This window comes from Streptomyces coelicoflavus (assembly GCF_045041415.1).
GTDB lineage: Bacteria > Actinomycetota > Actinomycetes > Streptomycetales > Streptomycetaceae > Streptomyces > Streptomyces coelicoflavus.
The window spans coordinates 56953-112158 of record NZ_CP108218.1 but is presented as its reverse complement, the minus strand read 5'-3'; the positions used below and the strand labels follow the sequence as shown (position 1 = coordinate 112158).

The 55206-nt window shown below is 73.2% G+C and carries 56 protein-coding genes and 1 pseudogene (2 of these 57 cut by a window edge); 23 read left to right on the top strand and 34 right to left on the bottom strand.

What is annotated here, in order from left to right; translation table 11 throughout:
- Positions 1–378, top strand: partial view of a PP2C family protein-serine/threonine phosphatase gene (locus tag OHA99_RS00550; RefSeq protein WP_153176184.1) — the 3' portion only. It extends 453 nt beyond the left edge of the window; only the last 378 of its 831 coding nucleotides appear in the window; its start codon lies off the left edge, out of view; its stop codon occupies positions 376–378.
- 50 nt (positions 379–428) lie between these two features.
- Complete coding sequence (locus OHA99_RS00545) at positions 429–1478, top strand: MASE1 domain-containing protein (RefSeq protein ID WP_153176183.1); 1050 nt, start codon at positions 429–431, stop codon at positions 1476–1478.
- On the opposite strand, the gene rhaS is transcribed toward OHA99_RS00545, so the two are convergent.
- Positions 1466–2545 (bottom strand): rhamnose ABC transporter substrate-binding protein, encoded by a 1080-nt coding sequence (gene rhaS / locus OHA99_RS00540; protein ID WP_153176182.1) that lies wholly within the window; start codon positions 2543–2545, stop codon positions 1466–1468. The two genes, OHA99_RS00545 and rhaS, sit on opposite strands and share 13 nt — an antisense overlap.
- Positions 2546–2910: 365 nt before the next feature.
- Between rhaS and OHA99_RS00535 the strand changes: the two genes are divergently transcribed.
- Positions 2911–4293: an N-acetylmuramoyl-L-alanine amidase gene (locus OHA99_RS00535; protein WP_405693444.1), complete on the top strand. Its 1383-nt coding sequence runs from the start codon at positions 2911–2913 to the stop codon at positions 4291–4293.
- The gene (locus tag OHA99_RS00530; RefSeq protein WP_405693442.1) at positions 4287–5585 is read left to right on the top strand and encodes a hypothetical protein; all 1299 of its coding nucleotides are present in this window, start codon (positions 4287–4289) and stop codon (positions 5583–5585) included. Before OHA99_RS00535 ends, OHA99_RS00530 begins: the two co-directional genes overlap by 7 nt.
- Here OHA99_RS00530 and OHA99_RS00525 read toward each other — a convergent pair.
- On the bottom strand, positions 5522–6577 hold the full coding sequence (locus OHA99_RS00525) for a helix-turn-helix domain-containing protein (RefSeq protein WP_153176179.1): 1056 nt from the start codon (positions 6575–6577) through the stop codon (positions 5522–5524). The genes OHA99_RS00530 and OHA99_RS00525 overlap by 64 nt on opposite strands.
- A gap of 153 nt (positions 6578–6730) precedes the next feature.
- Between OHA99_RS00525 and OHA99_RS00520 the strand changes: the two genes are divergently transcribed.
- Positions 6731–7156, top strand: coding sequence for a DUF2809 domain-containing protein (locus OHA99_RS00520; protein WP_405693440.1), 426 nt, complete (start codon positions 6731–6733; stop codon positions 7154–7156).
- On the opposite strand, the gene OHA99_RS00515 is transcribed toward OHA99_RS00520, so the two are convergent.
- The 3 genes from OHA99_RS00515 to OHA99_RS00505 are packed head-to-tail and all read right to left on the bottom strand — an operon-like array spanning position 7143 to position 9567.
- Positions 7143–8000, bottom strand: a complete 858-nt coding sequence (locus OHA99_RS00515) for a biotin-dependent carboxyltransferase family protein (RefSeq protein WP_153176178.1) — start codon at positions 7998–8000, stop codon at positions 7143–7145. The genes OHA99_RS00520 and OHA99_RS00515 overlap by 14 nt on opposite strands.
- Positions 7997–8818: an allophanate hydrolase subunit 1 gene (locus tag OHA99_RS00510; RefSeq protein ID WP_405693438.1), complete on the bottom strand. Its 822-nt coding sequence runs from the start codon at positions 8816–8818 to the stop codon at positions 7997–7999. The genes OHA99_RS00515 and OHA99_RS00510 overlap by 4 nt, the downstream gene beginning before the upstream one ends.
- A complete protein-coding gene (locus tag OHA99_RS00505) occupies positions 8815–9567 on the bottom strand; it encodes a LamB/YcsF family protein (protein WP_405693436.1) in 753 nt (250 codons plus the stop codon). The genes OHA99_RS00510 and OHA99_RS00505 overlap by 4 nt, the downstream gene beginning before the upstream one ends.
- Positions 9568–9783: 216 nt before the next feature.
- Between OHA99_RS00505 and OHA99_RS00500 the strand changes: the two genes are divergently transcribed.
- The 5 genes from OHA99_RS00500 (at position 9784) to OHA99_RS00480 (ending at position 14657) form a co-directional block, all read left to right on the top strand.
- The gene (locus OHA99_RS00500; RefSeq protein WP_381376453.1) at positions 9784–10503 is read left to right on the top strand and encodes a DUF969 domain-containing protein; all 720 of its coding nucleotides are present in this window, start codon (positions 9784–9786) and stop codon (positions 10501–10503) included.
- Positions 10500–11474, top strand: a complete 975-nt coding sequence (locus OHA99_RS00495) for a DUF979 domain-containing protein (RefSeq protein ID WP_007389690.1) — start codon at positions 10500–10502, stop codon at positions 11472–11474. The genes OHA99_RS00500 and OHA99_RS00495 overlap by 4 nt, the downstream gene beginning before the upstream one ends.
- A 34-nt stretch (positions 11475–11508) precedes the next feature.
- On the top strand, positions 11509–12159 hold the full coding sequence (gene pcp, locus OHA99_RS00490; RefSeq protein WP_165683557.1) for a pyroglutamyl-peptidase I: 651 nt from the start codon (positions 11509–11511) through the stop codon (positions 12157–12159).
- Positions 12159–13172 (top strand): DUF2891 domain-containing protein, encoded by a 1014-nt coding sequence (locus OHA99_RS00485; protein WP_405693433.1) that lies wholly within the window; start codon positions 12159–12161, stop codon positions 13170–13172. The genes pcp and OHA99_RS00485 overlap by 1 nt, the downstream gene beginning before the upstream one ends.
- Positions 13173–13328: 156 nt before the next feature.
- Positions 13329–14657 carry an SGNH/GDSL hydrolase family protein gene (locus OHA99_RS00480; RefSeq protein WP_405693432.1) on the top strand — a complete coding sequence of 443 codons (1329 nt, stop codon included), beginning with the start codon at positions 13329–13331 and terminating at the stop codon, positions 14655–14657.
- 14 nt (positions 14658–14671) lie between these two features.
- On the opposite strand, the gene OHA99_RS00475 is transcribed toward OHA99_RS00480, so the two are convergent.
- Complete coding sequence (locus OHA99_RS00475; protein WP_405693431.1) at positions 14672–15298, bottom strand: TetR/AcrR family transcriptional regulator; 627 nt, start codon at positions 15296–15298, stop codon at positions 14672–14674.
- Between the two features lie 84 nt (positions 15299–15382).
- On the opposite strand from OHA99_RS00475, the gene OHA99_RS00470 reads away from it, so the two are divergent.
- Positions 15383–16330, top strand: coding sequence for an aldo/keto reductase (locus OHA99_RS00470; protein WP_405693429.1), 948 nt, complete (start codon positions 15383–15385; stop codon positions 16328–16330).
- 31 nt (positions 16331–16361) lie between these two features.
- Here the strand turns inward: OHA99_RS00470 and OHA99_RS00465 are convergent, their stop codons facing one another.
- From OHA99_RS00465 to OHA99_RS00455, 3 genes are all read right to left on the bottom strand, one after another.
- Positions 16362–16895, bottom strand: a complete 534-nt coding sequence (locus OHA99_RS00465) for a TetR/AcrR family transcriptional regulator (protein WP_153181602.1) — start codon at positions 16893–16895, stop codon at positions 16362–16364.
- A gap of 22 nt (positions 16896–16917) precedes the next feature.
- A complete protein-coding gene (locus OHA99_RS00460) occupies positions 16918–17754 on the bottom strand; it encodes an alpha/beta fold hydrolase (protein ID WP_405693427.1) in 837 nt (278 codons plus the stop codon).
- Positions 17755–17836: 82 nt separating this feature from the next.
- A complete protein-coding gene (locus OHA99_RS00455; RefSeq protein ID WP_007389700.1) occupies positions 17837–18067 on the bottom strand; it encodes a hypothetical protein in 231 nt (76 codons plus the stop codon).
- 229 nt (positions 18068–18296) lie between these two features.
- On the opposite strand from OHA99_RS00455, the gene OHA99_RS00450 reads away from it, so the two are divergent.
- The 3 genes from OHA99_RS00450 to OHA99_RS00440 all read left to right on the top strand — a co-directional run bounded on the left by OHA99_RS00450 (position 18297) and on the right by OHA99_RS00440 (position 21095).
- Positions 18297–19256, top strand: a complete 960-nt coding sequence (locus tag OHA99_RS00450) for a PmoA family protein (RefSeq protein WP_405693425.1) — start codon at positions 18297–18299, stop codon at positions 19254–19256.
- A complete protein-coding gene (locus OHA99_RS00445) occupies positions 19250–19978 on the top strand; it encodes a cupin (protein WP_405693424.1) in 729 nt (242 codons plus the stop codon). Before OHA99_RS00450 ends, OHA99_RS00445 begins: the two co-directional genes overlap by 7 nt.
- A gap of 64 nt (positions 19979–20042) precedes the next feature.
- Positions 20043–21095, top strand: a complete 1053-nt coding sequence (locus OHA99_RS00440; protein ID WP_405693422.1) for a homoserine dehydrogenase — start codon at positions 20043–20045, stop codon at positions 21093–21095.
- 33 nt (positions 21096–21128) lie between these two features.
- On the opposite strand, the gene OHA99_RS00435 is transcribed toward OHA99_RS00440, so the two are convergent.
- A complete protein-coding gene (locus tag OHA99_RS00435; protein WP_153176168.1) occupies positions 21129–22118 on the bottom strand; it encodes an NAD(P)-dependent alcohol dehydrogenase in 990 nt (329 codons plus the stop codon).
- Between the two features lie 108 nt (positions 22119–22226).
- Positions 22227–22856: a dihydrofolate reductase family protein gene (locus OHA99_RS00430; RefSeq protein WP_405693420.1), complete on the bottom strand. Its 630-nt coding sequence runs from the start codon at positions 22854–22856 to the stop codon at positions 22227–22229.
- A gap of 167 nt (positions 22857–23023) precedes the next feature.
- Between OHA99_RS00430 and OHA99_RS00425 the strand changes: the two genes are divergently transcribed.
- From OHA99_RS00425 to OHA99_RS00415, 3 genes are all read left to right on the top strand, one after another.
- Complete coding sequence (locus OHA99_RS00425) at positions 23024–25246, top strand: bifunctional glycosyltransferase family 2 protein/CDP-glycerol:glycerophosphate glycerophosphotransferase (protein ID WP_153176166.1); 2223 nt, start codon at positions 23024–23026, stop codon at positions 25244–25246.
- Between the two features lie 103 nt (positions 25247–25349).
- Positions 25350–26096, top strand: coding sequence for a DUF1838 domain-containing protein (locus OHA99_RS00420; RefSeq protein WP_153176165.1), 747 nt, complete (start codon positions 25350–25352; stop codon positions 26094–26096).
- A gap of 108 nt (positions 26097–26204) precedes the next feature.
- Complete coding sequence (locus tag OHA99_RS00415; RefSeq protein ID WP_405693417.1) at positions 26205–26795, top strand: DUF998 domain-containing protein; 591 nt, start codon at positions 26205–26207, stop codon at positions 26793–26795.
- Positions 26796–26819: 24 nt separating this feature from the next.
- On the opposite strand, the gene OHA99_RS00410 is transcribed toward OHA99_RS00415, so the two are convergent.
- On the bottom strand, positions 26820–27182 hold the full coding sequence (locus OHA99_RS00410) for a hypothetical protein (RefSeq protein ID WP_153176163.1): 363 nt from the start codon (positions 27180–27182) through the stop codon (positions 26820–26822).
- Between the two features lie 101 nt (positions 27183–27283).
- Between OHA99_RS00410 and sigJ the strand changes: the two genes are divergently transcribed.
- Both sigJ and OHA99_RS00400 read left to right on the top strand, forming a co-directional pair.
- Positions 27284–28180: an RNA polymerase sigma factor SigJ gene (gene sigJ, locus OHA99_RS00405; protein ID WP_153176162.1), complete on the top strand. Its 897-nt coding sequence runs from the start codon at positions 27284–27286 to the stop codon at positions 28178–28180.
- A gap of 53 nt (positions 28181–28233) precedes the next feature.
- Complete coding sequence (locus OHA99_RS00400; RefSeq protein WP_153176161.1) at positions 28234–28848, top strand: GPP34 family phosphoprotein; 615 nt, start codon at positions 28234–28236, stop codon at positions 28846–28848.
- A 12-nt stretch (positions 28849–28860) separates the two neighbouring features.
- On the opposite strand, the gene OHA99_RS00395 is transcribed toward OHA99_RS00400, so the two are convergent.
- Together OHA99_RS00395 and OHA99_RS00390 are read right to left on the bottom strand one after the other, a co-directional pair.
- Complete coding sequence (locus OHA99_RS00395; RefSeq protein ID WP_153176160.1) at positions 28861–29244, bottom strand: toxin Doc; 384 nt, start codon at positions 29242–29244, stop codon at positions 28861–28863.
- The gene (locus OHA99_RS00390) at positions 29244–29483 is read right to left on the bottom strand and encodes a hypothetical protein (RefSeq protein ID WP_007389722.1); all 240 of its coding nucleotides are present in this window, start codon (positions 29481–29483) and stop codon (positions 29244–29246) included. The genes OHA99_RS00395 and OHA99_RS00390 overlap by 1 nt, the downstream gene beginning before the upstream one ends.
- A gap of 150 nt (positions 29484–29633) precedes the next feature.
- Here OHA99_RS00390 and OHA99_RS00385 point away from each other — a divergent pair, with 150 nt between their 5' ends.
- Both OHA99_RS00385 and OHA99_RS00380 read left to right on the top strand, forming a co-directional pair.
- The gene (locus OHA99_RS00385) at positions 29634–30722 is read left to right on the top strand and encodes an NAD(+)/NADH kinase (RefSeq protein WP_153176159.1); all 1089 of its coding nucleotides are present in this window, start codon (positions 29634–29636) and stop codon (positions 30720–30722) included.
- Between the two features lie 114 nt (positions 30723–30836).
- On the top strand, positions 30837–31301 hold the full coding sequence (locus OHA99_RS00380) for a spore-associated protein A (RefSeq protein WP_153176158.1): 465 nt from the start codon (positions 30837–30839) through the stop codon (positions 31299–31301).
- Positions 31302–31371: 70 nt separating this feature from the next.
- Here OHA99_RS00380 and OHA99_RS00375 read toward each other — a convergent pair whose 3' ends face one another.
- The 3 genes from OHA99_RS00375 to OHA99_RS00365 are packed head-to-tail and all read right to left on the bottom strand — an operon-like array spanning position 31372 to position 33855.
- The gene (locus tag OHA99_RS00375) at positions 31372–32118 is read right to left on the bottom strand and encodes a class I SAM-dependent DNA methyltransferase (protein WP_405693415.1); all 747 of its coding nucleotides are present in this window, start codon (positions 32116–32118) and stop codon (positions 31372–31374) included.
- Positions 32119–32175: 57 nt separating this feature from the next.
- On the bottom strand, positions 32176–33180 hold the full coding sequence (locus tag OHA99_RS00370) for a MerR family transcriptional regulator (protein WP_153176156.1): 1005 nt from the start codon (positions 33178–33180) through the stop codon (positions 32176–32178).
- Between the two features lie 3 nt (positions 33181–33183).
- Complete coding sequence (locus OHA99_RS00365; protein ID WP_405693414.1) at positions 33184–33855, bottom strand: HEAT repeat domain-containing protein; 672 nt, start codon at positions 33853–33855, stop codon at positions 33184–33186.
- A 97-nt stretch (positions 33856–33952) separates the two neighbouring features.
- On the opposite strand from OHA99_RS00365, the gene OHA99_RS00360 reads away from it, so the two are divergent.
- Entirely contained in the window at positions 33953–34771 is an 819-nt protein-coding gene (locus tag OHA99_RS00360) for an SAM-dependent methyltransferase (RefSeq protein WP_153176154.1), read from the top strand.
- A gap of 18 nt (positions 34772–34789) precedes the next feature.
- Here OHA99_RS00360 and OHA99_RS00355 read toward each other — a convergent pair whose 3' ends face one another.
- Positions 34790–35224 (bottom strand): VOC family protein, encoded by a 435-nt coding sequence (locus OHA99_RS00355; protein WP_108988612.1) that lies wholly within the window; start codon positions 35222–35224, stop codon positions 34790–34792.
- Positions 35225–35458: 234 nt separating this feature from the next.
- Here OHA99_RS00355 and OHA99_RS00350 point away from each other — a divergent pair, with 234 nt between their 5' ends.
- Entirely contained in the window at positions 35459–36175 is a 717-nt protein-coding gene (locus OHA99_RS00350; protein WP_153176153.1) for a phosphatase PAP2 family protein, read from the top strand.
- Positions 36176–36239: 64 nt separating this feature from the next.
- Here OHA99_RS00350 and OHA99_RS00345 read toward each other — a convergent pair whose 3' ends face one another.
- From OHA99_RS00345 to asnB, 16 genes and pseudogenes are all read right to left on the bottom strand, one after another.
- Positions 36240–37565, bottom strand: a complete 1326-nt coding sequence (locus OHA99_RS00345; RefSeq protein ID WP_153176152.1) for a glutamate-1-semialdehyde 2,1-aminomutase — start codon at positions 37563–37565, stop codon at positions 36240–36242.
- A gap of 8 nt (positions 37566–37573) precedes the next feature.
- Entirely contained in the window at positions 37574–38125 is a 552-nt protein-coding gene (rfbC, locus tag OHA99_RS00340) for a dTDP-4-dehydrorhamnose 3,5-epimerase (RefSeq protein WP_405693412.1), read from the bottom strand.
- Positions 38122–39351 (bottom strand): polysaccharide pyruvyl transferase family protein, encoded by a 1230-nt coding sequence (locus OHA99_RS00335; protein ID WP_366471695.1) that lies wholly within the window; start codon positions 39349–39351, stop codon positions 38122–38124. Before OHA99_RS00335 ends, rfbC begins: the two co-directional genes overlap by 4 nt.
- Positions 39348–40298: a glycosyltransferase family 2 protein gene (locus tag OHA99_RS00330; RefSeq protein ID WP_366471696.1), complete on the bottom strand. Its 951-nt coding sequence runs from the start codon at positions 40296–40298 to the stop codon at positions 39348–39350. Before OHA99_RS00330 ends, OHA99_RS00335 begins: the two co-directional genes overlap by 4 nt.
- Positions 40295–41584: a hypothetical protein gene (locus OHA99_RS00325; protein ID WP_153176148.1), complete on the bottom strand. Its 1290-nt coding sequence runs from the start codon at positions 41582–41584 to the stop codon at positions 40295–40297. Before OHA99_RS00325 ends, OHA99_RS00330 begins: the two co-directional genes overlap by 4 nt.
- Positions 41585–41589: 5 nt before the next feature.
- Positions 41590–42873: a DUF4910 domain-containing protein gene (locus OHA99_RS00320; protein WP_381547233.1), complete on the bottom strand. Its 1284-nt coding sequence runs from the start codon at positions 42871–42873 to the stop codon at positions 41590–41592.
- Complete coding sequence (locus OHA99_RS00315) at positions 42861–43886, bottom strand: NAD-dependent epimerase/dehydratase family protein (RefSeq protein WP_405693409.1); 1026 nt, start codon at positions 43884–43886, stop codon at positions 42861–42863. Before OHA99_RS00315 ends, OHA99_RS00320 begins: the two co-directional genes overlap by 13 nt.
- A 3-nt stretch (positions 43887–43889) precedes the next feature.
- Entirely contained in the window at positions 43890–44537 is a 648-nt protein-coding gene (locus OHA99_RS00310) for a PIG-L deacetylase family protein (RefSeq protein WP_153176145.1), read from the bottom strand.
- Entirely contained in the window at positions 44534–45343 is an 810-nt protein-coding gene (locus tag OHA99_RS00305; protein WP_381498030.1) for a glucose-1-phosphate cytidylyltransferase, read from the bottom strand. Before OHA99_RS00305 ends, OHA99_RS00310 begins: the two co-directional genes overlap by 4 nt.
- Positions 45340–46590 (bottom strand): class I SAM-dependent methyltransferase, encoded by a 1251-nt coding sequence (locus OHA99_RS00300; protein WP_164380616.1) that lies wholly within the window; start codon positions 46588–46590, stop codon positions 45340–45342. Before OHA99_RS00300 ends, OHA99_RS00305 begins: the two co-directional genes overlap by 4 nt.
- Positions 46587–47829: pseudogene (locus OHA99_RS00295) on the bottom strand (glycosyltransferase). The gene OHA99_RS00300 and the pseudogene OHA99_RS00295 overlap by 4 nt, the downstream one beginning before the upstream one ends.
- A gap of 2 nt (positions 47830–47831) precedes the next feature.
- Positions 47832–49064 (bottom strand): O-antigen ligase domain-containing protein, encoded by a 1233-nt coding sequence (locus OHA99_RS00290; RefSeq protein ID WP_153176142.1) that lies wholly within the window; start codon positions 49062–49064, stop codon positions 47832–47834.
- Position 49065: 1 nt separating this feature from the next.
- Positions 49066–50622 carry a right-handed parallel beta-helix repeat-containing protein gene (locus OHA99_RS00285; RefSeq protein WP_405693406.1) on the bottom strand — a complete coding sequence of 519 codons (1557 nt, stop codon included), beginning with the start codon at positions 50620–50622 and terminating at the stop codon, positions 49066–49068.
- Between the two features lie 30 nt (positions 50623–50652).
- Positions 50653–52623 (bottom strand): alginate lyase family protein, encoded by a 1971-nt coding sequence (locus OHA99_RS00280; protein WP_405693404.1) that lies wholly within the window; start codon positions 52621–52623, stop codon positions 50653–50655.
- Complete coding sequence (locus tag OHA99_RS00275) at positions 52620–54815, bottom strand: bi-domain-containing oxidoreductase (protein ID WP_405693402.1); 2196 nt, start codon at positions 54813–54815, stop codon at positions 52620–52622. Before OHA99_RS00275 ends, OHA99_RS00280 begins: the two co-directional genes overlap by 4 nt.
- Positions 54816–54929: 114 nt before the next feature.
- On the bottom strand, positions 54930–55206 hold the 3' portion of the coding sequence (gene asnB, locus OHA99_RS00270; RefSeq protein WP_153176139.1) for an asparagine synthase (glutamine-hydrolyzing). Its footprint extends 1658 nt past the window's final position; 277 of the gene's 1935 nt are visible here — the last part of the coding sequence; its start codon lies off the right edge, out of view — the gene reads right to left on this strand; it ends in the stop codon at positions 54930–54932.

The window sequence follows — 55206 nt, the reverse complement described above, 5'->3', positions numbered from 1 at the left end:
ACCGGCCTGCTGGAGAGCGCCCGGGCCGGCCACATCCCGTGCGTCCGGGCCACCGCGGACGGCAGGGGGGAGGTCTGCCGGGACGAGGGCGGACCGCCGCTGGGCGTCCTGGAGGGCGCCGACTATCCGGTGACCCGGTACCGGCTGGGCACGGGCGGGGTGTTCGTCCTGGTCACGGACGGCGTGGTGGAGGGCCCGTCGCTGAGCGTCGACGACGGTCTGGAACGGGTGGTGCGGCTGGCGAGCCTCGCCGCCGCCGTCGGCATGGAGGCACACGCGCTGGCCGCCGCCGTGCTCAAGAACGCCGCGCTGATCGGGCACGAGGACGACGCGGCCGTGCTCGTCGTCGGCCACGACGGGCGCTCCGTTACGCCGTAGGGCGGGACGGCCCGCCTCCCACCTCGCCGACCCGGCGGCACCGGTGTCTGATGGCTGCTGTGGTGGGTATCCGTGCATGGCCGCGACCGGTCCTCCTCGCCTGTGCGACGCTGCTGGTCGCCGGCTGCTACTACGCGGCCGGGCGGCTCGGACTGTCCCAGCAGCTGACCGCCGACGGGTCCGTCGTCACGCCCATCTGGCCGCCCACCGGCCTCGCGGTCGCCTGCCTGCTCCTGTTCGGGCCGTGGTGCGTGCCGGGCATCGCCCTGGGCGCGCTGCTGGTCATCCTCTCCCTGGGCGCTCCGGGGCCCGAGGCCGCCGGCATCGTGGCCGGCAACACCGCCGCCCCCGTCTGTGCCTGGCTGATGCTGCGCGCGGTGGGCTTCCGCGTGAGCCTGAGCCGGCTGCGGGACGGGCTGGCGCTCGTCTTCCTGGGGGCGCTGACCGCCATGCTGATCAGCTCCTGGGCGGGCGTCGGCATGCTCCTGCTGTCGGACAAGCTCCCCGTTGGTGATCTCGGCATCGTCTGGCTGGCCTGGTGGGTCGGAGACGCCATGGGGGTCGTCCTCGTCACCCCGCTCCTGCTCCTGCTGTACCGCGCTCGCCTGCCGCCCCCGTCCATGCGCTGGACCGAGGCCGTCGGGCTCACCGTCGTCGTGTGCGTCCTGATACCGCTGATCATGTACAGCTCGGTCAGCGTGCTGTTCCTGACGTATCCGATCCTCATCTGGTCGGCGCTGCGCTTCCAGCTGGCGGGCGGCATCCCGTGCGCGCTCTTCGCCTCCGTCCTGGCCACCGTCGTGGCCCGGCAGGGGGCCGGCTCGTTCGGAAAGCTGACCGAGATCGAGACGATGATGAAGCTCCAGGCGTTCAACGGCACCCTCGGACTGACCGCCCTCCTCCTCTCCGCGGTGATCAGCGAACAGCTCAACACCAGACGGTCGGTGGAACGGGCCTGCCACGAACTGGTCGAGGCGCTTCAGCACCTGAACGCCGGCGGCCCGGGCGGCGGCTCCGGCAGCCCCGGGCCGCCCGGAGGGGACGGCGGTGACTCCGGCGGCGGGGGCACCGCCGCCGGAGGCGGACGTCAGAAGTCGTAGTCGTCGATGTTCCCGGCGTCGAAGACCGTCGGATCGCCGAGGGTGATGACGCCGTTCCCGCCCAGCTTGAACCAGCCCATGTCCCCGGCCAGGAACATCTGCCCCTCCCGGCCGGTGATCTGCCCGGAGGCGAGGGCCACCGCGGCGTGACCGGCCAGCTCGCCGAGCTTGGCCGGGTCCCACAGCAGGAACGCCTCCACCGTGCCGTCCTCGATGTACGGACGCATGTCATTGGGTGCGCCGAGCCCGGTGAGCTTCACCTCGCCCTTGTGCGACGACTGGGAGAGGTACTTCGCGGCCGCCTTGATCCCGTTGGTGGTGGGAGAGATGATCCCCTTCAGGTTCCCGTGTTCCCGGAGCAGCTCCTCGGTCTTCCGGTACGACTTCTCCGCCTCGTCGTCTCCGTAGGCGACGTCGACCAGCCGCATGTCCTTGTACCGGGGGTCGTCCAGCTCCTTCCTGATGCTGCTGATCCAGGCGTTCTGGTTCGTCGCCGTCCGGGCGGCGGACAGGATCGCCACGTCACCCCGGTAGCCGATCTGCTCACCGAGCAGTTCCAGCTGGCGAACGGCGATGTCCTCGGCGCTCGCGGGTGCGACGAAGGCGTAGCGGCATTCGGGCTTCGTGTCGGAGTCGTAGGTGACGACCTTGACGCCCTTGTCCATGGCCTGCTTCAGGGAGTCGCACAGCGCGTCGGGGTCCAGCGCCGAGACGGCGATCGCGTCGACCTCCTGTGCGGTGAGGTCGTTGATGTGGGACACCTGTCCGGAGGCGTCGGCGCCCTGGTCCGTGCCCACTTCCCTGAAGGTCGAGCCCAGTGCCTCGACGGCGCGCTCCCCGCCCTTGTCGGCGACCGAGAAGTACGGCGTGTTCACCTGCTTGGGAAGGAAACCGACGGTCAGGCCCGTCCTGATGGGCGCGTTGGGGGAGGCCTCGGCGTTCTTGGCGTTCGTCGCCGTGTCGCCGTCCGCCGGACCGTCGCCGTCGCCGCACGCGGCGGTGAGAAGACCGAGGGAGGACACGGCGGCGACGAGTACGGAGGCACGGCGTGAGGGGATTCGGTGCATGCGCTTCTTTCGCGTGGGGCCGCCCGAGCGTGGGGGGCTGGGGCGCTGAAAGGATTCAACAGAGCTTGACCGGGACGTTAGGCAGAAAGCCCGTTGCGGTCAATGCGCCTGCGGGAAGCAGTTGTTGGAATCGCGGTCCCTCGGGCTGCCCTTCGGCGGCGGCGAGTTGGCCGGCTCTTTCGTTCAGGCTGCAATGACTTGCTCACGTCAAGTTGGGCGATCCATGATGCGACGACCGGTGTGCGGACAACTCCCGTTGCTCAAGGGCGGGTTCGGTCCACACAACCGGCCGGCCGCGCCCCCCGGTGCCCGTGCGGCCGCCACCCCACACCCCCCACGGGCACCGGAGAGAGCGGAGCACCCACATGTCCTCCGGACTCCCCGCAAGACGTGCGCGCACCGCGCTGTGCGCCGCGGCGGTCGCGGCGGCTCTGGCCCTGACCGGCCAGCCGTCCCCGGCCGCCGCGGCACCCGCCCCGCCCGCCCCGGCCGACGCCCCCGTCAACGCGGCGTTCGCCCGCGCGGCCGACGCCCACGACGTCCCCCGGGACCTCCTGGTCGCCGTCGGCTACGGCGAGACCCGCCTCGACGGCCACGCCGGACAGCCCAGCCAGGACAACGGCTACGGCATGATGCACCTGGTCAGCAACCCCGAACGGCACACCCTGGAACGGGCCGCGCGGCTCACCGGCGCGAGCCTCGCCGACCTCAGGACGGACACCGGCGCCAACATCGACGGCGCCGCCGCCGTGCTGCGCGCCCTGGCCGACGAGGCCGGTCTCGACGCCGCCGACCGCGACCGGCTCGGCGCCTGGTACCCCGTCACCGCCCGCTACGGCGCCCCGGGCGGTGAGGCCGCGGCCCGCCTGTACGCCGACGCCGTCTACGAGATCCTCGGCGAGGGCGTACGGACCCGTGCCGACGGTGGCGAACAGGTCGCCGTCGCCCCGCGCACCGTGCGGCCCGAACGCGGACCGTACGCGCGGACCGATGCCGACGCGGGGCTCGCGGCCGCCGCCGAGTACCCCTCGGCGCTCTGGAACCCGGCCTACTCCGGCAACTACGCGACGGGCCGCAGTTCGGCGATCACGACCGTCGTCGTGCACGTCACGCAGGGCTCGTACGCCGGGTCCATCAGCTGGTTCCAGAATCCCTCCGCCCAGGTCAGCGCCCACTACGTGGTGCGGTCCTCCGACGGGCAGATCACCCAGACGGTCCGCGAGGGCGACACCGCCTGGCACGCGCGCTCGGCGAACCCGTACTCCGTCGGCGTGGAGCACGAGGGCTACGTCGACGACCCCGCCTGGTTCACCGACGCCATGTACCGCTCGTCGGCGGCGCTGACCCGCTACCTCACCGACAAGTACGGCATCCCCAAGGACCGCGCGCACATCGTCGGACACAGCGAGGTCCCCGGCAACGACCACACCGACCCCGGCCCGAACTGGGACTGGGCCTACTACATGAGCCTGGTCCAGGGCGACGACGACGGCGCCACCGGCACCCCCTTCCCCACCTGGGGGACCGACGTGAGCATCCGTCAGCAGCCGACGACCGACTCCGCACGGGTGGCGAGTCTGCCCGGACCGACGTCCGTCCGCGTGGCCTGCCAGGTCCACGGCGGCCTCGTCGAGTACGACGGCTACAGCAACGACGCCTGGTCGTACCTGCCCGACCACGGCGGTTACGTCTCCAACATCTTCATCGACGTCGACGACGCCTGGCTCCCAGGAGTGCCCACATGCTGACACCTGCCCTCCGGCGCCGCGGCTTTGCCCCGCGCCGCAGACCCCGCGCCCGACGGGCCCTGAGCGGCACGGTGTGCCTGCTCGCCCTCGCCGGTACGGCCCTCGCCGCCGCGCCCGCCGCGCCCGCCGACGCCGCCGTCCCGCCCGCCCCGGTGTCCTGGCGCGCGGACCTGTCCCGGACCGGCACCGACGACGTCAACGTCCGGTACGGCTCCGGCGCCCTGCGGGTGCGTGACGGCTCCGTCAGCCCCGCGTCCCTCGGCCGGGACCGCGGCTACGCCTCGGCGGTGCTGGACACGCACCACGTGGACCGGCCCGTGAACCGGGTCGCCGTGGACCTCGACGCGACGGTGCCCGACACGGCGGGCGTCGAGGTCGACGTGCGCGGCCGCGCGGCCGACGGCACCTGGACCGAGTGGCGGCGTGCGGCGGCCGGCGCCCCGGCCGAGTTGCCCCGGGACGTCGTCGACGTCCAGGCCCGGCTCACTCTGTGGAACGCCAAGGGCGAACCCACCGCGGCCGTACGGGCGGTGACCCTGACGGCGGACGGCGGCGGCACCGCTCCCGCCGAGTCCGCACCGGCGACCAGGGCCGCCGCGTTCTCCGCCCGTGTCTACGCCACCCGCGAGGGCCTCGTCGGGCACACCACCGCCAACGGGCACGTCATCCAGGCGAACGACCACTTCGTGGCGCTGCCCTCCCGCCGGGCCCTGTCACCCAAGGGCAGCGGCCAGTACTCGGTGCAGGTGTGCGGGCCCGCCCGCTGCGAGACGGCGCCCGTGTGGGACGTCGGCCCGTGGAACACCCACGACGACCACTGGAACCCCTCGGCGCAGCGCGAGCAGTGGAAGGACCTGCCCCAGGGCCTTCCCGAGGCCCAGGCCGCCTACGAGGACGGATACAACGGCGGGCGCGACGAGTTCGGCCGCCAGGTCGCCAACCCGGCCGGCATCGACCTCGCCGACGGCACCTTCTACAACGTCGGGCTGAACGACAACGGCTGGGTGACCGTCACCTACCTGTGGACCGAGGGCGGCGGCGACACCACGTCCTTCCCGACCTGGGGCACCGACGTGAGCGTCCGGCAGCAGGCGACGACCGCGTCCACGCGCGTGGCGAGCCTGCCCGGGCCCACGACCGTGCGGGTGCGGTGCCAGGTCCACGGCCAGCTCGTGAACTACGACGGCTACAGCAACGACGCCTGGTCCTACCTGCCCGACTACGGCGGTTACGTCTCCAACATCTTCATCGACGTGGCCGACGCCTGGCTCCCGGGCGTGCCCACCTGCTGACCCTCCAGGAGGGCGGCCCCGAGCGCCGTGCGGCGGTGCAGCACCCGGTTGCCCTCGCGCCGGGTGCTCACCAGCCCCGCCTCGCGCAGCACGGCGGCGTGCCGGCTCGCCGTGGAGGGCGCCAGGCACAGCGCGGCGGCCAGGGCCGTCGTCGTCATCGGCGCCTCCAGGGACTCCAGCATCCAGGCCCGGGAGGCGCCGATCAGCCGCGCGACGGACGGCCTGTCCGCGCCGGCCCGCAACCGCGGGAGCCAGCCGGGCTCCGGGCCCAGCGGGTGCACCAGTACGTGCGGCAGCGACTCGTCCACCAGGGCCAGCGGGGTGCGTACGCAGAAGAAGGCGGGCACCAGCGTCAGCGGGCGCCCGCCCAGCCGCAGCAGCCTGGGCTCGGGGTAGGGGGCGGCGAGCCGGGTGCCGTCGGGCCGTCGCCAGCCCGGCAGTTCCGCGTAGCCGGCCAGCAGCGCCTCCGCCCCGCCGGTGAGCGCCGCCTCGGCCCGGCGGGCCCGGTCCTGGCCGGCCCGGGCGCGGATCACGGACAGGTACGGCGCCACCGCCACGGCGTGGTACCGCCGCAACGTGCCGCCGAGCCAGCGCAGTGCCGTCGACTCCCCGGTGGCGACCCACCGCACGCTGCGCGGCACCGGACCGCGCGACCGGGCGCACAACCGGGCCAGTTCGGCGACGAGCCGGTGCCGGGGCGTTGACTGCACCCGGTCCACGGCGTCCTCCAGTGCGAGGTCCCCGAGACCGGGCGTCAGGAAGTCAGGGAAGTAGCCTTCGGCCGGGCAGAGCGACATCAACGCCCTGACGTCGTCGGCCAGCCCGGCCCGGTGCAGTGCCCTGCGCACCTCGTGCCGCCAGGGATCGTGGGTCAGGGGCTCCCGGCCGTCCTGGAGCAACTGGAGGCTCAGCACCGTCTCCCACAGGGCGTCGCTGCCGCGCGCCACCCGTATCCGGGCCAACGCGCCCTCATCGAACTCGACTTCAAGCACTGACCCCACTCCACTCGCGTCCCGGCGGATTGCGGAAACTGACCAACGCAGCCGTGCGGTGCGAGACGATGGTGCCCGAGGTCTACGCGCGTCCGCCACAGCCCGCGGAGAATCGCGGAGAATCGGTGGCGGAACCGGGCACACAATGGACGCATGACTTCCCCCTTCCCCCGGTTCGCCGTGCGCGAGGACGATGCGACACGCAGGTGCACACCCGCACCCGCCCGTATGCGCCTCGCGGCCGCGGTGGCCGCGGTGGCGATCGTCGGCGCCGGACTGGCGCTCAGGGCCGTGGCGGCGGGGGACGTGGCCAAGTACGGGGGAGACGCGCTCTACACCCTGCTGCTGTTCGCGCTCGTCCTGGTGGCGGCGCCGCGGACGGCACCGGGGAAGGCCGCCGTGCTCGCCCTGGCGGTGAGCTGGGCGGTGGAGTTCCTCCAGCTCACCGGCGGGCCGGCGTACCTCGCCGGGCAGAGCACGGCGGCCCGACTGGTCCTCGGCTCCACCTTCAACGCACCGGACCTCTTCTGGTACGCGGTCGGGGCGGCGGCCGGTTGGCCGGCCGTCAGGCGAGCGTGAAACGCAGCGGTGTTCCGGCCGCGGCCTGGGCCGCCGCCGCGAGAGCCGGCTCCGGGACGACCGCGACGACGGGGTAGCCCCCGGTCGTCGGGTGGTCGTGCAGGAAGATCACCGGGCGTCCGTCCGGCGGGACCTGTACGGCGCCCAGAACCATGCCCTCACTGGGCAGTTCACCCGTCGACGCCCGCTCGAGCGGCGGCCCCTCGGTGCGCAGCCCGATGCGGTTGCTGTGCGGGGAGACGCGGTAGGCGGCCGAAGTGAGCGTGCGCAGCGTGGCCGGGGAGAACCAGTCGGCGCGCGGGCCCGGGCACACCGGCAGGACCAGTTCGGCCGGCGGACCGGGCCAGGGGGCGGCGACGGGCGGCGGCACCGGCCGCGGGGGAGCGCCCACCGCCACGACGTCCCCGTCCCGCAGCGGGTCCGGGCCCAGCCCCGAGAGCAGATCCGTCGAGCGGCTGCCGAGGACGGGCTCGACGGCGACGCCGCCCGCGACGGCCACGTAGGAGCGCACCCCGGCGGTCACCGCCCCCACGTCCAGGACCGAGCCCGCCGGCACCCGCACCGGGGCGCCCCAGGCGACCGGCCCGGCGTCGACCGTCACCGGGCAGGGCGCCCCGCCGACCACGACGGTGACGTCCCGGTCAGGCCGCAGGGCGCAGCCCGTCAGGGTCGTCTCCAGGACGGCGGCGCCCGGGTCGTTGCCGAGGAGGCGGTTGGCGAGCCGCATCGCGGGCGCGTCCAGCGCACCGGAGCGGGGGACGCCCAGGTGGGCGTGGCCGGGCCGGCCCGCGTCCTGCACCGTCGTGAGCGCACCGGAACGCACCGTGGTCAGCTTGGCCGTCATGCCCCGGCCTCCGGGCGCACACGGGCCGTGGTGGTGCGGCCGGCCCCGGCGCCTGTCGCCCTCGCGCTGCCCGCCGTGACCCGACCGGGCCCGTTGGCCGCCGTCCTCGTGCCGGCCGCAGTGACCTGACCGGCCGCCGTCTCCGCGCCGGCCCCCGGGCCCGCGGTCACCGTCCCCGCGCCGTCCGCCGTGACGAACCGCACCCGTGTCCCCGGCGTGAGCAGCGCCGCCCGCTCCCGCTCCGGGTCCCACAGCGGGCGCGGGTCGGGCATGGTGCCGATCAGCTGCCAGCCGCCCGGGGTGGCACGGGGATAGACCGCGCTGTAGGGACCGGCGAGGGCGACCGCGCCGGCCGGCACCCGGGTCCTGGGCGTGGACCGCCGGGGGACGTGCAGCCGGGGCGGCAGCCCGGTGAGATAGCCGAAGCCGGGCGCGAAGCCGCAGAACGCGACCCGGTAGGTGTGCGCGCCGTGGACGGCGCCGACCTCGTCCGGTGCGACCCCCCACAGGGCCGCCACGTCGGCCAGGTCCGGCCCGTCGTAGCGCACCGGGATCTCCACCGCGTCGCCCGTGTCGTCCGCGACCGGCGGCACCTCCCAGCCGACGACCCGGCGGGCCAGCGCCCGCGGGTCCGGCACCCCGTCCAGCAGGACGGTCCGTGCCCCCGGCACCACCTCGGTGACCGGCGGCAGCGTCCCGGCGGCGCGCCTGCGCAGCACCTCGGCGTGGAAGGCCGCGGTGCGCTCGGCGTCGGGCAACTCCACGAGGAGGGCGTGGCGACCTGCCGGACGCACACTGAGGGAGGGACCGCCGGTCATGCGAACGCCCCGATCCCGACCCCGGCCGTCTCCAGCGCCGTACGCACCCGGGCGGCGATCCGGGCGGCGTTCGGGGTGTCGCCGTGCACGCACAGCGAGCGGGCGGCGACCGCGACGGCCGTACCGTCCACGGCCTCGACGGAGCCCTCCACGGCGAACGCCACCGCACGGCGTACCACCGCGTCCTCGTCCGTCACCACCGCGCCCGGCTCGCCGCGGGGGACCAGGGTGCCCCGCGCGGTGTAGGCGCGGTCCGCGAAGGCCTCCGGGACGCCGGTGAGCCCCGCGTCGGCCGCGGCCGTGAGCAGTCGCGAGCCGGGCAGGCCGAGCACGGGCAGGGCGCCGCCCGCCAGACTGACCCCGGCGACGACGGCACGGGCCTGCCCCTCGTCGTGGACGGTGCGGTTGTAGAGCGCGCCGTGCGGCTTGACGTAGGCGACCACGGCCCCGGCGGCCTCGGCGAAGACCCGGAGCGCGCCGATCTGGTACGCCACCTCGGCCGCCAACTCGTCGGCGGGCACGTCCATGGCACGCCGCCCGAAGCCCGCCAGGTCGCGGTAGGACACCTGCGCCCCGATCCGCACCCCGCGCTCGGCGGCGAGGTCGCAGACGCGGCGCATCACCGAGGGGTCGCCGGCGTGGAAGCCGCAGGCGACGTTGGCGCTGGTGACGACGGAGAGCAGGGCGTCGTCGTCGGTGAGGGTCCAGCGGCCGAAGCCCTCACCGAGATCTGCGTTGAGGTCGATCACACCCTGAAAGTAGACGATTGTTGAACGATCCGACAAGAGGGCCGAGGTGTGTGCCGTCTGTGGGGATGAGGATTCACCTCTTGTTAGATCGTTGAACGATCGCTAGTGTCCGTGCATCTGCCACGCATCTGGAGCTATGGTCCCCGGGACCCATGAGTCACGTTCCGAAGCTCCGGATCCGTGCCCTGCCCCCTCATGCCTGAAGAAGGCCACCGAATGATCGTTCTCCTCGGTGTGGTCGTGGTGATCCTCGGATTCGTCACGCGCCGCAACCCCGTCCTCGTGGTGGGCGTCGCCGGTATCGTCACCGGACTGCTCGGCAAGATGAACCCGCTGGAGGTCCTCGCGGCCTTCGGCCGGTCCTTCGCCGACAGCCGCTCGGTCACCGTCTACGCCATCGTGCTCCCGGTGATCGGGCTGCTCGAGCGCTACGGCCTGCGCGAGCAGGCCCGCAACCTCATCGGCCGCCTGGGCAAGCTCAGCGCCGGCCGGTTCCTCACCGTCTACCTGCTGGTCCGGCAGGTCACCGCGGCCTTCGGCCTCAACAGCATCGGCGGCCCCGCACAGACCGTGCGGCCCCTGGTGGCACCGATGGCCGAGGCCGCGGCGGAACGCTCCACCGGGGCCAAACTGCCGGACAAGCTGCGCGAGAAGGTCCGTTCCTACTCGGCCTCGGCCGACACCGTGGGCGTCTTCTTCGGCGAGGACTGCTTCATCGCGATCGGCTCCATCCTGCTGATCACCGGCTTCGTGAACTCGACGTACCACCAGGACATCGAGCCGACCCAGCTCGCCCTGTGGGCCATCCCGCTCGCCGTCTGCGCCTTCCTCATCCACGGCGCCCGGCTGCTGCTCATGGACAAGCAGCTCGAACGCGAGATGGCGCAGGCCGCCGCCGAACACGAGCTGCCGCTTCCCGAGGGGGCCGACAAGTGATCAAGGTCGAATGGCTGTACTGGCTGATAGGCCTCGTCTTCGTCGTCATGGCCGTGCAGATGGCCATGGACCGCAGCAACCCCAAGCGATGGACGTCCGCCGCGTTCTGGGGCCTGCTCGGGCTCACCTTCCCCTACGGCACCGGCGTCGCCAACGCCACCGCGGGCAACGGCGGCTGGACCCTGCCCGCCGAACCGCTCGGCGTCGCCGTCCTCGCCCTGATCGTGCTCGCCGGCTTCAACTTCCTCGGCAAGGGCGTCCCGGTCACCACCACCGGCGAGCAGCGCGAGGCCGCCGCCGCCCGGCTCGGCAGCAAGATCTTCATCCCCGCGCTGACCATCCCGCTCGTGGCCATCGTCTGCGCCTCCGTCCTCGACGAGTCCGGGCTCTTCGAGTCGGGCAAGGCCACCCTGCTCGGGCTCGGCGTCGGCTGCATCGCCGCGCTCGTCGTCGGCATGCTCGTCACCGGCGAGAAGAAGGTTTCCGTCCCGATCCACTCGGGCCGCTCCATGCTGGAGGCGATGGGCGCCGCCCTGCTGCTGCCCCAGCTCCTGGCGGTGCTCGGCTCGATCTTCGCCGCCGCCGGGGTCGGCGACCAGGTCGGCGACATCATGAACAAGGTCCTGCCCGACGACTCGAAGTACTTCGCCGTCGTCGCCTACTGCGTGGGCATGTTCCTGTTCACCGTCATCATGGGCAACGCCTTCGCCGCCTTCCCGGTCATGACGGCGGCGATCGGCTGGCCCGTACTCATCCAGCAGATGCACGGCAACGAGCCCGCCGTCCTCGCGATCGGCATGCTGGCCGGCTTCGCCGGCACCCTGTGCACGCCGATGGCCGCCAACTTCAACATCGTCCCGGCCACCCTGCTCGAACTGAAGGACCAGTACGGGCCCATCAAGGCCCAGCTCCCGACGGGCATCGCCCTGCTCGGCTGCTGCACCGTGATCATGGCGCTCTTCGCCTTCTGATCCCGCCACCCCACCCGCACGGCAAGGAGCGCCCATGACCCGTGTCCTCATCACCGGCTTCGCCCCCTTCGGCGGGGAGCGCGTGAACCCGTCCTGGCAGGCGGCCTCCCTGGTGGCCGCCGAACCGCCCGCCGGACTCACGGTCACCGCTGCCGAACTGCCCTGCGTCTTCGGCGAGGCCCTCGACGCACTGCGCGACGCCGTCCGGGCCGAGGCCCCCGACCTGGTGCTCTGCCTCGGCCAGGCGGGCGGCCGCCCGGGCGTCACCGTCGAACGCGTCGGCATCAACGTCGACGACGCGCGCATCCCCGACAACGCCGGCGGCCGGCCCATCGACGAACCGGTGGTCCCGGACGGCCCCGCCGCCTACTTCTCCACCCTCCCCGTCAAGGCGTGCGTCGCCGCGATGCGCGAGGCCGGCGTCCCGGCCGCCGTCTCCAACACGGCCGGCACCTTCGTCTGCAACCACGTGGCCTACGGCCTCGGCCACCTCATCGCCACCGAGTTCCCGCACATACGAGGCGGCTTCGCGCACGTGCCCTGGGCGCCGGAACAGGTACCCGACGGCACCGCGCCCGCCCTCCCGCCCGCCACCGTCGCCCACGGCCTGCGCGCCCTGCTGGCCGCCGCCGCCCGCACCCCCGCCGAACAGGACCTGAAGGTCACCGAAGGAGCCACCCACTGATGCCGCTGAGCGCCCACGCGGCCCCCTTCGCCCAGCTCGCCCTGGCGAACATCACCCGCGAGTACCCCAACTTCCCCGCCCACCTGATCACCTCCGCCGACGAGCGCGCCGAACCCCGCTCCCTGCATCCGGCCTTCTACGGCGCCTACGACTGGCACTCCTCGGTGCACATGCACTGGCTGCTCGTCCGGCTGCTGCGCCGCCACGGCGGCACCCCCGCGCTGCCGGACACGGAGGTCGCCGTCGCCGTGCTCGACCGCCACCTCACCCCCGACCACCTCGCGACCGAGGCCGCCTACCTGCGCGACCGGCCGTCCTTCGAACGCCCCTACGGCTGGGCCTGGCTGCTCGCGCTCGCCGCCGAGTGCCGGGCGCACGGGGGCGCGGAGGGGGAGCGCTGGGCGCGGGCCCTGGGCCCGGCCGTGGCCGCCGTCGACGCACTGCTGGCCGAGTGGCTGCCCAAGGCCACCTATCCCGTACGCCACGGCAACCACCCCAACAGCGCCTTCGCGCTGGGCCTCGCACTCGACTCGGGCGAGCTGTCGGCCGGGACCGAACGGGCCGTGCGGGAGCGGCTGCTGAGCTGGTTCGCCGACGACCACGACGCGCCCGCGCACTGGGAACCGTCTGGGCAGGACTTCCTGTCCCCGGCGCTCACCGAGGCCGACGCGATGCGCAGGGTCCTCGCACCCGAGCGGCTCGCGGCGTGGCTCGACCGCTTCCTGCCCGGGCTCGCGACCGGCGCCCCCTGCGCGCTGCTGGAGGTGCCGGTGGTCTCCGACCACGCGGACCCGCAGATCGGCCACCTGCTCGGCCTGGCCCTCAGCAGGGCGGCCGCACTGCGTTCGCTCGCCGACGCCCTGCCCGAGGGCCCGGCCCGGGCCCGCCTGGACGAGGCGGCCGGGGCGCATCTCGCGGCGGGCCTGCCGGCGGTGGAGCGCGGCGACTTCACCACCGACCACTGGCTGGCGACCTTCGCCGCACTGGCACTCGATCCGGTGGCTCCGCGCTGACACCGAAGCGCCGGGGGAGCGGGCCCCCGGCGCAGTGCCTCCATGACCCGGGGAGCGGTCTCTAGGCAACGTTGTCAGAAAGTGGCGTGAGCCGGGGGCCGGCCGGGGAGGATCCAGCCCTGCACCCGTCACGTCCCGCCGGAAAGGCAGGCACCGATGCACCGTCTCCTCGCCCGCACGCTCTCCTCCGCCCGGGCGCCCCTGGCCCGAGGCGTCGCGACCGCCCTGGCCCTCACCCTGGCCTCCTCCGCCCTCACCGCGTCCGCGAGCACCGCCGCGGCACCCGACGGCACCGGGTCGGACCGTCGTCCCGGGGGCAACGCCTGGTACACCTCCTGGGCCGCCTCGCAGCAGCGCCTCGCGCCCACCCCGCTGCGCGACCAGTCGATGCGCATGATCACCCACCTGAGCCAGGGCGGTGACGCGGTCCGGATACGCGTCCAGAACACCTTCGGCAAGACACCGCTCACCGTCGACGCGGCGACGGTGGCACACAGCGACGGCAAGGACGCCGCGACGGAGGGACGCCTGCGCCCCGTCACGTTCGACGGCCGGCGCCGGGTCGTCGTCCCACCCGGGGGCGAGGTGTGGAGCGACACCACCGGACTCCGCACCGCCGCTCAGGACGACGTCGCGGTGTCGCTCTCCGTCTCCGGCACGGTGGCTCCGGGGCAGCACGACAGCGCCTTCCGCACCAACTACCTGACCCCGCCCGGCTCGGGCGACCACACCGCCGACCCGGCCGGCACCGCGTACACCGAGACGACCGGCTCCACCCTCCTGGTCAGCGCGGTCGACGTGCGCAACCCCCGCCTGCGGGGAAGTCTCGTCGCCTACGGCAGCTCGGTCGTCGACGGAACCGGGTCGACGAACTGCGGGCCGGACTGCAATCGCCCGGGAGCCGACCTGCGGTGGACCGACGACCTCGCCCGGCGGATCACCTCCGAACTGCCTCCCGCCCGGCAGTTCGCCGTCGCCAACGCGGGCATCGGCGGCACCACCAGCGCCGCGACCTGCCCGGGCATCGGTGCGGGCGTCCGCGGCCTCGACGCCGCCGCCCGTCTGGAACGCGACGTCCTGGCCCTGCACGGGGTCACGGGGGTCCTCTACTACTACGGCACCAACGACCTCCCGGCCGGCTGCGACGCCGCGCAGATCGAGGCGAGCTACCGCGAGGTGTTCCAGCGACTGCGGGCCGCGGGCATCAAGGTGTACGTCACGCCCATCACCCCTCGCCCGGGCTACACCGACCAGCACAACCGCGACCGGCACGCCGTCGGCACCTTCGTCTCGAAGTGGAACAGCTGCGGCGGCACCTGTGACGGCATCCTCCCCTTCGACCAGGTGCTCGAGGACCCGGTGCGGCCGAACAGCATCAACCCGCCGTACGACACCGGCGACGGAGTCCACGCGAACATCGCCGGCCAGCAGGCCCTCGCCGACATCGTCTCGCTCCCGATGCTGGCGTCGTCGGCACGCCGGTGACCCACCGGCCCGGGTCATGAACTCCCGGGCGCGCGAAGGGCGTCGACGACGAGGTCGAGCAGACGGTGCGTGCGCTCCGGCTCGTCGTCGGCGGCCGTCGAGAGGAACACGCCGAGCAGCATCGCCGTGACGTCGTCGGGCGCCACGTCCGCGCGGAGCGAGCCCGCCCGTACCCCCTCCGTGAGTATCACGCCGATGGCGGCCGTGATGCGCTCGCGGGTGGCGGGCGTCGCGAGGCGCCCCGAGGCCCAGGCGCTGTGCAGGGTGTTGAGCATGGAGCGCTTCGTCGCGACGAACTCCGCGTAGCGCTCCATCCACGCGCGCAGGGCCCGCTCGGGCGGCAACCTGTCGAGCAGTGCGGATGCGCCGTCCGTCACGTCGTCCAGTTCGGCGGCGTAGACGGCCTCGACCAAGGCCTCGCGGGTGGGGAAATGGCGGTAGAGCGTGCCGATGCCGACCCCCGCCCCACGGGCGATGTCCTCCAGGGGGACGGTGTCGTCCGCGGCCGTGAACGCGTCCCGCGCGGCGGCGACGAGCTTCTCGCGGTTGCGTCGCGCGTGTGCGCGCAAGGGGCGGTCGGGGTGGGTCGGCGGCCCTGGCCGAGCGGCGGCGGCTGGGCTCGGTTCCTGGTCCGGACTCAAAGCGGAGGGTCCTCCGGTAGTGCTACAGTCGTAGAAGCGGAGGGTCCTCCGCTTCTGTCATCTTCTCACGAGGACGGGCTTCCCATGACGTCAACCGGTACCTCCTCCTCTTCCCGTGCCGCCGATGCCGGTGCCCCGCGCCCCGGCGGGACCGGACCGCTCGCCGGCCGCACCGTCTCGCGGATCGGCTACGGCGCGATGCAGCTCGAGCGCCTGCGCTCCGACCGTGCCGCCGCCGTCGGACTGGTGCGCCGTGCGCTGGACCGCGGTGTGGACCACCTCGACACCGCCCAGTTCTACGGCGACGGATTCGTCAACGAGGTCATCCGTGAGGCGCTCCGTCCCACGGACGACATCGCCGTCGTGAGCAAGGTCGGGGCCGATCCCGACCCCGGCGGCCCCGTTCCGCTGCGTCCCGCACAGCGACCGGAGGAACTGCGGGCGAGTGTCGAGGACAATCTCAGGAGCCTCGGCACCGACCGGATCGCGGTCGTGAACCTGCGCCGCCTCGACACCGGCCCCGGCCTGCGCGCCGAGGGCGACCAGGTGGTGGACCTCGACGACCAGCTCGCCGTGCTGACCCGGATGCGCGACGAGGGCAAGATCGGCGCGATCGGTCTGAGCAGCGTGACCGAGGACGGACTGCGCCGGGCCCTCCCGGCGGACATCGTCTGCGTCCAGAACGCCTACAGCGTCGTGAGCCGTGACGACGAGGACATGCTCGGGCTGTGCCTCGCCGAGGGCATCGCCTGGGTGCCGTACTTCCCGCTCGGCGGCGCGTTCCCGGCCATGCCCAAGGTCGCGGACGAGCCCGCGGTGCACACCGTCGCACAGGCCCTCGGTGTCACACCGGCCCAGGTGGGCCTCGCCTGGCTGCTCCACCGCGCCCCGAACGTGCTCCTCATCCCCGGCACCGCCGACCCCGATCATCTGGACGCCAACCTCGCCGTGGGCGCGATCGCCCTGGACGAGTCGTCCCTCGCCGCGCTCGACGCGGTGGAAAGCCGCTCCGCGGACGTGCGCCTCGGCTGACGGTGTGCCGAAGGTGTGCGCGGCCCGCGCGTCACAGGGCGCGCAGGCCCCGGTCCGCGAAGGCGATGAGCCACTCGAAGCTCTCCTCGACGTCGGTGCTCCACTGGAAGCCGTCCGACGCCTGAAGTGTGGCGAAGCCGTGGAAGAGGCTGCGCAGCAGGCGCAGGGCGTGGTTCACGTCGCGGTCGTCGACGTCGTAGCCGCGCAGCACCGCGGTGAACGCGCCGAGCAGCCGCTGTCCCGCACCGGCCAGCGGGTCCTCGGGGCCGGACGGTTCCTGGCCGATCGTCGCGGCGTACCGGCCGGGGTGCTCCAGGACGAAGGTGCGGAAGGCCCGCGCCGCGGCGGCCAGGGCGTCACGGCCCGCGTACCCCTGCACGGCGCCACCGACGGCGTCGGCCGCCTCCTCCAGGGCGAGCACCGCGATCCGCCGGTTGAGGTCGTCCTGGCCGCTCACGTGTTTGTACAGGGAGGGGGTGCGTACGCCGAGGCGCCCGGCCAGCAGCCCCATCGTCAGGTTGGCGAAGCCCACTTCGTCGGCCAGGGCGGCACCGGCCGCGACCACGGCCGCCGGATCCAGGCCCGCCCTAGGCACGGGCGGCGTCCGAGCGGAGGAAGGCGAGCGCGAGCGAGACCACCTGGTCGGGGAACTGGTGGTGCGGATAGTGACCGGCGCCCTCGATCATCTCCAGGCGGCCGAGGCCGGACGGCAGCGCGTCGACGACCGCCGAACCCTCCGCGTGCGGGTCCGCCCAGTCCGGATCGAGCGTGCCCATCACGACCAGCACCGGGCAGCGCACCTTGCCGAGCTGCGCGCCGGCGTCGGTCGGCGCGCTGCGGCCCATGCCCTGCATGGCCTTCATCCGGCCCGGCTCGCGCAGCAGGGAGTCGATGCGGCCGAGCCGCTCGGCCCAGTCGGCGGGTTTCGTGCCCGGGTACGCCACGTCGAGGTACGAGCGCCACAGCCGCAGGCTGCCGAACACGCCCGCGCCGAGCAGTCGTAGCATGCCCCGCCGGAACCGCCGCACCCGCAGGTCCCCGAGGCGCACCGACTGCTTGCGGGTGAACGGCGCCAGCTCGACGACCGACGTGACCAGCGAGGGCTCCCGTGCCGCGGCGATGGTGGCGGCACCGCCCGAGACCGAGTGCCCGACCAGTACGGCAGGGCCGCCCAGGTGACGGATCAGGGCGAGCAGGTCGCCCGCGATGGCGGTGCGGCTCCACTCCGGCCAGTCGACGCCGGACTCGCCGCAGCCGCGCAGGTCCACCGCGGCGACCCGGTGACCGGCCGCCACCAGCTGCGGGATCACGGCACGGTACGCGGCGCGGCTGTCGCCCATGCCGTGCGCGAGCACGATCAGCGGGCCCGACCCCGTCACCTCGTACGCGATCGTGCCGCCGTCGACGGCAAGGTACTCGGTCATGTCCCACTCCCCAGGCGTGGCTAATGGCATTAACCAAAAGCTATTGCCATTAGCCACGACTGTCAAGGTGCGCGAGACGCGCTCAGTCGAGGGAGGTATGTCGTCCTGCCGCGCGCTGCACGGCCGACTCCACCTCGCGGTGCGGGACGCCGGTCTCGTCGGCGTAGGCGGCGATGCCCCGGGCGAGGGCGGCGGTGGCGTCGGACCAGACCGCCAGGGCGACCGTGGCGTTTTCGCCCCGGTTGCTGCGGTAGCGGTTGTCCGCGGCCTCGACGGCATGTCTGAGTTCGATGAGTCGTCTCGGGATTTCCATGGTCAAAAAGCCTAGGGCGGCACGGTGCGCGTGCCGGTGTCTCGCCGAGCGAGACTGTCGCTCGGTGAGGGCACTCGTCCTTGCCCCCGCCGGTGCCCGTGCGGCCCGGCGGTGCCCCGGGCCCGGCGCCGGGCCTCCGCCGGTGAGGGCTTGACCTTGCGGGCGCGTGCCGGTTAGAACGTGGGAACGTCACGGTAGTAAGCGGTTGCTGCGAGGAAGAGGACCACGCATGACGCTCTCACTCACCCACGTCCCGGGCGACCGCGTCACCGTGGCCCACGGGACGGCCGGAACCGAGCTGTTCTCCTACGTGTACCGGCCCGAAGCCTCCTGGGAGGCGCCCAAGCCGTACCTCCACCCGGTCCGGACCCTGTCCGGCGCGCTCGTGACGGACTACCGGCCCCACGACCACCGCTGGCACAAGGGCCTCCAGCTGACCGCCTCCCACCTGTCCGGACAGAACCTGTGGGGCGGCAACACCTACGTCCACGGCGAGGGCTACCTCGCGCTGCCGGAGAGGGTCGGCTCGATGGCGCACGTGGCCTTCACGGAGACGGCCGCCGAGGCGGACCGCGCTGTCATCGCCGAGCAGCTGACCTGGCACCCGCACGGCGGCGAACTGTGGGCCGAGGAGGAGCGCCGCATCGAGGTCCGCGACGTCGACCCGGACACCGGCAGCTGGGCGCTCACCTGGACGTCTGCGGTGACCAACCGGCGTGCCGAAGCACTGCGGTTCGGCAGCCCGACCACCCACGGGCGCCCCGCCGCCGGATACACCGGCCTGTTCTGGCGCGGCCCACGCGCCTTCCGCGGCGGCCGCGTCCTCACTGCGGAAACCTCGGAGTCCGCCGAGTCCTCCGTGTCCGCCGAGTCCTCCGAAGGCGACCCCATGGGCTCCCAGTCCCCCTGGCTGGCCTACGTCGGCGAGCACGACGGACGGGACGGCCACGCCACACTCGTCTTCGCACACGCCCCCTCCAACGACCACTCGGGCGAGAAGGGCGCCCACCCGGCGCACTGGTTCGTGCGCACCGACCCCTTCGCCGCCGTCGCACCGTCCTGGGCCTTCCACGAGGAACTGGTCCTGCCGCCCGGCGAAACCCTCGCCCGGACCTACCGCGTGGTCGTGGCCGACGGCGCCTGGGACCGCGCGCGGGTCGCCGCGCACCTGGAGGGGCTCGCGTGGTGAGCCCGGCGTACCACGGATTCCCGGGCGCGGTGGGCGTGTCCCGGCTGACCGTGTACGACTGGCCGACCGTCGACGGACTGCCCGGCGGCGGCACACCCCACCTGCACCTCACGTGCGGCGAGGGGTACGTCGTCACGGCGGACCGGGGCGCGGTGCAGCCCCTCACCGCCTCGGGCTTCGAGGAGACGCCCCTGGAGCCGGGAACGGTCGCCTGGTTCACGCCCAGCACGATTCACCGCCTCGTCAACGACCGGGGCCTGGAGATCACCGTCGTGATGCAGAAGAGCGGTCTGCCGGAGGCGGGTGACGCCGTCCTCACCCTGCCCCGGGACCTGCTCGCCGACCCCGGCACGTACGCCGACGCGGTCCGCCTGCCCGCCGGCGTGTCCGAGGCCGAGCAGGAAAAGGCCGCGCGCGCCCGCCGTGACCTGGCGACCGGGCGCTTCCTCGCGCTCCGCGAGGCCACCGAGAACGGCGATCCGGCACCGCTGGCGGCGTTCCTGCGGGCGGCGGCCGCTCTGGTGCGGCCCCGGTTGGACGCGTGGGAGCGGCGATGGCGCGAGGGCGCGTACGCCGCCGCGGAGTCGACCCGGGCCGGACTCGAGGCACTGCGCGGCGGGGACGACGCGCACCTGAGCGCCGCCGGGGTCTCCTCGACCGGGCCCGCGGCACGCGGGCGCTTCGGCATGTGCGGCAGGCTGGACGTCTACCCGGGCATCTGACCACGGGCCCGCGGTCCACCACCGACCTGGCCGGGGACGTCCGATGTGAGAGGATCCCGGGTCCATGGACGAAGCGACGGAAGCGACGGAAGCGACGGAAGCGGCCGAAGCGGCTGAAGCGACTCGGCCCCCCGTGGTCCTCGCCGGGTACGGCCCGGTCGGGCAGGCGTTCGTCGACCGGTTGGGCCGGGACGCAGCGGCGCTCGCACGCCGTCACGGCGTGCGGCCGCGGGTGGCCGCCGTACGTGCGAGCGCGGCCCAGTGCCGGCCGGGCGCCGACGGGTCGGTGCCGCCGCGCTCGGAGTGGGGCCCCGCGGAGCCGCTGGACGAGACGTTCGACCGCACCGGCGCGCGCGTGTTCGTCCAGGCCGTCCCCTCCTCGCCCGGACTGCGGCAGCGTGCGGCGGAGGAGGCCGTGACCGCGCTGCGCCGGGGAATCCACGTGGTGACGGCCACCAAGAGCCATCTGCTGACGCACTGGCGGGCGCTGGACGAGGCCGCCGGTGCGGGCGGCGGCATGATCAGGATCTCCGGGGCCACCGGTGCGGCGCTCCCGGCGGGGGACCTGGCGCGCGCCTCCCTGCGCGGCCTGGACTGCCGGACGATCCGCGCCTGCCCGAACGGCACCGCCACCTTCGTGCTCGACCGCCTCGCCGACGGCGGCACGCTGGACGAAGCGATCCGTGCCGCGCGGCTGCGGGGCATCGCGGAGGCCGATCCCTCGGCCGACCTGTCGGGCGAGGACGCCGCCACCAAGGTGCGGCTGCTGGCCGCGCTGGCCTGGGGCTGGGACCCGTCGGAGGTGTGCGTGCGGGCGGAGCCGGTCGACGGGGCCACCGCCGTCCGGGCACGGGACGCGGCCTCCCGGTCCCGCCGCCTGCGGGCGGTCGCCGGTGCGTCGGTGGACGAGCCCGGCATTGTGAGCGTACGGCTCGAGGAGACGGAGCCGGGGGACCCGCTGCACGCGCTGACCGGGCCCGAGAAGGCCGTGGTCTACGGCTGCCCCGACGCGGGCGACGTGACCGTGAGCGGCGGACGGTCGAGCCCGGTGGGAGCGGCACTGGCCCTGGTGAAGGACACCGTAGAGGTCACTGCCCCGCGCACGGGCTTTCGCTGAGGCGCGGATCCGGCGCCCCCGGGCCCGGGACGCTCAGGCCACGGTGATCACGGTCCTGCCGCGGGCGTGGCCCTCCTCGACGTGGCGTACCGCCTCCGCGGCGCCGTCCAGGGTGAAGGTGCGGCCGACCACGGGCGTGACCTGCCCGGCCTCGACGAGCGCGGTGACGGCGAGCAGGTCCTCGTGGGCCGGCCCGTCCGGGACCGCCGGGAGGATCGGACGCAACCGGTGCCGCGTGACCGCGTTGACCGCCGCCACCTTCACCATGGCACCGGCCGCCCCGAACACGCGGCCCGGCGAGCCGCCGCCGTTGGCCACCAGGACACCGGCCGGGCCGAGCACCCGGCGCAGCCGCCCCAGCGGATGGTTGCCCACGTTGTCCAGGATGACGTCGTAGCGCTCGGGTCCGTCGGTGAAGTCCTCCCGGGCATAGTCGAGGACGCGGGCGGCGCCCAGTGAACGCACCAGGCCGGTGTTGCGGGCACTGCACACCCCCGTGACCTCCGCGTCCAGCGCCGCCGCGATCTGCACGGCGAAGGTGCCCACCCCGCCGCCCGCCCCGTTGACCAGCACCCGCTGCCCGGACCGGACCCGGCCCACGGTCCGGATGCCGCGCAAGGCGGTCACCGCGCCCATCGGCACCGCCGCGGCCTGCTCGAAGGTCAGGCCCGCGGGCCCGGGCACCAGGAGCCGCGCGTCGGTGCACGCGTACTCGGCGAAGGCGCCCGGGCAGAAACCCAGTACCGGATCGCCGGGACCGAACCCCCGCACGTCCGGGCCGGCACACTCCACCACACCGGCCGCGTCGATCCCGGCCACCCGGTGCTTCGGCCGGACGAGCCCCATGCCTCCCGACAGCCGTGCCACGTACGGGTCCCCGCGCAGCATGTGCCAGTCGTAGGGATTCACCGCGGCGGCGCGCACGCGCACCAGCACCTGACCGGCACCGGCGCGGGGCCGGTCGACGTCGCACAGCCGCAGGCTGTCCGGCGGGCCGAACCTCTCCTGGACCACAGCCTTCATCCGGCCTGCCACCATCCCCCCGGGGCCCCGGGACCCGTCGCGGGCCGCGCGGTGAGGGCACCGTAGGGGCACGGCCCCCTCCCGTCAATGGCCGAACCGGGGCACACCTCACCCGCTCGCGCCTCGGCGGACCTCGTACTCCAGATGCGTGGCGTTCGGCGTCGGCTTCGCGCTCCGGCGGACCAGTGCGCGCGGTGTCCCGCCGGTGAACAGCGGTGTCCCGGAGCCCAGTACGACCGGCGCGAGGTGCAGCGACAGCACGTCCACCAGCCCGGCGTCGAGCGCCGAACCGACCAGGGTGCCACCGCCCATCAGGACGACGTCGAGGTCCCTGCCGCGGTCCGCCGAAGCCGCCTCGGCCCGCTCGCGCGCGACCGTGACGGCGTCGGCCAGGCCGGTCGTGACGAACGTCCAGTCGAGGCCGGTGAGCCGGACCGACTCCGGCTCCGCGCCCGTCACGACGACGAACGGGGGTTTGCCGACCTCCGCGGCGCCGTAACCGACGGTGTCGTCCCAGCCGCCCGGCCCGTCCACGATGTCGAAGAGCCGGCGACCGAGGACGACGGACCCCGAGCGGGCGGTCGCCTCCCGCACGATCCGGCGCTCCTCGGGATCGTCGGAGAACGCCCAGACGTGCAGGGCCTCGCCACCGGTGCCCAGACCGTTGCCAGGGCCGGGGTCGGGTCCGGTGACGTAGCCGTCCAGGGAGATCGAGATGCCCGCGACGATGTGGGTCATACAGGTTCGACCCGGATCGCCGCCCGAACTCATCGCTCCGCGGCGTGACAGGTGCCGCCGGTTCCCGGCCGCTCCAGACATTCACAGTTCCCGTACAACGTTTCACAGGCGTCGCGAGTCTCCCTGTTCAGCCACGCTCAATCCACGCTTCACCTGGAGTTGTCCGCATGCCTCGGTTCAGCATTGTCGTCCCCGTGTTCAAGGTGCAGGGGTACCTTCGCGAGTGTCTGGACTCGGTTCTGGGGCAGTCCTGCCGGGACATCGAGGTGATCGCCGTGGACGACTGCTCACCGGACTCCTGCGGCGCGATCATCGACGAGTACGCCGCACGCGACTCCCGCGTCCAGGCCGTGCACCTGCCGGAGAACGTCGGCCTCGGGCGGGCGCGCAACGCCGGGCTCCAGCGAGCGCGGGGCGACTACGTCCTCTTCCTCGACAGCGACGACACCTACACCCCCGGCCTGCTGGAGGCACTGGCCGCCCGGCTCGACGCCGTGGGGGACCTGGACATCCTCGTCTTCGACCACGTGCGTACCCACTGGTGGGGCACGGGCGGCCGCAGCCAGACCGCGGGCCTGTTCGAGAAGGCGGGCACGGACGTCTTCCGCCTCAAGGACCGGCCCGAGTACGTGGAACTGTTCCTGGTGGCCTGGAACAAGGCGTTCCGCCGCGAGTTCTTCCTCGAGCACGGCTTCCAGTACGCACCCGGCCTGTACGAGGACGCGCCGGTCACCCACATGGCGATGGTCACGGCCGAGCGCATCGGCTGCCTGAACAGGGTCGGTGTCGAGTACCGCCAGCGCCGCCAGGGCGCGATCACGAAGACGCCGGGGCGCAAGCACTTCGACATCTTCGCGCAGTACGAGGGGCTGTTCGCCTTTCTCGCCGAGCGCCCCGAGCTGGCCTGGGCCACGCCCATGCTGTTCGAACGGGCCGTGTTCCACATGCTGTTCGCGCTCAGGCGCCCCGAACGGGTGCGGGTCGCCGACCGCAAGGAGTTCTTCGACCGCACCGCGGACTTCTACGCGGCGCACGTCCCGGACGGCTTCACGATGCCCGAGGGGCCGACCGGGGTGTACATGCGGGCCGTGGCCAAGCGTCTCTACCGCGCCTACCGGGCCACCCAGTTCGCGGCCCGGGCCAGGACGGCGGGGCCGAACAAGGTCCTCAAGGCCAAGAACAAGGTCGGAAGGCGCGCGTACGCGGGCCTGTACACCCTCCAGCGCAGGCGCTCCCCGGACCCCGGCCTCGCCGTCTACACCTCGTACTGGGACCGGCTGCCGTCCTGCAACCCGCTCGCCGTCCACGACAAGGCCAGGGAACTCGCCCCCGACGTGCACGGCGTCTGGGTGGTGCGCAAGGAACTGGCCGGCCGGGTCCCCGACGGCATCGACTACGTCGTGCGCGACTCGCGCCGCTACTGGGAGGTGATGGCCCGCGCACGCTACTTCGTCAACAACGTCAACTTCCCCGACCACATAGTCAAGCGCCCCGGACAGATCCACCTCCAGACCCACCACGGCACCCCGCTCAAGCGCATGGGCATGGACCAGCGGGCCTACCCCGCGGCCGCCAGGGGCATGGACTTCGAGCGCCTCCTCGACCGCGTGGACCGCTGGGACCTCAGCGTCTCCTCCAACCAGCACTCCACCAAGCAGTGGGAGCGCGCCTACCCCGGCTCCTACGAATCCCTCGAAGCGGGCTACCCGCGCAACGACCGCTACTACCGCGCCGGCGCCGAGGACGTCGCCGCCGTCCGCGCCCGGCTCGGCATAGCCCCGGGCAAGACCGCCCTGCTGTACGCGCCGACCCACCGCGACTACCGGACGGGCTGGACACCCTCCTTCGACCTGGCCCGCCTGGCCAAGTCCCTGGGCGACGACTTCGTCCTGCTGGTCCGCACCCACTACTTCTACGACCTGAACCGGGAACTGAGCGACCTCGCCGCGCAGGGCGCCGTCATCGACGTGTCCCGCCACCCCTCCGTCGAGGACCTCTGCCTGGCGGCGGACGCGCTCGTCGCCGACTACTCGTCCCTCACCTTCGACTACGCCAACCTCGACCGGCCCATCGTCATATACGCCGACGACTGGGAGATCTACTCCCAGGTCCGCGGCGTCACCTTCGACCTCCTCTCCGGCCGCCCCGGCGACACACCGGGGGCCGTCGCCACCACCGAGGACGAGCTCATCGACACCTTCCGCAGCGGCCGTTGGCGCGGCAGCGAGGCCGCCGGCCTGCGGGCGGCCTTCCGCGAACGCTTCTGCCAGTACGACGACGGACACGCCGCGGAACGCGTGGTGCGCCACTTCTTCCTCGGCCAGGAGGCGGGGCCGGAGGTGGTCCCGCTCGCACAGCGCACCCCGGCCCCCTCACCGGCCCTGGTCTGACCGGAACCCCTCCCGTCCCCGGAACGGCTGCTTCCGGCCGTTTCCGGGGCGGGGCGCGGCGTTTCCCGCCCGGCGCGGGCGACCGCCGCGCAGAGTAGTGCCCATGACGACACCCGAGCAGTCGCTGCGCGCCCTCGCCCGCACCCGGGCCTCCCTCGACGGCGAGGAAGTCACGTACTGGTGGTCCGGAAGCGTGTACTCCTGGGCCCCCGACGAACCCTACGAGCGGCTCTTCGGCTTCGAGGGCGTCAACGTCGCCCGCCTGCTCCACGACCCGGACGACGGGCCGGACGGCTACCGGCTGCTCAGCCGCGAGGCCGCCTTCTACCTCGACCCCGTCACCGGCGAGATCCTCAAGACCTGGCGGGACCTGCCGGTGGTGCACGTCTGGAACGACCCGGCGAACCAGAGATGGCGCCCCTTCCCCGTCCCGACGACCGACCTCGACGGTCAGGTCTGCTTCAGCCTGGAGATCCCGCTCGCCTACCCCTCGCCCCTGCCGGTGGCCCAGTATCCCCGGCACTCGGCCGGTGACACGTACCGGGCCCTGGAGCTCTTCCAGTTCTTCGCCCACCGGGCGGACCTGGCCGGCCCGGCCCCCAGTGTGCCCGCCACCATGTCGTGGACCCGGATGTCCCCATGGGTCCCGTGGATGGCCCGCGGCCGGCGGCCCGGCGGCCTCACCTACCACTGCCGGGGCCGCAAGCTCGGCGCGTACACCGAGGTCCCCGAGCGCACCCGTGCCCACATCGCCGACCATCACCCGGAGTTCGCCCGCGCCCCGGAGAAGTGGAGCGAGCCGAACGAGACGAGCTGGACGTACTTCCGCAGACTCGAGCCGCCCGTGTGAGTCCTCGCGCGTGTGAGTCCTCCCGTCCGCCGGAGACCGACCGGGTGAGTGGCACGCGGGCGGGCTCCGCCGCCAGCGGCAGCCGGACGTGCGCTTTATGGTGGTCCGATGCGATGTGTCCCCAGGTGGGTCCTGGTCTCGTCGGGATGCGCGCCGGTCCTGCTGATCGCGGGCTGGGCCGGCGCGGCGCGGTTCGAAGGGTCTTCCTACGACCCCGTCACCCAGACGATCAGCACGCTGGGATCCTACGGAGCCGCCGGGTTCTGGGTGATGACGACCGGGTTCCTGGCCCTGGGCGTCTGTCACCTGCTGACCGCGTGGGGACTGCGGGCGGCCGCCACCGCCGGACGCGTCGCGCTGGGCGGAGGCGGACTCGCCGCGCTCGTCCTGGTGGCGCTTCCCGCGCCCGACAGCGGGGGCTCCCTGCGCCACGGCGCCGTGGTGGTGGTCGGCTTCACGCTCCTGGCACTGTGGCCGGTGCTGGCCGTCAACGGCGGAACGGCCGCTCCCTGGGTGCTGCGTATGGCACCCTCGCTCCTCGTGACGACCCTGATGGCCGCCGGCGGCGTGTGGTTCCTGATCGAGATGCGGCGGCACGGCGACGCGGGCGTCGCCGAACGCGTCGTGACGACCTTCCAGTCGCTGTGGCCCTTCGTGGTGGCCGCCTCCTGCCTCCGCCACGCCCGGCAACGGGGCTGAGGGCCAGGCCGTTCACGGGAACGCTCAGCGCCGCGCCAACGCCAGCACGCTCAGCCCGAACATCAGGACGCCCAGCGGAAGATGGACCGACGGAACGTGCGCGATGCCCAGCACCACCTGGGCCGAGGCGAGGACCAGGAAGCCCGAGGCGTGCCACACGGGCGTGAGCGGGCCGCCACCCGGCCTCCACGCCAGCACCGCCGCGATCACGTACAGCATCGACGCCCCGTACATCACCCGCGCCCCGGCACTGTGCAGCGTCTCCCCGTACGACGCGGTCAGCAGCAGTCCGGCGGAGACCGCCTGGAGAAAGATGGTCAGTGTCTGCAGGGCTATCGCGATCCGCAGGAACGAGAATCGGCGCTGCGCCGTCGCCTGTACCGCCATGCCACGGTCCCCTTTTCCGCCCCGGGGGGCAGTAGATCGATAGGCTCTCACCAGCCCGACGACGCGGGCCGGCGAAAGGTAAGGCGAGGGGGCGGTCGGGCATGGGCACCGCTGGGACGGGCACCGACGAGACGGTCGGTGAACGCCGCCGACTGATCAATGTCGCCTACCGGCTGCTCGGTTCGCTGGCCGAGGCCGAGGACGCCGTGCAGGAGGCCTACGCGCGCTGGTACGCGCTGCCCCGGAGCCGGCAGGACGAGATCGTGTCCCCGGGCGCCTGGCTGACGACCGTGACCGGCCGTGTCTGCCTGGACGTGCTCGGCTCGGCGCGTGCCCGGCGCGAACGCTATGTCGGCGCGTGGCTGCCCGATCCGCTCCCCGACCACACCGAGCCGGGTCACGGCCCCGGCACCGATCCCGCCGACCAGATGGTCCTGGACGAATCGGTGTCCATGGCCTTCCTCGTGGTCCTGGAGTCGATGACCCCCGCCGAGCGGGTCGCCTTCGTCCTGCACGACGTCTTCCGCTACCCGTTCGCCGAGATCGCCGGCATCCTCCGGCGGACCCCCGCGGCCTGCAAACAGCTCGCCGCATCGGCCCGGCGCCGGGTGCGGGACGCGCGGGCTCCGGCGACGGCGGCGGCCGTGCGGGCCGACGTGGTGCGGCAGGTCAAGGAGGCGTGGGAGGCGAAGGACATCGCGGCCCTGGTCGACCTCCTCGACCCGGCCGCCGTCATGACCGCCGACGGCGGCGGCAACGCCGGCGCCGCCCCGCGCCCGATCGAGGGCGGCGCGCGCATCGCCCGGTACATGGCCGCCGTCGCGGAGAAGGCCCCGGGACTCGAGCTCCTGGAACGGTCGGTCAACGGAGCACCAGGCCTCGTGGCCCGACGCTCCGGCGCCGTGCTGACCGTGGCCGCGTTCGAGGTCGCCGAAGGCCGCGTCACCCGTATATGGGCCGTCCGCAATCCAGAGAAGCTGCGGCCGTGGATAGGCTGACCGGCACCGCAGCCGGCGTACCGCGGCAGCCGCGACAGATGTGGAGCCCCGCCATGACCACAGCGCACGATCTGACCATCGTCTCCCTCGACGTTCCCTCCGGCCACCCGGTCGAGCGTGGCGACCTGTCGCTGGCCCTGGCCGGAGCCGAACTGCTCGACCTCCTGGAAGCGGGGACGGTCGCGCTCGACGACGGTCTCCTGCTGCGGCCCGAGTCGCCGAGGCCGTCGGGGGACACGCTCCTCGACGCGGCGGCGTCCCTGGCCGTCCAGGAGCCGGCCGAGTCCGTGGCGGACTGGCTGTGGCGCCGGGGAGACGGCCTGGCGGCGCGGTACCTGGCCGCGGCGGGCGCGGACGACGGCGGCGCCCGCAGGCGCCCGCGATGGAACGTACGGCGTGCCGCGGACCGGCCGGCCCCGGTCCCGGCCGACGCGCCGGAGCACCGGCGTGCCGCCGAACGCTGGTCCGGCGGCGATCCCGTGCTGGTGGCTCTCGCGGCCGCGGTGGGCATCCGGCACGAGGCGGCCGATCAGGTGGCGGACCCGGAGGACGACGGGGTCGCGGCCGTGCTCGCCGCCGTGAACGACGCCGTGGTGGAGCTGGCGGCCATCCGCCAGCGCCGCAGCATCGAGGAGGCGGCGTTCGACAACATCTGGCGCGGGATGTGACGGCCGCGCGGGTCAGATGCGCCAGGAGCGGAGCGCCTCGGCGACGTCGTAGATGCTCAGCCGGGTCTCACGGACCTTCCTGATCAGGTCGGACAGGGCCCCGTAGGGAGGGTCGATCCCCTCACCGGACTGATCCATGTACTGGCCGGTCACGAAGGCCGCGAAGAGGCTGTTGCGGTGCGGCAGCGGCTCGAGACGCACGACGGTGTGCAGGAGGGCCGCCGCCCGCCAGGCGCTGTCCGGGTTGGACGCGGCCAGGGTCGGCATGCGGGTCTTGTGGCGGGCCACCGCCGCGACGAGGGCCGAGTAGTCCGTGACCGACACGTCCTCGTTGTCGAGGGCGGCGTCCTGGACGTCCAGGAGCCATGGGACATCGATGTACAGGGGTTCGCTCATCAGGCGGCGGTGACTCCCTCGCCGCGCTGGGACGGCGGGATCTCGTCCGGGAACGCCTCGTCGAACTCGGCACGCAGCCGGTCCGCCCACGAGGCCGCGCCGGACACGAACCGCTTGCGCTGCATCTCGCGGACGCCGAGGTCGTGCATGTACTGCTTGAGGCTCTTGCCCTCCGCCGCGGCGGCGGCGCGCACGCCTTCCATTTCTTCCTCGGTGAAGGTCACGTTGAGTGATGGCATACCGGCATGGTACCTACTCGGTACCTGATACGCGACTCACCGGACGGGGGAGGGTCGCCCGGCATGTCGGCGCCCGCACCGCCCCCACGGTCGGCGAGTATTTCGCCGATCGCGGTCCCCGGAGCGCGCCCCGGGAGCAGGGAGGCAGTGGTGACGATCGAACGGGTCGGACTCGTGGTCCACGGCGGTCGCGAAGGCGCCGCCCGCGCGGCACGCCAAGTCCGGGAGTGGTGCGACGAGAACGCCGTGGTCTGCACGGACATCGACGTGTGGAGCGGCCAGGGGCGGCGCAGCGCCCGGGAGGAGGTGGACGCGGCGGGTGACCCGGACCTCGTCGTCACCCTGGGCGGCGACGGCACCTTCCTGCGCGGCGCACGGCTCGCGGCGGAGAACGACGCCCTGATCCTGGGCGTGGACCTCGGACGCGTCGGATTCCTGACCGAGGTCCCCGCGCCGGCGGTGCGCTCCGCCCTCGACGCCGTCCAGGGCGGTCACCTGGAACCGGAGAGCCGCATGCTGCTCACTCTGCGTGCCTCACGGCTGCTGGAGATCCCGGCGGAGATGGAGGCGCTCCTGCGGTACGGGCGAGGACCGCTGCTGCCGCCCCCGCGGGTGCGCACCGACTGCGAGAGCGGTGACGAGTGGGGCGTCGCCCTGAACGTCACGGCCCTGAACGACGTGGTCCTCGAGAAGCTCTCGAGGGACCGGCAGATCTCGGTGGGCGCCTACATCGCCGGCCGGCTGCTCGCCTCGTACTCCGCCGACGCGCTGCTCGTGGCCACACCGACCGGCTCCACCGCCTACAGCTTCGCCGCCGGCGGCCCGGTCGTCTCGCCCCGCGCGGAGGCCCTCGTCCTCACGGCGGTGGCCCCGCACATGACGTTCGACCGCTCCGTGGTCACCGCACCGGACGAGCCCGTCGGACTGCGGATCCTCGAACGGTCGGGCCGGGCGGCCGTGAGCATCGACGGGCAACTGCGGGGCGTCCTCGATCCGGGCGACTGGCTCGGCGTCTACGCCGCTCCCCGCCGGCTGCGGGCGGTACGGCTGGGACCCATGGACTTCTACGGCCGGCTGCGCGAACGCATGCGGCTGACGGACGCCCCGGCCGCTGTCGCCGACGGCACGCCCGCCCCGCTGTGGCCCGTCAGCACACCCCCGCCGGGAGACCTCGCACACCTGGCGATGCCGACCCCGGCCGAAGGGGACCGAGCCGATCTTCTTCGCGAACAGCCGTAAACATCCGTCAACGGCGTACAACCCCCGAAGGGGACCAAAGGTCTCACTCAGTGGCTTCAGCAAGACCATGGGGAGGCCAGTCCGTTCACGGATCGAGGTGCCATGAAGCGTTCCATGCAAGCCGTAGGGGCGACGTTGACCGCTGTCGGGGCCATCGGGGCGGGGCTGCTGGTGACGGCTCCCGCCGCCGGCGCGGCGACCGCCGGCGCGACCGCGTCGTACAACGGGGTCTGCGGCTCCGGCTACAAGGTGGTGAACTCCATGCCGATCGGCGCCACCGGCACGGTGTACCTCACCTACAACTCGTCCACGGGCAGGAACTGCACCGTGACCATCCGCAACACGACGGGGTCACCGACGTACATGGTGGCCTACGTGCGCAACATCGACAGTGGCGAGGACCAGTACGACGAGGGCGACTACCGCTCGTACGCCGGGCCGGTGTACGTGTCCGCGCGCGGTGCCTGTGTGGAGTGGGGCGGCGTCATCGGCAACCTCCAGGCGTGGAACTACGGCTCCAACTGCGGCTCACTGGCGGCCGGGGCCCCGCAGAAGGACTGGTTCGCCGGCGAGCGGTGACGCGCCACCGGAGACCGGCCGGGGCCCCGCCGTGCGGCGGGGCCCCCTTGCGCCGTTCGGGCCGGGTCCCTCAGGCCGGCTTGCGCCACACGGAGACGTGCTTCGCGGAGTCCTCCGTGAACGGGCGGCCGTCCCAGTCCCCGACGCGGCATTCCCGCTCGAGCCCGGCGATGCGGGCCATCAGGTCCAGCTCCGCCGGCCAGGCGTACCGGTGCCGGGAGTTGTCGCGGCGGTAGGTGCCGTCGTCGGGGTCGCGGGTGAAGTGGTTCGAGACGAGGACCTGTTCGACCAGGTCGAAGGTGTCGAAGCCCAGATGCCGCTCGGAGACGTCGAACGGCACCGCGACCTGTCCGGGCGGCAGGAACCGCAGCGGTGGCACCCCCAGCTCGACGACGAACCGGCCGCCCGGGCTCAGATGGCGTGCCGCGTTGCGGAAGCACTCGACCTGCTCGTCCTGGGTGAGCAGGTTCGAGATGGTGTTGTAGACGAGGTAGACCAGGGTGAACCCGCCGGGGACGACCGTCGTGGCCATGTCCCCGAGGGTCACCGGCAGCGTCTCCTCGTCGGTCTTGCGCCGCAGGACCGACGCCATGTGCTCGGACAGCTCGATGCCCACCACCGGCACGCCGCGTTCCCGCAGCGGGACGCCCACACGTCCGGTTCCGATGGCGAACTCCAGCGCCCGGCCGTCCCCCGCGAGCTCGGCGAGAAAATCGAGGGTCGGTCCGAGTACGGCGGCGGAGGCCATCCCGGTCTCGGCCTCCTCGGCGTCGTAGCGGTCGGCGGTCTCGCGGGTCCACAGTTCGCTGCTCGTCACGGTCGGCGATTGTGCCCGGCGCCGGCGGGAGCTGTCGAAGCGTTTTCGGCCGGGGCGTCACCGCCCGTCGCGCAGCCGCAGCAGATACGTCGCGGTCAGCGCGACGGCGGGATCCCCGTCCCCGGACAGCTCCACCAGGGCACCGGACGCCCTCGCACCGGGAATGCCCGCCAGCGCCTGGGTCAGCCGGCCCCGCGCGGGTGCGTCGGCCGCGTCGTGGGCGAGACGGCCGACGATCCCGGCCGCGATCCCGTCCGCCGTCGCGGTGTCGACCGCCAGCACGCTGAGCGCGTCGGCCGCGTCGGTGTCGTTCCGTCCCTCCACGACCATGTCGATGAGCGTCGGGACCGCGTCGCCCACGCCGCGCGTCCCGAGCGCCAGCGCCGCGTGTCCGCGCACCACGGCGTCCGGGCTGTCCAGGGCCTGCCGCAGCGGCCCGGCGGCCTCGGCGCCGGGCAGCTCGGCGAGGGCCTGGACGGCACGCCGACGCACCGCGGCCACCGGTGAGCCGAGACCCTCCGCCAGCAGCGCCGTGGAGTCGTCGCCCGCACGCGCCAGCGCCCAGCGAAGGGCTCCGGCGACGTTGGGGTCCGTCTCGCCCAGCGCCGCCTCGACCAGGGCCTCCACCGGCACCGCGGCCTCGTGGACCGAGGAGAGGGCCGCGCGCTGGCGGGCGCCCGCGCTCTCGGAACCCAGCGCCCGCAGGAGCGCCACGGCCCGGAGGACGTCCTCCCAGCCGGCCGGACCGGTGGCATCGATCCGGCGCAGCCGCGTGAGCAACTCGGTCTCGGCCTCGATGCGTTCGCGGGTCCGCCGGACGAGGTCGTCGACGAGGGCCGAGGGCGCGAAGCCGGGTTCGTCGAGCGCACGACCGATCTCCCGCAGCGACAGCCCGAGCGACCGCAGGCTCTCGATGTGGAAGATCCGCCGGATGTCGTCCCGGGAGTACTCCCGGTAGCCGGAACCGGTACGGCCGGAGGGTCGCACCAGGCCGAGCGACTCGTAGTGCCTGAGCATGCGGGCACTGACCCCGGACCGTCGCGCCACCTCACCGATCAACACGTTCTATCGTCCCCCACTGCCCGGTCCGCCGAGGGCCACGACGCGCTTCGCCTCCTCGATCGCCGGTCCGAACCCGGCGTCGGGGTCGCGCAGCAACTGTCGCGTGGCGAGGGCGTGCGCACGCACGAGTGGGACCGGATCGCTCGCCGCGGCCTCCACCACCGGCACGGCCGCCTCGTCCAGCGCGACCAGTGCCCGGCTGAGACTCAGCTGCGTCTCCCGGTCGCCGCGCCCCAGTTGCCCCGCCAGCGCCGCCGCCAGGGCGGCCTCCTCGCCGTGCGGGACGAGCACGACCGCGGCCCGCCAGGCACTGCGCGCCACCTCGTCGTCCGCGTCGGACAGTACCGCCGGTGTGATCGACGGCCACGCCCGCCGGTCCCCGATCTTGGACAGCGTGTGCAGCGCCTGACTCCGCGCCTGCGACCGCCTCGACCGGACCTCAGCCACCAGCCGGGGGAGCGTCAAGGACACCGGGTGACGGGTGAGCGCCCAGGTCAGCATGTCGCGGACGAAGAACTCCGGTTCGACGGCGGAGCGTTCGACGAGCCTGTCCACGAAGCGCGGATCCGGTGCCGTACCGACTGCCAGGGCCGTCCGCAGCCGCACCGACGCCCGCTCGTCCTCCAGACCCAGGAGTGCTCGCATCGGATCCGTGTCCTGTTCCGCCATGGTCATCAGGACCACCTCCTCGGCAGTCAGTGAAGACCCTGCCACCGTGTCAAGGTCAAGGAAGCGGTGGTCGGGACACCGGTCCGCGGGGGAGGATGGGGCCATGACGGGAGAGAGTTCCTCGATCGACAGCACCAGGCCCAGCATCGCCCGCGTCTACGACTACCTGCTCGGTGGCAAGGACAACTACGCGGTGGACCGGGAGATCGGTGACGTGTTCAAACGCGACCTTCCCGGTTCGGTGGCGATCGCCTTCGCCAACCGGGCGGCGTTGACCCGGGCGGTGCGGGAGATCGTGGCGACGACCGGGGTACGTCAGTTCATCGACCTGGGCAGCGGCCTCCCCACCGCCGACAACGTGCACCAGGTCGCGCAACGGCGGGTGCCGGAAACGAGGGTGGTGTACGTCGACACCGACCCCCAAGTGCTGGTCCACGGGCGGGCGCTGCTGGAGGAGAACGACCGGACGCGGGTGGTGCCCGTCGACGTACGCGATCCCGAGGGGATCAGGAACCACCCGGACACCCGGGAGCTGATCGACTTCGGCCGTCCTGTCGCCGTCATGTTCAGCGCCATCCTCCACCACGTCAACGACGACGAGGATCCCGCCGGGATCGTTCGCTACTGGCGCGAGCAGGTGCCGTCCGGGAGCCACTTCTTCGTCAGCCACTTCCGGTCCGGGAACAATCCGGAGACGGCCGAGGCCGAGAAGGTCCTCCAGGCGACGTTCGGCCGAGGCCGGTGGCGGACCGACGCGGAGATCGCGGCCCTGCTGGACGGTCTGGAGATGCTCGAGCCGGGGATAGTCCCGGCGCCCCTGTGGCATGCCGAGGCGCCCGGCGAGGGGTGGAACGGCGACGGGGAGCCGGAGTTGACCGTCTGGGAGCGTCTGATCGCCGCCGGGATGGCCCGGAAACCGTAGCGCCGGCCCGGACGGTGCTCAGTCGAGACAGAACTCGTTGCCCTCGACGTCCTGCATCACGATGCAGGACTCGTTCTCCTCGTCGGCGAGCAGCACCCGCTGCTGCACCGCGCCGAGGGCCACCAGTCGCGCGGATTCGGCCTCGAGCACGGCGAGACGCTCGTCCCCCACGAGTCCGGTACCGGTCCGCACGTCGAGATGCACCCGGTTCTTGGCGACCTTGCCCTCGGGAACGCGCTGGAAGAACAGGCGCGGACCCACCCCCGAGGGATCACTGCACGCGAACCACGCGTCCCGCTCCTCGGGAGGCAGCGAGAGGTTGGCATCGTCCCAGGTGGCGAATCCGTCCGGCGGCGACGGTGCGACGTAACCCAGCACCTCGCACCAGAAGCGGGCGACGCGCTCGGGCTCCGCGCAGTCGAAAGTGATCTGAACCTGCTTGATCGACGGCATCCGGGCACCCTAACAGGGGCGTTGCGCTGCCCGGCGACCCTCCGCAGGGCCCCCGCGCCCCGAGCACGAGGGGTGTTTCGGGACACCGCCGAGCAATTCACGGCACCCTTTGCCCAATGGCCCGAATCGGCTGTTATCAGCTCCGCGGGAGCGACTACGGTGTGAGCCGGGCGACGCGGGGGAGTGGACGAGAACGTGGGAGCGTACGGCAGGTCCCCCGGGAGCGGTGGGCGTGTGACCGGCCGGTCGGCTTCGGTCGTGCTGCCACCGTCGCTGCGCCTGTGGTTCGGGCTGATCGCGGCCCTCGCCGCGCTGGTGGTCGTCGTCTTCGGGGCCGCGTACGCCGACGAGAGCGAGCCGAGCGCGACGGACGTGCGGATCTGGGCGGCCGTCGACGGTGTGGGGGCGCCGTGGCGGCACGTCGCCGTGGTCACGGACTTCCTGGGGGAGCCCGGGGGAGCGGTACTGCTGGTCGCGGCCCTCGTGACGGGCTGCCTGCTGCTGCGCGACCCCCGCGCGGCGGTGTTCCTCGTGACCGGCACCGGCCTGACCGTGGGAACGACGACACTCCTCAAGCCCGTGGTGGGACGCACCATCCACGGCGACAACCTGTCCTACCCGAGCGGGCACACCGCCTTCCTCACCGCGATCGCCCTCATGCTGTCGCTGCTCGCGACCGGCCGGCTCGGCCTCGGCAGAGCGGTCGGCGTGGCGTTCGTGTTCGCCGCGGGGCTGGTGGCCGGCGCGGTCATGGGCTGGGCGCAGGTCGCCCTGGGCTCGCACTACGCGACCGACACCCTCGGCGGCTGGTGCACCGCGCTGGCGGTGCTCCCGGTGACCGCGTGGCTGGTCGACCGGACGGCCGACCGGCTGGCCCACCGGAGAACCGACGGACCGGCCGACCCGCCGCCCGAGCGGAGGGTCGGCGCCGGCCGTCAGCAGTGCCCCTGACGCGGCGTCAGGGGCCCGCCGTCACTTCCTCACCGTCCCCCTGCGCCGTTCACCTCACGTCACCTCACGCCAGGCGGCGGAACACCGGCTTCACCGCTCGCCCGCCCATCCAGGGCGTGGGGTCGGCGGCGTCCAGCGCCTTGCGGTACACCGCGCACGCCTGCGCCACCACGTCGACCGTCTGATCGATGTCGGCGTCGCTGAGCGCACCGCTCACCACGAACGACGGGGCCAGCACCCCGCCCGTGAGGAGCCGGCGCAGGAACAGCGTGCGGTACCGCTGGGACGGTTGCCGGTCCTCGTCGAGGGTGGCGAAGACCAGGTTGCTGGCCCGCCCCCGGACGACGACGTGCTCGCCGACGCCCATACCGGCCGCCGCCTCGCGCACCCCCGCCGCCAGCCGCTCCCCGAGGGCGTGCAGCCGCGCGGTGACGCCCTCCTCGACGTAGGTGGCCTGCACCGCCATCGCGGCCGCCAGCGCGTGCGTTTCCGCGCCGTGCGTGGTGGACAGCAGGAACACCCGCTCGCCCGGGTGACGCAGCCCGCCCCGCTCCATCAGCTCCCGCCGCCCGGCCAGCGCGGCGACGGCGAACCCGTTGCCCAGCGCCTTGCCGAACGTGGAAAGGTCGGGGACGACGCCGTACAGGCTCTGGGCGCCCGCCTCCGACCAGCGGAAACCGGTGATCATCTCGTCGAAGACCAGCACACAGCCGTGCCGGTCGGCCAGTTCGCGCAGCCCGGCGAGGTACCCGGGCGGCGGCTCCGTGTGGGTGGCGGGCTCGAGGATCAGACAGGCGACCTCGTCCCGGTACCGGGTGAGCAGTTCCTCCGTGGCGGCCAGGTCGCCGTAGGGGAACGCCACGGTGAGCTCGTCGGTCGCCGCCGGCACCCCGGCGGACATCGGTGTGGTGCCGATGAACCAGTCGTCGACGGAGAAGAACGGATGGTCGGCGCAGACGGCCACCCGGGGCCGCCCGGTGACGGCCCGGGCCAGGCGCACCGCGGCGGTCGTGGCGTCGGAGCCGTTCTTCGCGAACTTCACCATCTCGGCGGTCGGCACCGTCGCCAGAAAGCGCTCCGCGGCCTCGGCCTCCACGATCGACGGCCGGACGAAGTTGCTGCCCCGGTCCAGCTCCCGCCGTACGGCCTCCGTCACCCGGGGGTGGGCGTGCCCGAGGCTGACCGACCGCAGGCCCGAGCCGTACTCGATGTACCGGTTGCCGTCGACGTCCCACACGTGGGCGCCGCTGCCGTGGCTGATCACCGGGGCCAGGTCCTCCGGGTACTGGTCGTCGCCCTTGGCGTAGGTGTGCGCCCCCCCGGGGACCATGGCGTGCAACCGCTCGTTGGCCTGCCGCGACCGGGGCAGACTCGGCTCTTCCGCGTTCACTTCGGGTCTCACCCTTCCCTGTGCTTGAGGACCTCGGCGAGGCTCGGTGCCCGCCGGTCCCGCTCGGACATCGAGGTGACCGGCAGCGGCCAGTCGATGCCGAGGTCCGGATCGTCGAAGGCGATCGTCACGTCCTCGGCGGGATCGTGCGGGCGGTCGATGCGGTACGACACGTCGGAGGTGTCCGTCAGCGACTGGAAGCCGTGCGCGCACCCCGCCGGGATGTACAGGGTCGCCTGCGTCTCGCCGGACAGCTCGAAGGAGGCCCGGCCGAGATAGGTCGGCGAGTGGGGCCGCAGGTCCACGACGACGTCGAAGATCCTGCCGTACGAGCACCGCACCAGCTTGGCCTCGCCCGCGCCGGAGCGCAGGTGCATGCCGCGCAGCACGCCCCGGACCGAGCGGGAGACGCTGTCCTGGACGAAGGCGGCCGGGTCGAGGCCCGCCGAACGGATCACGTCGGCGTCGAAGGTGCGGCAGAAGAAGCCGCGTTCGTCGCCGTGCGGTGTCGGCTCGAACAGGTACGCGCCGGCTATCCCGGGAACTTCGGTGGCCTTCATGGTGCCTCCCGCAGGGCGTGGTGGGGGCCGGACGCCGGTAACAGCACCGCGGCCAGGTCGGTGAACTGCTGCTCGACGCGCCGGGCGACGGCCTGGTTCCGCTCGAAGAGGGTCCGCCGCAACCGAGCCGAATCCCGCTCCAGCTCGCGGAACTGTTCGAGCAGCCGGTCGGCGTCGGCCTCGCGGGCCGGGTGGCAGTAGGCGCCCATGCCCATCTCGGCCATGAGCACGTCGCTCTTCGTCGAGTAGCTGAGGGCGAGCGTCGGCGTGCCGACCTTCAGCGCGCAGACGATGTTGTGGTAGCGGGTCGCCACCACGCTGTCGGCGCACGCCGTCTCCTTCATCAGGTCGGGCAGCGAGGCCGCCTCGGCGACGGTGACCAGCGGCGAGCCCACGGCGTCGACGATCGCGGCGGCCACCGGCCGGTCCAGCTCGTCGCCGGTGAGCAGCCGGACCGGCCTGCCCTCCTCGACCAGCGCACGGACGAACCGCGTCGTCCCGTCGAGATAGCGGCGGTGGATCTCCTCGGCCCGGTCGCGTTCGTCGTTGTTCCCGTGGAAGTCCATGACGCCGACGCAGACCGGGCCGGGCATGCCCGCGGACTCGTTCGCCGCCGGCGCCGGCAGGGCGAACACGAGGTCCGCGTAGACCTCGTCCCGCGAGGTGTCCACCCCCATCGCCCGCATCGCCTCGCGCGACGCGGCGTCCCGGTACGAACGGTACGCCGCCAGCCGCGTCGACCAGCGGGTCAGCACCCGGGTCGGCCGGTTGCCGATCGGGCCCGCGCCGACGCTGACCAGTGCGACGCGGGTGCCGAAGAGCCGGCCCATCGCGCAGAGCAGGAACAGCGAGTACGGGAAGCCCCACGGCCGCAGCGGCAGCGTGGTCTCCAGGACGCCCGTGCCCGGCACGATCACCGCGTCGTGCCGGCGGACCCAGGCCGCGGTGCGGACGACGTCGACGAGTTTGCCCAGACCCTTGGCCGCGATCGAACCCACCCGTGACGCGGTCCGGTACTCACCGCGGTACCAGTTCAGCCGCGTCGCGGGGATCCCGTACCGGGTCGCGACGGTTTCGGGGCCGCCGCACATCGCGTCCACGACCGCGCCGGGACGCCTGGCGCGGAGCTGGTCGAGCACGGCCTCCAGCGATCCGTCGTTGCCGCTGTTGCCGGAACCGAGCAGACCGAACAGGCCGATGCGCACCGGCGTTTCGTCGACAGTCATGCCTGCCTCTTCTCGCGGCCGGCGACGAGGGCGTCGACGGAGACGGTGAGCCGGCCGGGGCCGACGGGGGTGCGGTCCTCGACCCGCTCGCCGGCGCCGGGCCGGACCCGGCTGGTCAGCCACGCGGCCAGGTGGCGGTGGCAGGCGCGCCGGTCGGCCGAGGACAGCGGCGCCCGCCCGATCGCGGAGGCGAAGCCCCAGACGTACTCGGCGAGCAGGCGCGGCGTCGGGTGCAGCGGGCCCGCCCGGCGCGGGTCGAGGTTGACGCACCGGGCGCGCTTGGAGGGGTTCGCCCGCTCGGCGCGGGTGGGGTGGTCGCGGCGGAAGTACAGCAGCTCCGGCACCTGGTGGAAGCGCCCGTGCAGGGTGATCTCGGCGACGAACGTCCGGTCCGCGTGGTGGTAGCTGTCGTGCGGCTTCACCCGGCGCAGCATGCCGGCCCGCATCACCCCGTAGAAGTCGTCGCCGCCGGGCTCGAACAGCAGACTGCGGAAGCGCTCCGGGGCGCGCGGGGAGTCGGTGGCGAGCCCGTACTCGTAGGGCACCTTCACCTTGCCGTCGCCGTCGATGACCGCCTGGCCGCTGTGCGCCAGGACCACGTCCGGCCGCTCGTCCAGCACTTCCACGCACCTGCGCAGCAGGTCCCGGGCGTAGAGGTCGTCGTGCGAGGCCCACTTGAACAGCTCGCCGCGGCACTCGGTGAACACGTAGTTGTGGTTCGGGGCGGCGCCGATGTTCCGCGGCAGCCGGATGTACCGGATGCGGGAGTCCCGGGCGGCGTACCGGCGGCAGATGTCCCGGGTGCCGTCGGTCGACGCGTTGTCGGTGATCACCAGTTCGAAGTCCTCGTAGGTCTGCCCGAGGAGGGCGTCCAGCGACTCGGCCAGATACTCCTCGCCGTTGTAGACGGGAAGGCCGATGCTCAGCCGGGGGTGGGGGGTGGTCATGTGGTCCTCACTTCGGGAAGGGGTTGGTGGTCGCGCTCGCGCAGGGCGGCCCGCAGTTGCAGCCACCACACGACCGAACCGCAGACGGACGCCGCGGCGGCGCCCCAGGCCGAGCCGACCGTGCCGCCCGCGACCGCACCGCCGAGCCCGCCGGCGACGTAGCAGGCGGAGGCGAACAACTGGCAGCGCAGACTGCGCCGGGCGGCGGCGAGCGCCCGCAGCCCGGCCGCCGCGCCGGTGCCGAGCCCCGCGCCCGCGACGCTGAGGGTGACCGGCACGATGAGTTCCGAGGCGCCGCTCCAGACGTCGCCGAGGACGAGTTCGCCGAGCCGGTCCGGTACGAGCAGCAGTGCCGCGCCCCACAGCAGCGCGGCGACGGTCTGCCCGCCGCCCAGTAGGAAGCAGAACTTCCCGAGCCGCTCCGGGGCCTGCCGCAGCACCCGGGCCGACTCCGCGACGGTGACCAGCGACAGCCCCATCAGCACCGCGAGGAACGGGCCGAGCAGCAGCTCCGCGCCCCGGATCACACCCACCGCGCCGACCCCGACGATCGCGCCGAGCCCGTACGCACGGATCTGACCCGCGCCGCTCACACCGACGTTCTCGACCAGGTACCGGTAGCCGAGGTCGCGGTGGTCGCGGTGCCACTCGCGCGCTCCGGCCGGCCGGGGCCGGACACGGGACTGGAAGCAGCCGTACACCGCGGCCACCGTGGCGGACCCGCCCCAGGCGAGCAGGAAGGCCGTCACGCTGCCGACGTAGGCCGCCACCACCATCGCCGGGACGAGCGCGACGGCCCACACGACGTCGTTGACGAACGCCTTCCGTCCGATGCCGGCGGCGAAGAAGGAGTACCGCCAGGCGTCCTGGAGCAGCAGCCCCGGCAGCACCACGCCGAGGGCGGCGAATGCGGCACCCACCTGACCGCCGATGCTCAGCCCGGCGACCAGACTCACCGTGCCGATGCCGGTGCCGACGAGGAGAGCGGTGCCCGACGACCGGGCCACCGCCCCGCGCCAGGACGCCTCCGGCACACCGCTGAAGCGGACCACGAGGGGGTCGGTGGCAAGCCCGCGGGAGACGTTGAGCACCACGCCGTAGGTCACCCAGGCCAGGCTGAACACGCCGAACGCGGTCAGCCCGAGCGAGCGCGCAACATAGATGCCCACCACGAAGTTGGACAGGCTGGAGGCCGCCTGGTCGGCCAGCCCCCAGGACAGCCTGCCGACGACGCCCCGCCGCGCGGGCCCCGCCGGTTTCGTGGACTTCTCCCCCTCGACGGTCATCGGCGTCACGCCTTGATCAGCCCGGCGCCGTGCAGGGCGTCGGCCGCCGCGGCGACGGTGTCGAACGGCAGCCCGGAGCGCTCGGCGACGTCCAGCAGACCGTGCTCGCCGTCGGAGAGGCTGAGCACCCACAGCATGGCCATCTGGGCCTGCTGCGCGTCGCTGCGGCCCCCCAGCGAGTCGTACAGGCCGCGCCGCCCCAGCTGCGGCTCCCCGTACGGACTGAGGTTGACGTACCGCCGGTTGCGGTCCAGGACGTCGAACGCCTCGCGGCACACGGCGAGCGTGTCCGCCATCGCCGCCGGGGAGACGAAGTCCAGGTTGTCCGCCGACGTGTGGTACTCGGGATAGCCCGCGTACGGGGTCCGGGTGAGCGAGCCCACGCCGAGGTCGAAGCCGGGCGAGCAGTACTGCCGCTCGTCGTAGCCGTACGGGGTGAACCCGGTGACCCGGTGCGGTCGTTCGGAGGCGGTCAGCACGTGCCGCAGCACCCGGTCGATCTCCGCGTCGCCGCGCCTGCTCCGCTTGTACGTGAGGTCGCCCGGGTCTCCGGCGCAGGCCAGCACCAGGCCGTGCTTGACCCGCTCCACCCGCTCCCTGTTGCGCGCCAGCCAGGTGATCGCCCCGATGGTGCCGGGCGCGAAGACGAACCGGTACGTGTAGTACGGCTGCCGCTGCGCCAGTTCCCTCGCCAGGAACACCGCCACCGCGATGCCGGCCAGGTTGTCGTTGGCCAGCGACGGGTGGCAGACGTGGCAGGAGACGATCACCTCGTCGGCCACCTGCCCGGGCACCACGTGCTCGGCGTAGGTGAGGTGCCCGTCCGCCAGCGTGGAGTCGACGCGGACCTCGTAGTCTCCCTCCGGCAGCGCGTCCAGCGTCTCCTGGGCCAGGCAGAAGCCCCACTGCGCCTTGTAGTAGCTCGTGCGGTACGGCACCAGCGACGGCTGGTCCGGCAGGGTGTGCAGGTGCCCACGCAGCTCGGACAGCGGCATGGTCTTCGACACCGGCACGCTGTAGCCCAGCACATGGAGGCTGGACGCGGCGAAGTCGACGACCCGGCGGCCGGTGGCGTCGGCGACGTACGCGTCCCGGATGTTCCACTCCTGCGGCACCGTCCAGTCGAGGACCTGCGTCCCGGTCGGTACCTCGTGCACGTGCAGAGGGATGTACTCGTCGACGATCCGCAGGGTCGCGCGCACACCGTCGCCCGTGATGCTCCGGCACAGCGGGTACAGCCGCTCCACCAGCGCGTACATCTCCTCCCCGGACTCGGTCATCGGCGCCACCGCAGGGTGTCGTCGACGGCGCCGGTCTCGGCGGCCCCGCGCAGCACGGCCAGGCGGGTGAAGCGCCGCTCGAAGTCCTCCCGGGCCAACCCGTGCGCCCGGTAGGCGTCGGCGAGTTCGAGCGCGCCCTGCTTCACCGTCCACGCGCAGTCGAAGCCGGGGATCGCGGCCCGGAAACGGGAGAAGTCCACCCGGTACGAGCGCGGATCGGCGCCCGTCTCCCCGGTGATGACCACCTTGGAACCGGACACCGCCGCGGCGACCTCCTCGGCGATCTCGGCGACCGTGACGTTGTTGACCTCGCTGCCGATGTTGAACGCCCGGTCGTGCACCGCCTCGCGCGGCGCCTCCAGGGCCGCCGTGAAGGCCCGGGCGATGTCGGCGGCGTGCACCAGGGGCCGCCACGGGGTGCCGTCGGAGAGCACCAGCACCTCGCCGGACAGCAGGGCGTGACCCACCAGGTTGTTCAGCACGATGTCCGCCCGCAGCCGGGGCGAGTAGCCGAAGGCGGTGGCGTTGCGCATGTACACCGGGCTGAAGTCGCCGTCGGACAGCGCGTGCAGGTCGTCCTCCACCCGCACCTTGGACTCCGCGTACGGCGTCACCGGGCGCAGCGGCGCCTCCTCGGTCACCAGGTCGCCGCCGCCCGCGGCGCCGTAGACCGAACACGTCGACGCGTACAGGAAGCGCTGCACCCCGGCGTCCCGGGCCAGCCGGGCCAGCCGCACGGACGCGTGGTGGTTGATGTCGTAGGTCAGCTCGGGCGCCAGCGAGCCCAGCGGGTCGTTGGACAGCGCCGCCAGGTGGATCACCGCGTCCACCCCGGCCACGTGCTCGGCCGTGATGTCGCGCAGGTCCACCCGCAGGCCGGGCGGGTCGTCGGGCACCGGGCCCAGGACGCAGTCGGCGAACAGGCCGGCGTCGAGGCCGACGACCTCGTGTCCGGCGGCCGTGAGGACCGGGGCCATCACGGTGCCCAGGTACCCCTGGTGTCCGGTGAGCAGTACGCGCAAGGTTCAACCCCCCAGGTTGAGAGTGAGTTTGGCGACGTCGAACGCCTCGGCATAGCGGGCGTGGCACTCGATGCCGCGGATCCGGGCGAGCCCGAGGAAGGCCTCCCGGTCGTACCAGGGCCGGTGCCGCTGCGAGGGATAGTGCTCCTGCAGCAGCCGCACCTTCCGTTCGGCGATCTCCGGCGTCAGCGGCTGGTACGCCGACGGCCGGCCCAGATCGCCGTCCCACTTGACGATCTCGTAGCGCAGCACGAGATGGTCGCGGAACGCGGTGGTCATCAGCTTCGCCAGGCCGCGGTGGTCCTGGTGCGCGTCGTCGGTGCGCGGCGCCAGCACCAGATCCGGCTCCGTGCGCCCGCGCAGCTCCTCGACCGCCGCCTTGGCCTCCTCCCAGTGCGCCGGCATACGGCCGTCCGGCAGCTTGAGCACCGTCGGCCGCAGGTCGGCGCCCGGGCAGAACGCGGCGAGCGCGGCCCGCTCCTCCTGCTCCCGTTCGCCGCCGCCGCCGGAGAGTACCAGCGCGTCGACGCGCACCCCCGGCCGCGCCAGGCACAGCGTCAGCAGGGTGCCACCGGCGCCGATGGCGATGTCGTCGCAGTGCGCGCCCACCGCGACGACCCGGTCCGGGCGCCCGGCGCCGAGCGCGATCACGCGGACCCCGCCCCGGCGTACGGTGCGGCGCCGTCCCGCTCCCACACCGCCCACGGACGTTCGCCCCGGGTGTAGGCGGCGTCGAGCGCCGCCCGCTCCTTGACGGTGTCGGTCGGTTTCCAGAAGCCGCGGTGCTGGTGCGCCACCAGCCTGCCCCGCTTGGCCAGTTGGGTGCAGCCGTCGGCGACCAGGTCGCCGTTCTCCGGTATGTGGTCGAAGACCTCCTGGCGGAGCACGAAGTAGCCGCCGTTCTCCCACAGCGGCAGGTCGCTCACCGCGGTGATGCCGCCCACCAGACCGTCCTCGCCGAGGTCCACGCAGTGGAAGGAGGACTGAGGCGGCACCACCATCATCGACGCACCGGCGTCCCGCCGGGCGAAGGAGTCGATCATCTGCGGCAGCGGCGCGTCGGTGAGCACGTCGGCGTAGTTGGCGAGGAACATCTCGTCGCCGTTCAGGTGGTGCCGCACCCGGCGCAGGCGCTCCCCGATGGGCGACTCGATGCCGGTCTGCGCGAACGTGATCGTCCAGTCGGCTATGTCCGTGGACAGCAGCTCGGTCCGCCCGCCCCGCAGCACGAAGTCGTTGGACGTCGTCTCCTCGTAGTTCAGGAAGAAGTCCTTGATGTGGTGGGCGCCGTAGCCGAGGCACAGGATGAACTCCTTGTGCCCGAAGTGCGCGTAGTAGCGCATCACGTGCCAGATCAGCGGCCGCGGACCGACCATCGCCATCGGCTTGGGCACGTCGTCGGAGGCGCCCTCGCGCATCCGCATCCCGTAACCGCCGCAGAACAGTACGACCTTCATGCTGTGACCTCTCGCGACGCGGCCTCGACGATGCTCAGTTCCGGGATGGGGAAGACCAGCCGGCCGCCCCACTCGTGCACGAAGGACAGCTGCTCGACCAGCTCGGCCCGCAGGTTCCACGGCAGGACCAGGACGTAGTCCGGCCGGTCGGCGGCGATCCGCTCCGGAGACAGGATCGGAACGCGGGTGCCCGGGGTGAACCTGCCGTGCTTGTACGGGTTGCGGTCGACCGTGTACGCGAGCAGGTCGGGCCGGACGCCGCAGTGGTTGAGCAGCGTGTTGCCCTTGCCCGGGGCGCCGTAGCCCACCACCGTCTCGCCGCGCTCGGCCGCCTCGATCAGGAACCGCAGCAGGTCCCGGCGCACCTTGGCCACCCGGGCGGAGAACTCCGTGTACCCGGACAGCTCCTGGAGCCCGGCGGCCTTCTCCCGGTCCAGTACGTCGGCCACCCGCCCGCTCGGCTCACCGGCCACCTCGGCGGGCCGGGCCCACAGGCGGATCGAGCCGCCGTGCGTGGGCAGCAACTCGACGTCCACCAGGGTGAGTCCGCCACTGGCCAGCGCCCGGATCGCGGACGCGACCGTGTAGTACTGGAAGTGCTCGTGGTAGATCGTGTCGTACTGGTTCTCCTCGATCAGCGTCAGCAGGTGCTGCACCTCGATCGAGACCCAGCCGTCGTCGGCGACCAGGGCACGCAGCCCCTTGGTGAAGCCGATGACGTCGGGGATGTGCGCGTACACGTTGTTGGCCACCACCAGGTCCGCCGGGCCGTGCTCGGCGCGCACCCCCGCGCCGGTACCGGGGCTCAGGAACTCCGTGAGCGTGGGCACTCCCGCCTCCCGCGCCGCCGCTCCGACGTTCACCGACGGCTCGATGCCCAGACAGCGGATCCCGCGGTCCACCATGTGCCTCAGCAGGTACCCGTCGTTGCTCGCGACCTCGACCACGAAGGCGTCCGGGCCCAGGCCCAGCCGCTCGACGGCGCCCGCGGTGAACGTCCGCGCGTGCTCCACCCACGAGGTCGAGTAGGAGGAGAAGTACGCGTACTGCGTGAACGTCTCCTCCGGCGTGATCAGCGCCGGAATCTGCGCGAGCCAGCAGTCGGTGCACACCCGCAGGTGCAGCGGGTACGCCGGCTCCGGCCGGTCCAGTTGGTCCGCGGCGAGGAAACTCTCGCACGGCGGTGTCGCTCCCAGATCGACGACGCTCTCCATCGCCGCCGAGCCGCAGAGTCGGCATCGTGTCATCTACTGCCCCCATCCCCCCTGCCCGCGGGGGGTGTCCCCGCCGCGAGCCAGTGCCGGCCGCCCCGCGATCGCGGTGCGGTACCCCTCCAGCAGGCGCTCCAGCCCGACGGCCGGGCTGAAGCCCTGTTCGTACCGGTGCCGGGCCGCCCGGCCCATCTCCCGGTTCAGGTCCGGCCCGGCCGTGACCCGGCGCAGGCACGCGGCGAGCGAGCCGGTCTCGCCCGGCCGGTGCAGCAGACCCGTCACCCCGTCCTCGACGAGCTCGACGAAGGCGCCGTGACCGGCGGCCACGGTCGGCACCCCGGCCGCCATCGCCTCCACGACCACCAGGCCGAACGCCTCCAGCCACGTCGAGGGAGCCACCACGGCCACCGACCGGGCGATCGCCCGACGGCACTGCTCCGGGTCGTACAGGCCGACGCAGCGCACATCGTCCCGGCCCGCGGCCCAGGCGGTCACCTCGCGCTCCAGCGGCCCCGTCCCGGCGACCACCAGCGGCACCCCGACACCGCCGGCCGCGGCGAGCTCGTCCCACGCGGCCATCAGCAGCCGCACCCCCTTGGCCTCCGCGAGCCGGCCGAGATACAGCACGTGCTCGCCGGTGCCCGTACGGCGGGCCTCCGGATCGGGCACGAAGTTGTGCTTCACCACCAGCCGCTCGGCCGGCATGCCCGCGGCCACCAGGACGTCGCGCTGCGCCGCCGAGATGCAGAAGAACCGCTCCACACCCGACCACCAGCGCCGCCGGTTGGCCGACAGACTGACCGCGAGCGGCACGGTCGCCAGCCGCGAGTTCCGGTAGCAGCCGTGCCGCACGGCCGGCATCGGCGTCGCCCCGACGCACTCGGTGCACGGCCGGCCGTCCCGACGCAGTGTGCCGGGCGGGCAGATCTGCGTGTAGTTGTGCAGCGTGGCGACGGCGGGCACCCCCGCGTCGGCACAGGCGGCCAGCACCGCGGGCGACAGGAGCGGGAAGACGTTGTGCACGTGCACCACGTCCGGCCGTTCGGCCCGCAGCCGGGCGGCCAGCTCCCTGCGCACCGCCGGGTTCCACGGCACCAGCAGCGGCACCGCGGCCTTGCCGGGCAGGGACCGGCCGGCGATGTCGTCGCTGCGCCGCTCGAACACCCCGACCCGGTGACCGGCCGAGCGCAGCAGCGCCACCTCCTGGTCGACGACGTTGTTCTCGCCGCTCGGCTGGGCCGAGTTGTAGCGGTTGTGCACCACGAGGACGTGCATGCTCAGGCCACCTCCGAGGTGCGGGCCCAGCGCGGGACACGGCGCCGGGGCGGTTCGGGCGTCGACAGGGGCGTGACCGGGGCGGGCGCCGCCAGCAGGGACGCGGCCACGGCCAGGTGCAGCAGATACGGCGAGGCGTCGCCGAGGCCCGCCTCGGTGTACGACGCGAGGGCGCAGTAACCGATCAGGAAGATCGCACAGGCCCGCGCCGGCGACGGCGGCCGCAGCAGCGCGACCCCGCCCAGCACGACGAAGACCGCCGCCACCAGGGCGACGCCGACCAGGCCCTGCTCGTGGTAGACCGCCAGCCAGCTGTTGTCGATCGGCAGCCCGTCGAAGGACTTGTCGCCCAGGCCCATGCCGAACACCTTCTCCCCGGTCGTCCGGGGCGCCGCCAGCAATGCGTCCCACACCTTGGCCCGGCCGGTGAGATTGCTGAAGTTCTCCTCGCTCTGACCCCGCAGGAACCACGCCTGGAGCGCGGAGGCGAACACCACCGCGGCCACCGCCGCGGTGAGCACGGCCCAGGAGAAGAACCGGCGGGCGGCGGCGCTGGTCAGGGTGAGCGAGCCGATCGCCAGTGCCAGACCGACGAGCAGTCCGAGCGTGGCCGTACGGGTGTGGGTCAGCAGCAGCAGGACGAGCGAGGGCACGATCACGAGGGCCGCGCTGCGCCGGTCGGTCCGGCCGCTGAGCAGGAGCAGCACGGAGAGCCCGATGATCACCGCCGCGTACTGTCCGATCTGCGGCGGGGTCAGCGGCCACAACGCGCCGACCAGCCGCCCGCCGTAGAGGTCGGGCATGGCCGCGCCCGGTGAGACCAGCGCACCGGCGGCCACCGAGCACAGCACGAAGAAGTACATCCTGATGTGGTGCCGCACGAACGTCGTGCCGCCGTCCCACCAGCGGCTGAGCAGCCACAGGGTGCCGACGAACAGGGAGAACCGGGCGCACCGGAACAGCGCGCCGAGCCCGGACTCCAGGTCCGCGCTCGACAGCACGCTCGGCACCAGCAGCAGCGTGAGCAGGAGCAGGTAGGCACTGGCACGCACGCGCAGGCGGAGATTGAGCGCGAGCGCCAGCACGAACGCGACGGCCAGCGCGCCCATCGTGACCATCTGGATGAGCGAACGCGGCAGCGGGACGACGGTCTCCGCGCCCGTGGAACCGAGCGTGTTGAGGACCAGCAGCCCCCAGGCCGTCCCCACCAGCTTCGGCGTGCGGTCCACGGCCATCTCAACCACCTCCCCGCGCACGGAAGGTGCTGCCCGCGTCCTGCCGGTACGGTGCCGCCCGCCACGCCTCGAAGCCGAGGACCCGGCTCGGGTCCTGGGCGACGAAGCGCCACGGTCCGACGTAGACGTTGTCGTGCCAGCGGTTGTGCTGCTGGTGGGTGACGGCCTTCGCGACCCGCTCGCCCTGGTACGGGGACCAGTCGGGATAGGTGCCGTAGTTGGCCAGCAGCGCCATGCGGTCGCAGTTCTCCGTGCACTCGAGGACGGTCTTGTCCAGGAGGAAGCGGTTGTCGTGGATGTCCACCCGCTGGGTCTTCCACCGGCAGTCGGCGTACAGCGGCGCCTCGGCGATCCCCGGGCGTGCGCAGCGGTCGGTGTCCTCCACCAGCAACGTGCAGTCGCCGGATGAGGTGTTGGCCGGGCTGTTGCAGAACCGGTCGGCGTTCTCCCACAGGGTGATCCCGGACCAGTTGTCCTCCAGCAGGTTCCCGTAGATCTCGATCTTGTCCGTGCGGGCGTCGACCCGCGGTTCGCCACCGGACTCGGAGATGTAGACGGTCGCGTACGGGAAGTTGTCGCCGCCGTCGGTGTTCTCGCGGCCCTCGACCCAGTTGTTGCGCCGGACCGTGTTGTTGCGGACGACCGCGTTGTAGCTGGTCTCGTAGATCAGCGCGGCACCGTCGTTGGACTCCAGCACGTTGTCCTCGATGAGGAAGTCGTTGTTGTTGGTGTCCGCCCACAGGCCGGTCCCGCGGTTGTCGTGCACCCAGTTGCCGCGCACGTCGGCGCCCTGCACGGCCCAGAACTTGACGCCTCCCGTGCAGCCGCAGCCCGGCCGCTTGCGCTCCCAGTCACCGGTGTTGTTGCCCGTGATCTCGTTGCCCTCGACCACCAGGTCGGTGATGACGCCGTTGCCCTTGTACGCGTTCATGCCGTACTGGCCGTTGTCGCGCAGACAGCTGGCGCGGACCTCCTGGCGGTCGCCGGCCATCAGCCCGGCGCCCGAGTTGCGCTGGATCGTGGCGTGCTCGATCACCCACCCGTCGGCCGAGTCGTGGTTGACCACGCCCTCGTCGTGCGGCGCGGCGAAACCCTGCACCGTCAGATGGCTGATGCGGACGTCCGGTGCGCCGCCGCCGAACGCGTACTGGTTGGTCCTGCCGCCGTCGAGCACCGCTCCGGGCGCGCCGATGTACCGGTTCCCGTCCTTGGGGACGACCTGGGAGTAGCGGTCGGACTCGAGACGGTGCTTGCCCGGCCGGAGCCAGAAGGTGGTGTGCGCGGGGTTGTTGCGGGTCTTGGCGGCCAGGTCGCCCACGACGTCCGGGTCGACGGTCACCGCTGACTCGGGCGCCCTCGCCGGCCCGGCCGCGGGCTTCGCGCACACCCGGGCCGCGGGCTTCGCACCGGACGAGGAGGACGGCTCGGACGATGCGGACGGCTTCGGCGCCGGGTCGTCCGGCGCGCCGTCGCAGCCGGTCGCCAGCAGTGCCAGCGTCAGCGCCACTGCCGCCGGCGTCGCGGTCGGCAACGCCCGGCCCCGCAACGTGATCCCCATGTGTCCCCTCCTTCCTGTTCCTGGTTCCTGCTACCGGCCGCGAAACCCGAGCACGGTCGTGAACTCCCGCACGCCGTCGGTGAAGCCGGTGCCGACCAGCGTGGTGGCGGGCTCCTTGCGTCCGAAACCGGGGGAGTACCAGCCCAGCGGCGGGTTCGTCTCCCCGCGGTGCGCCCGCCAGGACAGCCCGCCGGGCAGGTCGAGCACCGCCGAACGCTCCTCGCCGTCCCGGGCCCAGGTGAGCACGGCACGGTCGTCCACCAGGTCCGCGGTGACCGCGGGGCCCAGGTGGAACGCCAGGCGCACGGCCCGGCGCGGGCCCCGCACCTCGTCCACCACCCTCACCTCGCGGCTCGCGGCCGTCAGCTCCACCCGGCGGCGGTGCACGGAGGGCCCGTACCCGTCGTGCTCGGCGCACCAGCGGGACACGCCCTCGTCGGACACGTCCACGCTCAGGACCCGGCTGCGGGCGTGCCGGGTCCACAGGAACGGGCCGCCCGGGACGGACTGGTCGGCACCGTCCAGCTCCAGGGTGTTGTGGCCGAGGGTCGACCGGAAGTACCGCCGCCACGCGGGCTGCCCGTGGTAGCAGTACGTCCCCGGGTCGGCGAGCACGTCGACCCCGTCGTGCCGCACCTCCACCGACAGCGCGTCCGCGTGGGCGTGCGCGGCGATGGACAGGAAGCCGTGCGGGCCGCCGTCGCAGCGGCACCAGACGCCCCCCGGACCGCGCAGGACGGTGAGCCCCGCGTCCGCGAAGTGGGCCGGGCGGCCCGCCGGGCGGGACACGGCCGGACCGCTGCCCTGCTTCGCGTACGGCCGGATCAGCGCGGCCAGCAGCGGGGTGCGCACATCGGTGCCGGTCACCGCGGGCCACCAGGGCAGCGACCCGAACACGGCGTCCCCGGTGGCCAGCAGCGAGGCCCAGCGGTCGGTGCCCGCGCCGTCCACGACCAGGCCGTGGCCGTCGTCCGCGTCCCCCTGGCGCGGCGGGCGCAGCCGGTCGTCCACGACGGCGGCCAGCGCGTCGGTCATCCGCAGCAGCACCAGCCGGAGCGTCGCGGGAACCGCGACCCCGGCGGCGTCCGCCTCCGCCACCGCGGCCAGGCCGAGTTCCAGCACCAGACCGTGGTACTCCGTGGCCAGCTCACGGTTCAGGCCGGAGAGGAACGTGTTGGCGCGCAGCTGCCGCTCCAGCGACCGCAGCGCCTCGTCCCGCCAGCGCGCCGAGGAGGGGAACCAGCCGAAGGCGCAGGCGGCGGCGAACTGCCCGGCGGTCTCGGCGACGACATGGTTGTTCGCCGACGACCCCCGGCTGGGAAAGGCGGCCAGCCAGCGCTGGTGGTGCCAGATCTGCTTCAGCGCCACCGGGTTGCCCTCGAACAGCGCGGCCGCCCCGGGCCAGCCGTCGAGCAGCCGGCGGACCCACACCCAGGACAGCAGCCGGATCCCCAGCTCGATGCCGCTGACCCAGTGCACCCCGCGCAGCGGCGGGTTGGACGCCCACCACGACCGCAGGTGCCCGGCCACCCGCTCGGCGTACCGCTCGTCCCCGGTGACCGCGTAGGCGGCGGCGAGCACGGTGAGGTACTGGTGCCGGGACGGCTCCCAGATCTGCTTGATGTCCCCGGTCACCTCCTCGTCGCGGTACGGCACGTCGAAGGCGTAACCCTCCGGAGCCCGGCGCCCGGTCTTCGGGTCGTACCACCAGTCCGGGTCGGCCAGGTCGTCGCGGAGCACGCCGAAGAACTCGCCCTGCCCGGCCATCAGCCGGTCCGCCTCGGCGACCAGACGCTTCGCGGCGTCCGGCGGCACCGCGGCGACGGCACCGGCGGGCAGCACGGCGGTGAACCGGGCGCCGGTCACGCTCGGCGCGACCGGCCGCGCCGACCGCCACCGCCGCCTGCGCACCGTGTCGCCCACCCGTCCGCCCACCTCGCGCGGCCCCATCCGGGACAGCCGCCGCAGGTACCAGCCCGCACTCCCCGCGTTCACGGTCATCGCGCCTCCGCCAGGGGCACGGGAGCGCCGCAGGCCAGTGAGGCCCGCACGGCGAGGGTGGCCGCCGTGGTGGCGACCAGCGACTCGAGCGGCACCGGCATCGGGCCGCCGGTGCGCACCGCCCTGACGAACGCGGCCAGCTCCGCGGACTGGCCCTTGTCCCGGGCCTTGGGAAGCCGCGAACTGACCCACCGCTTGCGCCCGTCGTACACGGAGGTGCGGACGAAATCGTCGAGTTGCAGCACCTTGCCGTCCGCGACCAGGTCCAGCGTCTCCTTGGGGAAGCCGGCCGCCCCCGTGGTGACGTAGCCGATGGTGGCGGTGGACCCGTCCGGGTAGCCCAGCACGACCTGGAGGTCCTCGTTGCCGGACGCGGCGACCGCGTAGACCGACACCGGGTCGGCGCCCAGCAGCCGGCTCGCCGTGTCGATGAAGTGCCCGCCCTCACCGGCGAACCGCGACCCCTCCGTGTCCTGCCGCAGGTACCAGCTGCCCTGGTCGAGGCGGCCCGCGTTGACCAGGTAGCGCAGGCTCGCCGGCCCGGTGCGGGGACCGAACCGCTGCTCGGCCTGGCGCAGCAGCGGCGCGAACCGGCGGTTGAAGCCCACCTGCAACCGGTCGTTGCCGGACTCCTCCACCGCGGCGAGCACGCCGGTCAGCTCCTCCCCGGTGAGCGCCAGCGGCTTCTCCACGAACACGGCCTTCCCGGCCAGCAGCGCCTTCCGGGTCAGGTCGGCGTGCGAGCTGTGACGGGTGACGACGAACACCGCGTCGACCGAGTCGTCGCCGAGTACGGCGTCGAGGTCGGTGGTCGCCCCGGCGAAACCGAACTTGCGCTGCGCGTTGGCCGCCGACAGCGCCGTGGTGGTGACGACCGTCGACAGCTCGACGCCGTCGCGCCGCGCCAGGTGCGGCAGCAGCATCGAGCTCGCGTAGTTCCCCGCGCCGACGAACGCGAGGCGCACCGGCGTCCGCGCGGACCGGACCGGGGCGGACGCCCTGCCGCCGCGCCGCACCGCGGGCACGGCGACCGTCGGGGCCGCGGCCGAGGCGCCTGCCCCGTCGGCCTGTTCGGGGTACCGGAACAGCACGGCCACGGCCTTCAGCTCGCCGTCCTCGAGGCGCCGGTACGTCTCGACGGCGTCGTCGAAGGCGGCCGTGTGGGAGATCAGGGGCCCGACGTCCACCCGGCCGCGGGCGACGAGATCGAGGAAGCACGCCAGGTTGCGGCGCTCGGTCCAGCGCACGTAGCCGATCGGGTAGTCCCGCCCCTCCAGCTCGTACTCCGGGTCGTAACGCCCGGGGCCGTAGGAGCGGGAGAACCGGACGTCGAGCTCCTTCTCGTAGTACGCGTTCCACGGCAGGTCCAGACGGCACTTGCCGATGTCGACGACCCGGCCGCGGTCCCGGCACAGCCGCGCCGCCAGCTCGACGGGCTGGGTGCTGCCGCCGCCGGCGGCCAGATACACCTGGTCCACGCCGTGACCGTCGGTGAGCTCGGCGACGGCACTCTCCACGGCCGGTGAGGCCGGGTCGCCGCAGGCCGCCGCGCCCAGCCGCTCGGCCAGCTCGCAGCGCGCCGGGTCGGGGTCGGCCCCGACGACCCGGACACCCGAGGCGGTGAGCAGCTGCGCCACCAGCTGCCCGATCAGCCCGAGCCCGATGACCAGCGCCACCTCGCCGAGCCGCGACTCGCCCTGGCGCACGCCCTGCATGGCGATCGACCCGACGGTGCCGAACGCCGCGTCCCGCGGCGCGAGACCGTCCGGCACCGGGGCGTAGAGGTTCTTCGGCACCCAGTTCAGCTCGGCGTGCAGCGCGTGCTCGTTGCCGGCACAGGCCACGAGGTCGCCCACCTTGACGTCGTCGACGCCGGCGCCGACCTGCTCGACCACCCCGCACAGCGAGTAGCCCAGCGGCGTGTAGGAGTCCAGCTTGCCCATCACCTTGCGGTAGGTGGCGGGCACCCCGTTGGTGGCCACGCTCTGCACCACCTTGGCCACCTGGTCCGGGCGGGAACGGGCCTTGCCCAGCATCGACATGCCGGCCTCGGACACCTTCATCAGCTCGGTGCCGGTGGAGATCAGCGAGTAGGCGGTCCGTACCAGCACGCCGCCCGGCTTGCAGCCCGGCACCGGCACGTCGAGCAGCGCCAGCTCGCCGCTCTTGTAGTTCTGTACGACCTGTTTCACCCGAAGTCCTCTTGTCTCTGTGCCGGTTGTCGATGCCGATGTCTGGGCCGAATGTCTGTGCCGGTGTCCGGGCCGGTCGTCCGTGTCTGTCCCGGCCGCCGCGCCGGCGAGGGCCTACACCGTCGATGAAGGGCTCCGGGCGGCCCCGGAGGTCGCGCCGCGGTACCAGTACTCGAGGGTCAGTACGTGCCACAGGTGCTTGGAGAAGTCCCGCTGCCCGGCGGCGTCCTCGGCGACCAGCCGCCGCAACGCGTCCCGGCGCAGGAACCCGGACCGGACGAGTTCGCCGTCGTTGACCACCTCGCGCACCAGCGGTGCCAGGTCCCGGCTCATCCAGGCCCGCAGCGGGGCGCTGAACAGACCCTTGGGCCGGTACACGATCTCCCGGGGC

Bases quoted from the DNA above. Each gene is read 5' to 3' on its own strand.
- OHA99_RS00545 (WP_153176183.1), top strand. From the start codon at position 429: ATGGCTGCTGTGGTGGGTATCCGTGCATGGCCGCGACCGGTCCTCCTC.
- rhaS (WP_153176182.1), bottom strand. From the start codon at position 2,545: ATGCACCGAATCCCCTCACGCCGTGCCTCCGTACTCGTCGCCGCCGTG.
- OHA99_RS00535 (WP_405693444.1), top strand. From the start codon at position 2,911: ATGTCCTCCGGACTCCCCGCAAGACGTGCGCGCACCGCGCTGTGCGCC.
- OHA99_RS00530 (WP_405693442.1), top strand. From the start codon at position 4,287: ATGCTGACACCTGCCCTCCGGCGCCGCGGCTTTGCCCCGCGCCGCAGA.
- OHA99_RS00520 (WP_405693440.1), top strand. From the start codon at position 6,731: ATGACTTCCCCCTTCCCCCGGTTCGCCGTGCGCGAGGACGATGCGACA.
- OHA99_RS00515 (WP_153176178.1), bottom strand. From the start codon at position 8,000: ATGACGGCCAAGCTGACCACGGTGCGTTCCGGTGCGCTCACGACGGTG.
- OHA99_RS00510 (WP_405693438.1), bottom strand. From the start codon at position 8,818: ATGACCGGCGGTCCCTCCCTCAGTGTGCGTCCGGCAGGTCGCCACGCC.
- OHA99_RS00500 (WP_381376453.1), top strand. From the start codon at position 9,784: ATGATCGTTCTCCTCGGTGTGGTCGTGGTGATCCTCGGATTCGTCACG.
- pcp (WP_165683557.1), top strand. From the start codon at position 11,509: ATGACCCGTGTCCTCATCACCGGCTTCGCCCCCTTCGGCGGGGAGCGC.
- OHA99_RS00485 (WP_405693433.1), top strand. From the start codon at position 12,159: ATGCCGCTGAGCGCCCACGCGGCCCCCTTCGCCCAGCTCGCCCTGGCG.
- OHA99_RS00480 (WP_405693432.1), top strand. From the start codon at position 13,329: ATGCACCGTCTCCTCGCCCGCACGCTCTCCTCCGCCCGGGCGCCCCTG.
- OHA99_RS00470 (WP_405693429.1), top strand. From the start codon at position 15,383: ATGACGTCAACCGGTACCTCCTCCTCTTCCCGTGCCGCCGATGCCGGT.
- OHA99_RS00460 (WP_405693427.1), bottom strand. From the start codon at position 17,754: ATGACCGAGTACCTTGCCGTCGACGGCGGCACGATCGCGTACGAGGTG.
- OHA99_RS00455 (WP_007389700.1), bottom strand. From the start codon at position 18,067: ATGGAAATCCCGAGACGACTCATCGAACTCAGACATGCCGTCGAGGCC.
- OHA99_RS00450 (WP_405693425.1), top strand. From the start codon at position 18,297: ATGACGCTCTCACTCACCCACGTCCCGGGCGACCGCGTCACCGTGGCC.
- OHA99_RS00440 (WP_405693422.1), top strand. From the start codon at position 20,043: ATGGACGAAGCGACGGAAGCGACGGAAGCGACGGAAGCGGCCGAAGCG.
- OHA99_RS00435 (WP_153176168.1), bottom strand. From the start codon at position 22,118: ATGAAGGCTGTGGTCCAGGAGAGGTTCGGCCCGCCGGACAGCCTGCGG.
- OHA99_RS00430 (WP_405693420.1), bottom strand. From the start codon at position 22,856: ATGACCCACATCGTCGCGGGCATCTCGATCTCCCTGGACGGCTACGTC.
- OHA99_RS00425 (WP_153176166.1), top strand. From the start codon at position 23,024: ATGCCTCGGTTCAGCATTGTCGTCCCCGTGTTCAAGGTGCAGGGGTAC.
- OHA99_RS00420 (WP_153176165.1), top strand. From the start codon at position 25,350: ATGACGACACCCGAGCAGTCGCTGCGCGCCCTCGCCCGCACCCGGGCC.
- OHA99_RS00415 (WP_405693417.1), top strand. From the start codon at position 26,205: ATGCGATGTGTCCCCAGGTGGGTCCTGGTCTCGTCGGGATGCGCGCCG.
- OHA99_RS00410 (WP_153176163.1), bottom strand. From the start codon at position 27,182: ATGGCGGTACAGGCGACGGCGCAGCGCCGATTCTCGTTCCTGCGGATC.
- sigJ (WP_153176162.1), top strand. From the start codon at position 27,284: ATGGGCACCGCTGGGACGGGCACCGACGAGACGGTCGGTGAACGCCGC.
- OHA99_RS00400 (WP_153176161.1), top strand. From the start codon at position 28,234: ATGACCACAGCGCACGATCTGACCATCGTCTCCCTCGACGTTCCCTCC.
- OHA99_RS00395 (WP_153176160.1), bottom strand. From the start codon at position 29,244: ATGAGCGAACCCCTGTACATCGATGTCCCATGGCTCCTGGACGTCCAG.
- OHA99_RS00390 (WP_007389722.1), bottom strand. From the start codon at position 29,483: ATGCCATCACTCAACGTGACCTTCACCGAGGAAGAAATGGAAGGCGTG.
- OHA99_RS00380 (WP_153176158.1), top strand. From the start codon at position 30,837: ATGCAAGCCGTAGGGGCGACGTTGACCGCTGTCGGGGCCATCGGGGCG.
- OHA99_RS00365 (WP_405693414.1), bottom strand. From the start codon at position 33,855: ATGACCATGGCGGAACAGGACACGGATCCGATGCGAGCACTCCTGGGT.
- OHA99_RS00360 (WP_153176154.1), top strand. From the start codon at position 33,953: ATGACGGGAGAGAGTTCCTCGATCGACAGCACCAGGCCCAGCATCGCC.
- OHA99_RS00355 (WP_108988612.1), bottom strand. From the start codon at position 35,224: ATGCCGTCGATCAAGCAGGTTCAGATCACTTTCGACTGCGCGGAGCCC.
- rfbC (WP_405693412.1), bottom strand. From the start codon at position 38,125: ATGAAGGCCACCGAAGTTCCCGGGATAGCCGGCGCGTACCTGTTCGAG.
- OHA99_RS00335 (WP_366471695.1), bottom strand. From the start codon at position 39,351: ATGACTGTCGACGAAACGCCGGTGCGCATCGGCCTGTTCGGTCTGCTC.
- OHA99_RS00330 (WP_366471696.1), bottom strand. From the start codon at position 40,298: ATGACCACCCCCCACCCCCGGCTGAGCATCGGCCTTCCCGTCTACAAC.
- OHA99_RS00325 (WP_153176148.1), bottom strand. From the start codon at position 41,584: ATGACCGTCGAGGGGGAGAAGTCCACGAAACCGGCGGGGCCCGCGCGG.
- OHA99_RS00305 (WP_381498030.1), bottom strand. From the start codon at position 45,343: ATGAAGGTCGTACTGTTCTGCGGCGGTTACGGGATGCGGATGCGCGAG.
- OHA99_RS00300 (WP_164380616.1), bottom strand. From the start codon at position 46,590: ATGACACGATGCCGACTCTGCGGCTCGGCGGCGATGGAGAGCGTCGTC.
- OHA99_RS00290 (WP_153176142.1), bottom strand. From the start codon at position 49,064: ATGGCCGTGGACCGCACGCCGAAGCTGGTGGGGACGGCCTGGGGGCTG.
- OHA99_RS00285 (WP_405693406.1), bottom strand. From the start codon at position 50,622: ATGGGGATCACGTTGCGGGGCCGGGCGTTGCCGACCGCGACGCCGGCG.
- OHA99_RS00280 (WP_405693404.1), bottom strand. From the start codon at position 52,623: ATGACCGTGAACGCGGGGAGTGCGGGCTGGTACCTGCGGCGGCTGTCC.